The 56,105-nt window shown below is 71.3% G+C and carries 54 protein-coding genes and 1 pseudogene (2 of these 55 cut by a window edge); 23 read left to right on the plus strand and 32 right to left on the minus strand.

The window, feature by feature from the left end; translation table 11 throughout:
- The 3 genes in view from QWJ13_RS28855 to QWJ13_RS28865 are tightly spaced (at most 20 nt apart) and all read right to left on the minus strand, a layout consistent with a single transcriptional unit that may run on beyond the window.
- Positions 1-99: the 5' end (the start) of a hypothetical protein gene (locus QWJ13_RS28855; protein ID WP_316528130.1), read on the minus strand. 99 nt of this gene lie to the left of the window's left edge; the window shows 99 of its 198 coding nt (coding positions 1-99); its start codon is at positions 97-99; its stop codon lies beyond the left edge, outside the window.
- On the minus strand, positions 96-266 hold the full coding sequence (locus tag QWJ13_RS28860) for a hypothetical protein (RefSeq protein WP_316528131.1): 171 nt from the start codon (positions 264-266) through the stop codon (positions 96-98). The genes QWJ13_RS28855 and QWJ13_RS28860 overlap by 4 nt, the downstream gene beginning before the upstream one ends.
- Before the next feature lie 20 nt (positions 267-286).
- Positions 287-505, minus strand: coding sequence for a hypothetical protein (locus tag QWJ13_RS28865; protein ID WP_316528132.1), 219 nt, complete (start codon positions 503-505; stop codon positions 287-289).
- Positions 506-657: 152 nt separating this feature from the next.
- Between QWJ13_RS28865 and QWJ13_RS28870 the strand changes: the two genes are divergently transcribed.
- Positions 658-1,911: a helix-turn-helix transcriptional regulator gene (locus QWJ13_RS28870; RefSeq protein WP_316528133.1), complete on the plus strand. Its 1,254-nt coding sequence runs from the start codon at positions 658-660 to the stop codon at positions 1,909-1,911.
- A gap of 14 nt (positions 1,912-1,925) precedes the next feature.
- Positions 1,926-2,285: a hypothetical protein gene (locus tag QWJ13_RS28875; RefSeq protein WP_316528135.1), complete on the plus strand. Its 360-nt coding sequence runs from the start codon at positions 1,926-1,928 to the stop codon at positions 2,283-2,285.
- Between the two features lie 330 nt (positions 2,286-2,615).
- Here the strand turns inward: QWJ13_RS28875 and QWJ13_RS28880 are convergent, their stop codons facing one another.
- The 3 genes from QWJ13_RS28880 to QWJ13_RS28890 are packed head-to-tail and all read right to left on the minus strand — an operon-like array spanning position 2,616 to position 3,426.
- Entirely contained in the window at positions 2,616-2,990 is a 375-nt protein-coding gene (locus QWJ13_RS28880) for a hypothetical protein (protein ID WP_316528136.1), read from the minus strand.
- Positions 2,991-3,029: 39 nt separating this feature from the next.
- Positions 3,030-3,290 (minus strand): restriction endonuclease fold toxin-2 domain-containing protein, encoded by a 261-nt coding sequence (locus QWJ13_RS28885; RefSeq protein WP_432277629.1) that lies wholly within the window; start codon positions 3,288-3,290, stop codon positions 3,030-3,032.
- A gap of 7 nt (positions 3,291-3,297) precedes the next feature.
- Positions 3,298-3,426, minus strand: a complete 129-nt coding sequence (locus QWJ13_RS28890) for a hypothetical protein (RefSeq protein WP_316528138.1) — start codon at positions 3,424-3,426, stop codon at positions 3,298-3,300.
- Positions 3,427-3,550: 124 nt separating this feature from the next.
- On the opposite strand from QWJ13_RS28890, the gene QWJ13_RS28895 reads away from it, so the two are divergent.
- Positions 3,551-3,730: a hypothetical protein gene (locus QWJ13_RS28895; protein WP_316528140.1), complete on the plus strand. Its 180-nt coding sequence runs from the start codon at positions 3,551-3,553 to the stop codon at positions 3,728-3,730.
- A gap of 25 nt (positions 3,731-3,755) precedes the next feature.
- On the opposite strand, the gene QWJ13_RS28900 is transcribed toward QWJ13_RS28895, so the two are convergent.
- From QWJ13_RS28900 to QWJ13_RS28945, 10 genes and pseudogenes are all read right to left on the minus strand, one after another.
- Positions 3,756-4,421: a hypothetical protein gene (locus tag QWJ13_RS28900; protein ID WP_316528141.1), complete on the minus strand. Its 666-nt coding sequence runs from the start codon at positions 4,419-4,421 to the stop codon at positions 3,756-3,758.
- A 437-nt stretch (positions 4,422-4,858) separates the two neighbouring features.
- Positions 4,859-5,263 carry a DUF6009 family protein gene (locus QWJ13_RS28905; RefSeq protein ID WP_097240598.1) on the minus strand — a complete coding sequence of 135 codons (405 nt, stop codon included), beginning with the start codon at positions 5,261-5,263 and terminating at the stop codon, positions 4,859-4,861.
- Positions 5,260-6,891 (minus strand): DNA primase family protein, encoded by a 1,632-nt coding sequence (locus tag QWJ13_RS28910; RefSeq protein WP_316528142.1) that lies wholly within the window; start codon positions 6,889-6,891, stop codon positions 5,260-5,262. Before QWJ13_RS28910 ends, QWJ13_RS28905 begins: the two co-directional genes overlap by 4 nt.
- Positions 6,888-7,991: a bifunctional DNA primase/polymerase gene (locus QWJ13_RS28915; protein WP_316528143.1), complete on the minus strand. Its 1,104-nt coding sequence runs from the start codon at positions 7,989-7,991 to the stop codon at positions 6,888-6,890. Before QWJ13_RS28915 ends, QWJ13_RS28910 begins: the two co-directional genes overlap by 4 nt.
- Before the next feature lie 1,177 nt (positions 7,992-9,168).
- Positions 9,169-10,500, minus strand: a complete 1,332-nt coding sequence (locus QWJ13_RS28920) for an RNA polymerase sigma factor (protein WP_432277630.1) — start codon at positions 10,498-10,500, stop codon at positions 9,169-9,171.
- Positions 10,473-10,892 carry a YciI family protein gene (locus tag QWJ13_RS28925; protein ID WP_316528146.1) on the minus strand — a complete coding sequence of 140 codons (420 nt, stop codon included), beginning with the start codon at positions 10,890-10,892 and terminating at the stop codon, positions 10,473-10,475. The genes QWJ13_RS28920 and QWJ13_RS28925 overlap by 28 nt, the downstream gene beginning before the upstream one ends.
- Positions 10,893-11,277: 385 nt before the next feature.
- Positions 11,278-11,647, minus strand: a pseudogene (locus QWJ13_RS28930) (TetR/AcrR family transcriptional regulator); the annotation flags it as partial.
- A 41-nt stretch (positions 11,648-11,688) separates the two neighbouring features.
- Entirely contained in the window at positions 11,689-12,633 is a 945-nt protein-coding gene (gene mvk, locus QWJ13_RS28935; protein ID WP_316528147.1) for a mevalonate kinase, read from the minus strand.
- Between the two features lie 73 nt (positions 12,634-12,706).
- The gene (locus QWJ13_RS28940) at positions 12,707-13,861 is read right to left on the minus strand and encodes a hydroxymethylglutaryl-CoA reductase, degradative (RefSeq protein ID WP_316528149.1); all 1,155 of its coding nucleotides are present in this window, start codon (positions 13,859-13,861) and stop codon (positions 12,707-12,709) included.
- Between the two features lie 71 nt (positions 13,862-13,932).
- Positions 13,933-14,751, minus strand: coding sequence for a hypothetical protein (locus tag QWJ13_RS28945; RefSeq protein WP_316528150.1), 819 nt, complete (start codon positions 14,749-14,751; stop codon positions 13,933-13,935).
- A 132-nt stretch (positions 14,752-14,883) separates the two neighbouring features.
- On the opposite strand from QWJ13_RS28945, the gene QWJ13_RS28950 reads away from it, so the two are divergent.
- Together QWJ13_RS28950 and QWJ13_RS28955 are read left to right on the plus strand one after the other, a co-directional pair.
- A complete protein-coding gene (locus QWJ13_RS28950; RefSeq protein ID WP_316528151.1) occupies positions 14,884-16,752 on the plus strand; it encodes a hypothetical protein in 1,869 nt (622 codons plus the stop codon).
- Between the two features lie 51 nt (positions 16,753-16,803).
- On the plus strand, positions 16,804-17,856 hold the full coding sequence (locus tag QWJ13_RS28955; RefSeq protein ID WP_316528152.1) for an esterase/lipase family protein: 1,053 nt from the start codon (positions 16,804-16,806) through the stop codon (positions 17,854-17,856).
- Positions 17,857-17,917: 61 nt separating this feature from the next.
- On the opposite strand, the gene QWJ13_RS28960 is transcribed toward QWJ13_RS28955, so the two are convergent.
- Together QWJ13_RS28960 and QWJ13_RS28965 are read right to left on the minus strand one after the other, a co-directional pair.
- On the minus strand, positions 17,918-18,205 hold the full coding sequence (locus QWJ13_RS28960) for a hypothetical protein (protein WP_316528153.1): 288 nt from the start codon (positions 18,203-18,205) through the stop codon (positions 17,918-17,920).
- 35 nt (positions 18,206-18,240) lie between these two features.
- Positions 18,241-18,432 (minus strand): hypothetical protein, encoded by a 192-nt coding sequence (locus tag QWJ13_RS28965; protein WP_316528154.1) that lies wholly within the window; start codon positions 18,430-18,432, stop codon positions 18,241-18,243.
- Positions 18,433-18,551: 119 nt separating this feature from the next.
- Here QWJ13_RS28965 and QWJ13_RS28970 point away from each other — a divergent pair, with 119 nt between their 5' ends.
- Entirely contained in the window at positions 18,552-19,751 is a 1,200-nt protein-coding gene (locus tag QWJ13_RS28970) for an RNA-guided endonuclease InsQ/TnpB family protein (RefSeq protein WP_316528155.1), read from the plus strand.
- Positions 19,752-19,958: 207 nt separating this feature from the next.
- Here the strand turns inward: QWJ13_RS28970 and QWJ13_RS28975 are convergent, their stop codons facing one another.
- Positions 19,959-20,945: an alpha/beta fold hydrolase gene (locus QWJ13_RS28975; protein WP_316528156.1), complete on the minus strand. Its 987-nt coding sequence runs from the start codon at positions 20,943-20,945 to the stop codon at positions 19,959-19,961.
- Between the two features lie 144 nt (positions 20,946-21,089).
- Between QWJ13_RS28975 and QWJ13_RS28980 the strand changes: the two genes are divergently transcribed.
- On the plus strand, positions 21,090-21,728 hold the full coding sequence (locus QWJ13_RS28980; protein WP_316528157.1) for a helix-turn-helix domain-containing protein: 639 nt from the start codon (positions 21,090-21,092) through the stop codon (positions 21,726-21,728).
- A gap of 58 nt (positions 21,729-21,786) precedes the next feature.
- On the opposite strand, the gene QWJ13_RS28985 is transcribed toward QWJ13_RS28980, so the two are convergent.
- Positions 21,787-22,479 (minus strand): SDR family oxidoreductase, encoded by a 693-nt coding sequence (locus QWJ13_RS28985; RefSeq protein WP_316528158.1) that lies wholly within the window; start codon positions 22,477-22,479, stop codon positions 21,787-21,789.
- Positions 22,480-22,650: 171 nt separating this feature from the next.
- On the opposite strand from QWJ13_RS28985, the gene QWJ13_RS28990 reads away from it, so the two are divergent.
- On the plus strand, positions 22,651-25,398 hold the full coding sequence (locus QWJ13_RS28990) for a DUF6493 family protein (protein WP_316528159.1): 2,748 nt from the start codon (positions 22,651-22,653) through the stop codon (positions 25,396-25,398).
- Positions 25,399-25,704: 306 nt separating this feature from the next.
- On the plus strand, positions 25,705-27,102 hold the full coding sequence (gene guaD / locus QWJ13_RS28995; protein WP_316528160.1) for a guanine deaminase: 1,398 nt from the start codon (positions 25,705-25,707) through the stop codon (positions 27,100-27,102).
- Between the two features lie 4 nt (positions 27,103-27,106).
- On the opposite strand, the gene QWJ13_RS29000 is transcribed toward guaD, so the two are convergent.
- Positions 27,107-27,724 carry a TOPRIM nucleotidyl transferase/hydrolase domain-containing protein gene (locus QWJ13_RS29000; RefSeq protein WP_316528161.1) on the minus strand — a complete coding sequence of 206 codons (618 nt, stop codon included), beginning with the start codon at positions 27,722-27,724 and terminating at the stop codon, positions 27,107-27,109.
- 246 nt (positions 27,725-27,970) lie between these two features.
- Here QWJ13_RS29000 and QWJ13_RS29005 point away from each other — a divergent pair, with 246 nt between their 5' ends.
- Positions 27,971-28,264 carry a beta/gamma crystallin domain-containing protein gene (locus QWJ13_RS29005; RefSeq protein WP_316528162.1) on the plus strand — a complete coding sequence of 98 codons (294 nt, stop codon included), beginning with the start codon at positions 27,971-27,973 and terminating at the stop codon, positions 28,262-28,264.
- Positions 28,265-28,410: 146 nt separating this feature from the next.
- Here the strand turns inward: QWJ13_RS29005 and QWJ13_RS29010 are convergent, their stop codons facing one another.
- The 3 genes from QWJ13_RS29010 to QWJ13_RS29020 form a co-directional block, all read right to left on the minus strand.
- On the minus strand, positions 28,411-28,788 hold the full coding sequence (locus QWJ13_RS29010) for a nuclear transport factor 2 family protein (RefSeq protein ID WP_316528163.1): 378 nt from the start codon (positions 28,786-28,788) through the stop codon (positions 28,411-28,413).
- Positions 28,789-29,060: 272 nt separating this feature from the next.
- Positions 29,061-34,064: a glycosyl hydrolase family 18 protein gene (locus QWJ13_RS29015; RefSeq protein ID WP_316528164.1), complete on the minus strand. Its 5,004-nt coding sequence runs from the start codon at positions 34,062-34,064 to the stop codon at positions 29,061-29,063.
- Positions 34,065-34,161: 97 nt separating this feature from the next.
- A complete protein-coding gene (locus tag QWJ13_RS29020) occupies positions 34,162-34,464 on the minus strand; it encodes a hypothetical protein (RefSeq protein ID WP_316528165.1) in 303 nt (100 codons plus the stop codon).
- 90 nt (positions 34,465-34,554) lie between these two features.
- On the opposite strand from QWJ13_RS29020, the gene QWJ13_RS29025 reads away from it, so the two are divergent.
- Positions 34,555-35,301, plus strand: a complete 747-nt coding sequence (locus QWJ13_RS29025) for a phosphotransferase family protein (protein ID WP_316528166.1) — start codon at positions 34,555-34,557, stop codon at positions 35,299-35,301.
- Between the two features lie 39 nt (positions 35,302-35,340).
- Here QWJ13_RS29025 and QWJ13_RS29030 read toward each other — a convergent pair whose 3' ends face one another.
- Positions 35,341-36,351: a hypothetical protein gene (locus tag QWJ13_RS29030; protein WP_316528168.1), complete on the minus strand. Its 1,011-nt coding sequence runs from the start codon at positions 36,349-36,351 to the stop codon at positions 35,341-35,343.
- Between the two features lie 744 nt (positions 36,352-37,095).
- On the opposite strand from QWJ13_RS29030, the gene QWJ13_RS29035 reads away from it, so the two are divergent.
- Positions 37,096-38,049, plus strand: coding sequence for a hypothetical protein (locus QWJ13_RS29035; protein WP_316528169.1), 954 nt, complete (start codon positions 37,096-37,098; stop codon positions 38,047-38,049).
- Positions 38,050-38,066: 17 nt separating this feature from the next.
- Entirely contained in the window at positions 38,067-39,029 is a 963-nt protein-coding gene (locus tag QWJ13_RS29040; protein ID WP_316528170.1) for a hypothetical protein, read from the plus strand.
- Positions 39,030-39,104: 75 nt separating this feature from the next.
- Here QWJ13_RS29040 and QWJ13_RS29045 read toward each other — a convergent pair whose 3' ends face one another.
- On the minus strand, positions 39,105-39,974 hold the full coding sequence (locus QWJ13_RS29045; RefSeq protein ID WP_316528171.1) for a universal stress protein: 870 nt from the start codon (positions 39,972-39,974) through the stop codon (positions 39,105-39,107).
- Between the two features lie 331 nt (positions 39,975-40,305).
- On the opposite strand from QWJ13_RS29045, the gene QWJ13_RS29050 reads away from it, so the two are divergent.
- Positions 40,306-43,347, plus strand: coding sequence for a LodA/GoxA family CTQ-dependent oxidase (locus QWJ13_RS29050; RefSeq protein ID WP_316528173.1), 3,042 nt, complete (start codon positions 40,306-40,308; stop codon positions 43,345-43,347).
- 50 nt (positions 43,348-43,397) lie between these two features.
- Positions 43,398-44,648 carry a tryptophan 7-halogenase gene (locus QWJ13_RS29055; protein ID WP_316528175.1) on the plus strand — a complete coding sequence of 417 codons (1,251 nt, stop codon included), beginning with the start codon at positions 43,398-43,400 and terminating at the stop codon, positions 44,646-44,648.
- Here the strand turns inward: QWJ13_RS29055 and QWJ13_RS29060 are convergent.
- A complete protein-coding gene (locus QWJ13_RS29060; RefSeq protein ID WP_316528176.1) occupies positions 44,570-45,496 on the minus strand; it encodes an alpha/beta hydrolase in 927 nt (308 codons plus the stop codon). The genes QWJ13_RS29055 and QWJ13_RS29060 overlap by 79 nt on opposite strands.
- A 148-nt stretch (positions 45,497-45,644) precedes the next feature.
- Between QWJ13_RS29060 and QWJ13_RS29065 the strand changes: the two genes are divergently transcribed.
- Positions 45,645-46,568 carry a helix-turn-helix transcriptional regulator gene (locus QWJ13_RS29065; RefSeq protein WP_316528178.1) on the plus strand — a complete coding sequence of 308 codons (924 nt, stop codon included), beginning with the start codon at positions 45,645-45,647 and terminating at the stop codon, positions 46,566-46,568.
- Between the two features lie 6 nt (positions 46,569-46,574).
- On the opposite strand, the gene QWJ13_RS29070 is transcribed toward QWJ13_RS29065, so the two are convergent.
- On the minus strand, positions 46,575-47,072 hold the full coding sequence (locus QWJ13_RS29070) for a hypothetical protein (protein ID WP_316528179.1): 498 nt from the start codon (positions 47,070-47,072) through the stop codon (positions 46,575-46,577).
- A 126-nt stretch (positions 47,073-47,198) separates the two neighbouring features.
- Here QWJ13_RS29070 and QWJ13_RS29075 point away from each other — a divergent pair, with 126 nt between their 5' ends.
- The 3 genes from QWJ13_RS29075 (at position 47,199) to QWJ13_RS29085 (ending at position 49,271) form a co-directional block, all read left to right on the plus strand.
- Positions 47,199-47,786 carry a hypothetical protein gene (locus tag QWJ13_RS29075; RefSeq protein ID WP_316528180.1) on the plus strand — a complete coding sequence of 196 codons (588 nt, stop codon included), beginning with the start codon at positions 47,199-47,201 and terminating at the stop codon, positions 47,784-47,786.
- Positions 47,787-47,886: 100 nt separating this feature from the next.
- Positions 47,887-49,056: an inorganic phosphate transporter gene (locus tag QWJ13_RS29080; RefSeq protein WP_316528181.1), complete on the plus strand. Its 1,170-nt coding sequence runs from the start codon at positions 47,887-47,889 to the stop codon at positions 49,054-49,056.
- Complete coding sequence (locus QWJ13_RS29085) at positions 49,053-49,271, plus strand: hypothetical protein (RefSeq protein WP_316528182.1); 219 nt, start codon at positions 49,053-49,055, stop codon at positions 49,269-49,271. The genes QWJ13_RS29080 and QWJ13_RS29085 overlap by 4 nt, the downstream gene beginning before the upstream one ends.
- A gap of 19 nt (positions 49,272-49,290) precedes the next feature.
- Here the strand turns inward: QWJ13_RS29085 and QWJ13_RS29090 are convergent, their stop codons facing one another.
- Positions 49,291-49,584 (minus strand): DUF6087 family protein, encoded by a 294-nt coding sequence (locus tag QWJ13_RS29090; RefSeq protein ID WP_316528183.1) that lies wholly within the window; start codon positions 49,582-49,584, stop codon positions 49,291-49,293.
- Positions 49,585-49,719: 135 nt separating this feature from the next.
- Here QWJ13_RS29090 and QWJ13_RS29095 point away from each other — a divergent pair, with 135 nt between their 5' ends.
- Positions 49,720-50,469, plus strand: coding sequence for an SGNH/GDSL hydrolase family protein (locus QWJ13_RS29095; protein ID WP_316528185.1), 750 nt, complete (start codon positions 49,720-49,722; stop codon positions 50,467-50,469).
- A 61-nt stretch (positions 50,470-50,530) separates the two neighbouring features.
- Here QWJ13_RS29095 and QWJ13_RS29100 read toward each other — a convergent pair whose 3' ends face one another.
- Positions 50,531-50,923, minus strand: a complete 393-nt coding sequence (locus tag QWJ13_RS29100; RefSeq protein ID WP_316528186.1) for a winged helix-turn-helix domain-containing protein — start codon at positions 50,921-50,923, stop codon at positions 50,531-50,533.
- Entirely contained in the window at positions 50,920-51,369 is a 450-nt protein-coding gene (locus QWJ13_RS29105; RefSeq protein ID WP_316528187.1) for a hypothetical protein, read from the minus strand. The genes QWJ13_RS29100 and QWJ13_RS29105 overlap by 4 nt, the downstream gene beginning before the upstream one ends.
- Positions 51,370-51,601: 232 nt before the next feature.
- Between QWJ13_RS29105 and QWJ13_RS29110 the strand changes: the two genes are divergently transcribed.
- Positions 51,602-53,089 carry a purine-cytosine permease family protein gene (locus tag QWJ13_RS29110; RefSeq protein WP_316528188.1) on the plus strand — a complete coding sequence of 496 codons (1,488 nt, stop codon included), beginning with the start codon at positions 51,602-51,604 and terminating at the stop codon, positions 53,087-53,089.
- Positions 53,090-53,187: 98 nt separating this feature from the next.
- Here the strand turns inward: QWJ13_RS29110 and QWJ13_RS29115 are convergent, their stop codons facing one another.
- Complete coding sequence (locus QWJ13_RS29115; protein ID WP_316528189.1) at positions 53,188-53,793, minus strand: hypothetical protein; 606 nt, start codon at positions 53,791-53,793, stop codon at positions 53,188-53,190.
- Between the two features lie 148 nt (positions 53,794-53,941).
- Here QWJ13_RS29115 and QWJ13_RS29120 point away from each other — a divergent pair, with 148 nt between their 5' ends.
- Both QWJ13_RS29120 and QWJ13_RS29125 read left to right on the plus strand, forming a co-directional pair.
- Positions 53,942-54,517, plus strand: a complete 576-nt coding sequence (locus QWJ13_RS29120; RefSeq protein WP_316528190.1) for a DUF4240 domain-containing protein — start codon at positions 53,942-53,944, stop codon at positions 54,515-54,517.
- Positions 54,518-54,892: 375 nt separating this feature from the next.
- Positions 54,893-56,105: the 5' portion of a M4 family metallopeptidase gene (locus QWJ13_RS29125; RefSeq protein ID WP_316528475.1), read on the plus strand. It continues 986 nt past the right edge of the window; 1,213 of the gene's 2,199 nt are visible here — the first part of the coding sequence; it begins with the start codon at positions 54,893-54,895; the stop codon falls past the right edge of the window.

The following is a 56,105-nucleotide window of genomic DNA, read 5'->3' on the forward strand; positions in this document are numbered from 1 at the left end:
TGCACAAACGGAGCTCTCGGCCGAGTCGCGGCAGTCGTCCTGGCCGCCGTCCAGCACGCACTCCTCGTCGGCGGTCCGGGTGACCGGCGGAGCGCTCAATCCGCGGGCTCCAAGTCGGTGAGCGGGACCAGCTCCGGGTACGGGTCGGCGGAGCTGTCCCGAGCCACCCAGGCGTGGTGGGAGAGCTTGCTCGGGGTCTGCGTGACCGTGCCCGTCCAGCCGTCCGTGCGGTGCCGAACCGGGTCGCCCTGGATCACCCTGCTCACGGGTCGCTCCTCTCGGGTGTTCACGCGACACCCGGACGGGCGACGCAGTTACGGCAGCTGCACAACGACCGCACGGCGGCGTTCTGGAGCAACGCGCCTGCGGACAGGGCCTGTCCCGGCGGGTTGGCCGCCTTGTAGTCGTCCAGCGGGTTCCAGTCGGCCGGGGCCTGCGCCACCGGGGACTGGGCGGGGCCGATCACGACCTCTTGGTACAGCTTCGGGGGGTGGCGTCTCGTCATCGGTCTGTCCTCCATTGCCGCTCGAAGCAGCTACATCCAGTGAACGACTGAGGAGTTACCGAGAACCAGAGCAGAAGGTGAGCACCCATCAGGCATAATCAACGCACTGCCCGGCCTGACCTCGGGCTTCTCGTATCTGAGCGGAGGCTCCCGTGGCTCCGAGAAGGAGGCGTCTAGCCCAGCGCCGCAAGGCACTGGGCTACAGTCAGGAGGCGTTCGCCAACGAGTTAGGGATCGCTGTGTCCACGGTTTCCCGTTGGGAGGCCGGCGCGACCGATCCTCAGGGGTGGGTACACCCCAAGATGGCAAAGGTCCTGAAGGTCACCCCTGAAGGGCTGGCGGGCCTCCTCGCACCAGAGGTGACAGTTTCTGACCGCTCGGTGGTCTACACCGCTGCCCCTCCTGGTGATACTGACGATATGAAGCGCCGCGACGTACTGAGTCTGCTCGCCGTAACCGGGGCTCTCATTGCCCTACCGAGCTCCGACAGTTCCTCGTCTCGCCCCAGGGTTGCTGCGTCCCTGGTGGAAACCGGGCCCGAGTTGAATGCCCATCTCTGGAAGGTTTTCGGCCTTTCCGACTCCAAGCGGGCCGTGTACCCGATGGTTCGGCACCAACTGGGCCTTCTGGCAAAGGGACTCGGGGAGAACCAGTCAGAGGGGTCACGCCAGCAACTCTGTGCACTGGTAGGAGACCTGTACCAGCTCGCGGGTGAGATCTTCTTCGACGCCAACAGGTACACCGATGCCGCGCACTGCTACACGCTTGCTGCGACCGCCAGCAAAGAAGCTCAAGCATTCGACTTGTGGGCTTGCGCGTTGACAAGGCATGCCTTCGTCGAACTCTACGAGCGTCGTTTTGCCATCGCGGCTCCCATACTTTCAGTGGCGTCTCGGGTGGCAGAACACGGAAACAGTCAGCTCTCCACCCGGTACTGGGTGGCGGCGGTCCAGGCAGAGGTCCATGCCGGCCTCGGCGACCTCGACGCCACCAAGCGTGCACTCGATGACGCCGAGAAGGTGCACTCCTTGTCCGGGCAGCTTCACGACGGAGGCTGGCTTCGGTTTGATGGCTCACGTCTGGCTGAGGAGCGGGGGACCTGTTACCTCGCACTCGGCCGCCCGGATCTGGCAGAGGACGCACTGACAGCCGCGCTCTCGCAGCAGCTGTCGCTGCGTCGCCGGGGAGCGGTACTCGCAGAACTGGCGGCACTCGGTGTCGACCGACGCGATCTCGACCAGGCGGGTTACTACACCCGCGCTGCTTTGGGGCTGGCGAGCCAGACCGGCTCGGGTTACATCGGGAAGAAGCTGGAGGGCGTCAAGAGCCGTCTGGTCTCGCTGATGGCCGATAGCCGAGCTTCAGCATTGCACCAGCAGATTTCGGCGCTCGACAGCGCCGTCTGACGAAGGAGTGACGCATGTCGTCTGACGGACAGATCTTCCGCGAAGCGTGGATCGCAGGCGTGTCAAAGCACTTCCCGGGTGAGCCGAAGGCGGGCTATATCGCTCCATGGGCTGAGACGCCGGATTGGGAACGCGAGTGCGCCGCAGCGGTGTACGGCCAGGTCCATGACTTCATCAAGGTAAGCGGCGGCAACACGTCGAAGCTCACCCGGGAGCAAAAGGGGCGCTTCGTCGCAACGTGCTGGATAGCTCAGATCCACAAGCACATCGAGAACCCGAAGCCGGGCTACGTGGCTGACTGGAACGACCTGCCCACATGGCAGCAGGAGACCGATGCAGACATCTTCGAGGCAATCGAGCACGCGAACTCGTGAGTCGCCTGCCTCCGCCCTCCCGGCCAGCGGAAACACGGCACGGCCGGGCGGGGTGGAGCATGGTGTCCGCTCCCCGGTCTCGACGCCGTCTGCGAGCAGCTCTCCAGCGGCTGGCATTCACCGCGGACCACGTGACCTGCGAGCAACGCCAGCCCGCAGTCTTGTCTCAGCGCGCACCTGCAGCCCCCGTGCCGGTCCAGGGAACAGACAGAACGAGCGTGGCAGCCACCCAGAGCTGACCGGCTTGCGGTTTCAGGCCGTGGGCAGCCGTCCTCGCAGCAGGGGGCGGTCGGCGTGGGCCCCCGGCCTCGCAGGCAAAGCGCCGATCGACTATCCCGGGAAGCTCCCGATGAACGCTTCAAGGCCCCCAGCCAGGTCGAGGGGCTGGGGGTCCACGTCGTAGTCGATCCACCACACGACGGGTACCTCGGGTGCCAGGTCGTGCAGCACGTTGTAGATCACGGTCAGAGGTCCGACGAGCGATCCCCGGTCCTCGAATGCGAACATGCCGTGCTGGAGGTTGAACGACACCTCCGCCGGCCGCCCGCGATCGAGGTCCGCCACGATCTCCAGGAAGCCCTCGAACGCGGTGCTCACCGTGGCGTCCGGCCAATGCCTCCGGACACACTCCTGTACCTGCTCGCCGGTGAAGGTCCACGGTCCGGCCTGCTCGGGGTCGGCGCTGAGGTAGAAGCTGGATCCCACGGGTGCTCGTTTCTCTTGGTGCGGGCTTCGCAGCCCCGGTCAGGGTTCGATTCGGACACGGCCGGTAATGCCCTGAGCCACCATGAGGGCCTGGATGTAGGCCCTGGCCTTGGGGTCGGGCGATTTGCAACTCTGCTGCTGGCCTGTGTACTTGGCGTCGATCTCGGCGCCGTCCTCCGGACGCACGCCGTCAGCGTCCATGCCCAACTCGCACCCCTTCTCCGGGTCTTTGACGTCAGTGTGGAGCCGGTACTCCGTCGACCCGGCCACCCGGACCTGGTACGCCCTCCTCGCGTTGATCTTCGGGTCAGCCCGCGCTGCCGTTCATCGCCTGGTCCGATCCGCGGCCCCAGCCCGACGGCGTGGTGTTCTGGAAGACGCCGGAGATCGTGGCCTGGGCACGGGGGGCGCGTTCGCCTGGATCCAGCCTCACCATCGGGGCCCGGCGCTCCTCCACCACGTCGATGCTCGCACCGGGCTGATGGCGGACGACTTCGCGGTGCCGGCGGACTGGGCGGAACGCCTGGTGACCTGACGAGCCGCCCCGCCCCATAGGAGAGGTGGCGGAGTTCATCGAGGAGATCCTGCTGCTGCGGCGCAACGTCGAGTCCATCGCCGCCCGGATGGACTCGCCCAGGCCGGTCGCGCAGCGCGCAGACGCGCTGGCCGCCCGGCTGGACACCATCCTCGACGCCGCCCGGCGGGCGTCGGGCATCGGCGGGGGAATGCAGGTCTGGTAGCCGGTGGGCACGGATCCGGTAGGCGTCAGCGACCCCTCGAAGCTCTCCGCCGCTCACCCTCCGGGGTGAAGGTGACGGAGCAGGGGAGCGGGCCGTCACCGAAGCGCACCGCGAGCAGCAACGGTTGCTCATGGTCGGGCGGCCAGGATTCGGTCTCCGACTCGCAGCCGTTCCACAAGTGGAAGGAGACCATCGGCCGGGCCGGGTCCTCGCTGAGGTAGCCGAGCGTCTTTCCGTACAGCGGGTTGCTTCCTCCGAAGAGGACGGACGGGTCACCGAACTCCGCCGTCACGTCCGGCCAGGTGCGGTCTTCCTCCGCCCATCGCCGAGCAGAGGCGCTGAGGCCCTCGTACGCCTCCTCCGTGAGCAGCCGGTCCGGCGTGAGCCAGCCGCGGCGCTGCGCGAACTCGGCGTACACCGAGGCCATGCCGTACTCGCCGTCCCGCACACCGAGGAGGTTCCGGATCGCTCCGGTGACCCCGACGGCGGACCACAGCCCGCACGACTCCCAGTCCCGCTGCTGCCGGGCGAGGTCCCCAGCGCGGCGCTCGGTGAACAGCAGGAGGTCGAGCAGCTGCCTCAGGGCAGGCTCGCCGCCGAACATGCCGGGCCGGCGGAGTGCCAGGTTGAGCTGGGCGGTGAGGTGGGCGTGTATCTCCTCGCCGGTGGCGAGGGGAGGGGGAAGGGTCATGCGGGGAGTCTGCCGTACCGGGGTGCCGCGGCGCCGCCGCGACGGACACCGTGGAGGCGTTCACCGCAGAGGCGTTCACCGAGGCTGGAGCCGTTCAAGAAGACGATCGACCAGTGGCTGCTGAACGGCCTGGAGGCTCCGCCGGAGCAGCGGCACACGGTGCAGCGGATCCCGGCCGGGCTCCAGGCCGTGTAGCGGCGCCCGCTTGGGGGGCGTCTTGGCCAAGGGCGTTCGTGCGGAGCTTCCCAGCCCGGCCGGCTGAGAAGGCGACGCCGGTGCGGCGGCCACGGTGGCCCTGGGTATGTCCTCATCACCCGGTGACCCGCCGCCGGGCCCGCAGTACCCCCGCGGGCCCGTACCGGCCCAACCGGTGCCGGCAACGGCGAGGGGCGGCCCGATGATCGGACCGCCCCTCGCTGAAACCGTGCCCCTGGCCGTCAGGCCTTCGGGAGCGTTATCCCCAGCTCCAGCATCGCCGGTGAGGCCGGGCCGCCCTCGGAGCGTTCGGTCTTGTAGCCCTTGACGCCCGGGGCGACGGTGCGCGGGTCCACCGCCTCCGAGGGGGCGCCGGTGGAGTAGAGGCCCTCCGGGTCCTGGTCGCGGTCGTGCGGCAGGAGCCAGAAGACGCGGCGGCGGAAGGTGCCGGAGGCCCGGGAGGACTTGGCGTCGGGGCCGAGGATCGCGTAGCCGACCATCCGGCCGTCGCGGTGGTAGGCCGGGCGGCCGCGGCGGGTGGTGAGGCGGTCCAGCGACTGACGGACGTAGTCGAGGTCGGAGGTGTCCTCCAGCCAGACGAGGTCGGTTTCGTGGGCGAGCTCGGCCGGGTCGATCAGCGCGCTCACGCGTTGTGCTCCTCTGTGTCGTCGGTGATCAGGCCGATGCCCGGGTAGAACTTACGGCTGTTGGACAGGACCATCTCCTTGGGAGAGGTCATACCCAGTGTCTCGCGGACTCGTGCGGCGAAGGCACGCCCGGATACGGGATTGGCCCCTTCGAAGCCGCACCAACGGGTGTAGGCGCCGAAGAGCTGGGACTGTTCGGCCCGCATGCCCTCGCCGGTGACGCAGGCCTCCTTGAGGAAGCGGCCGACGTGGTCCTCGGTCTCGGCGTACGCGGTGGTGGCGGTCTGGACGGCCTGGGGGCCGGCCAGGTCCTTCTCCCCGGCGAAGTAGCGGCGGGCGCCGTCGATGAGCCAGGCGAGGATGCCGGGGCCCTCTTCGGCGACCAGGACGTGCGCCAGGTTGTCGATCTTGCGCTCCTCGGGGACGACCCGTTCGAACGGGATCAGGCGCATGCGCCGCCAGAAGGCGAAGCCGCCGGTGCCGACCTCGGGGCGGTGGTTGCCGAGCAGCCAGAGCTTGTGGGTGGGCTCGAAGGAGAAGAAGTCCTGGCGCATCCGGCGGGCCTTGATCTTGTCGCCGCCGGTGAGCAGCTTGACCCGGGCCTCGTCGAAGCGGTCGCCGGGCTTGAGCTCGGAGCAGACGATGATGCGGCGGCCGTGGAGTTCGGCGAGGTCGGTGGGGTGGCCGTCGAAGGTCTTGGCCATCAGGAAGCCGGGTGGGGCCGCGTCGGCGTAGTCGCCGAGGAGTTGGATCATGACGTCGAGCAGGACGGACTTGCCGTTCTTTCCCTGGCCGTAGAGGAAGGGCATGACCTGGGCGCCGACGTCGCCGCTGATCGAGTAGCCGAGCAGCAGGTGGAGGAAGTCGCGGGTCTGGCGGCCTTCCTTGTCGTCGCCGAAGGTGTCGGTGAGGAAGCGGTCCCAGCGGGGGGTGCGCATCCGGGCGGGGGCCAGGGTGGTGGAGCGGGAGTGGTGGTGGACCTTGGGGTCGGGCGGGACGATGGCCCCGGTGCGCAGGTCGACCACGCCGCCGGGGGTGCACAGGGCGTAGGCGTCGGCGTCGAGGAGGGCGGCGTTGAGGACCATACCGGGGGCGGACTTGGCCTGGGCGAGCATGGCGTTCATGCCGGAGGTGGACAGGGCGCGGCGGCGGTGCCGGCGCAGGTCGGTGTTGGTGTAGAGGCCGCGCGGGTCGTGGGTGGCGATGCTCTCGGCCATCTCGCCCGCTGCCCACAGGACGGTGTCGTCCTCGTCGAGCTGCCAGCGGTGCGCGGACCAGCGGTACCAGCCGAGGCCGGGGACGTGGCGGTAGTCGCCGCCGTAGAGGTGGACGAAGAGTTTGGCGTTGCCCCGGTCGGAGAGCGAGTCGGGCAGCAGGCCGTGCGGGGTCGCCTGGGGGCCGGTGGGGGCCTGGACCGACGCCGTCACGGCCGTCGGCGGGGCTGCCGCGGCCGTTTGAGGGGCCACCGTGGCCGGGGCCGTGGTGGGGGCGTCGAGGAGGCTCTCCTGGACGGCGGTGCCGTGCCAGGGCGGCTGGGACGGGCCTGGGACGGGCGGGTAGTCCAGGATCTGCTGGGCTGCGGCCACGGGGTCGAAGACCGTCCTCTTGCGGCGGGTGCGATCGGTCATCCGCGGGCCTTCCCGACGTGCAGGGGCTGCCTGCTGCCGGCCGCCAGGCCGGAGCGGATGACGGCGAAGTTCTGCCTGTCCTGGGCCGGACGGGCGGTGCGGGCGGCGTCGAGCAGCAGGCGCTCGGCGTCGTCGTGGGTGAGGTGCCCGGCGGAGACCAGGCCTCCCAGGGTGTAGGCGGCGCGGTTGAGCTTGCCGGTGAAGCCGGCGCCCTCGGGTGTGCCGGCGCAGGCGGTGACGTCCTGGAGGACGGTGTCGAGCACCCGTTCCGCGCCCTTCTTCCCGCCGCCGGCGGCGACGACGGCCTGACGGGCGCGGTCGGGGACGGCGGCCTGGGGCACGCTCTGCCGTCCGGGCCGGTCCTTGAGGTGGCCGGTGCGGACGAGTTCCTCGCCGAGCCAGTCGGGCAGCGGGGCGGGGGTCCGGGCTCCCGGCAGCACGGTGTAGGTGCCGACGGCGGTGACCGTCCCGGGGGCGACGATGTAGCCGCCGTGCGCCCGGACGTCCACCTGCCAGGCCAGGGCGCGGCCCGCGGAGGAGCCGGTGGAGCAGGCGAACCGGCGGTCGGCGTGGTCCTGGTACCAGATGTGCAGGCCCCCGGAGGGAGTGCGGACGCGCAGGGTGCTCTCGTCCGTCGTGGGGTCAGGGGCCCGGCGCAGGGCCGCCAACAGGGCGAGGGTGTGGTAGCCGTTCTCCAGCCCGTCCAGGTCGACGTCCTCGTGGATCGGGATGCCGGGCAGGATGCGGTCCCGGGCGGGGACGACGTTGGTGTGGCTGTCGACGTCGATGACGACGAGGCCGGCCGGGCCGCAGGCGACGCCGGCTCCGAAGTCCGGGTTGACGCGCCACCAGGCCCCGAGGACGTCCTGGTCCAGAGTCGCTGCGTGGAAGCCGTGGCACCAGCGACCGACGGCGGGGCACGGGCAGTCCGTGGGCGCGTGCGGGGACTCCTGGCAGGCCTGGCAGTTCGCGGGCGGGGTCTTGCGGCCCGGGGCGAGCGGATGGACGGGCCAACCCTGGGCAGCACACCACCGGGCAACGGCCAGCGCATCCGGCTGGCGCTCCGTTCGGTCGCTCCCCACGGCCTTCGGCGCCGTCACGCTGTCCCTTCCCCTTTGTTCGGTAGCTGCTCTGACGTGAGTCGCTCATTCAGTAGCTGAGGGCAAAAAGCCAGGTCAGGGCACTGGTAGGCACCGAATCAGCGACTGAAGCGACCGAAGTTCAGAAGATAGCTCACACAGACTAGCCGAGCGAGCACGTGCGAACCGCTACTACCGGACCTTGCGGGCAAACTGAGCGACCAAGACCCGGCCCAGCGACCGAGCTCGTTCAGTCGCTGCTTCGGTCACTGCCGCATTTTCGCAGGTCAAAGCCAGTTCCAACAGCCAAAAGCGACTGAAGCGACTGAAGCCCGGGTCTATAACGCGCACACGCACACGTGAATGTCTTTATATACCCAAGCTTGAGTCGCTTCGGTCGCTGATTGGGTGGGTAGATGCGCTCTGACCTGGGGTTTTACGGAGCGACTGAACCTCAGCGACTGAAAGCGACTGAGTCTCTGGGGGCGTTTTCCCCGGCGTGTCGCGCGTGTCAGGGGCGTCCGGAGCTCCCGAAGTTGAGTCGCTCGGTAGCTTCGGTAGCTCCAGTGACCGAAGCGGAGGCGGGCGCGTCCTCTCCAGGAAGCTGCGGCAATCGGGACCGTCGGTCGCTTGGGTCGCTTGGTCGCTGAGTCTCTGTCCGAGGTCTTGCCCTGCGGGCCGCCAAGCCGCGCTGAAACCGTTCGGCCTGGCCGGGGAACAGCGCGCCGGGAACGGCAGCGACTCAGCGACCCAAGCGACCGAGCTTCGAACACTGTGGGCGAAAAACAGGATGTGCGACCGGAAGGTCCACCTCCACGCTGCGGCCATGACGTTCTCGTCCAGTTGGGCAGCTGCTCCGGTGTCTGACGACCAGGTACGCACGGTCGACATCAGTGGCTCGGTGCCGACAGCGACCGACGCCCATCAGGCGGCCAGGCTCGTCTCCGGATCGGGTTGGCGGGTGCGCATGCGGTCCTGGACGGAGTTCGAAGCCGAACACACCTACGCCCGTCTGTCGGTGCTCCCGCTGGACCCGGTGATCTTCTCGGGGAGATCGCGATCACCGGAGTCCCCACGCTGGTCGAGCCCTTCGGGCGCACCGGCCAGCGCTGCACCATCGAGCTCTACGACCCGGACAGCGGCGAACTCCTCATCGAGCTGCCGACCGGTCAGCAGCTCTCGTCGACGTAGCCCGGCGTCAGCCGAGGGCGGCGGCTTTGCGGAGGAGGACGCAGCGTTCGCGGGTGTTGCGGCAGAGGCGGGCGGCGAGTTCGAGTTCGGCACGGGCTTCGGTGGGGCGGTCGAGGCGGATGAGGAGTTCGCCGCGGACGGCGGGGAGGAGGTGGGAGCCGGAGAGGCGGCCGGAGGCGGCGAGGTCGTCGACGAGGTCCAGGGCCTGTTGCGGGCCGGTGGCCATGGCGACGGCGACGGCGCGGTTGAGGTCGACGACGGGGGAGGGGGCGACGCGGCCGAGGGCCTCGTAGAGGATCACGATGCGTTCCCAGTCGGTCTCCTGGACGGAGGGGGCCGTCGCGTGGCAGGCGGCGATCGCGGCCTGGAGGCCGTACGGGCCGAGGCCGCGGCCGGTGGCGGTGGCGCGGCCGAGGGCGGCCAGGCCGCGGCGGATGGCGGAGCGGTCCCAGCGGCGGCGGTCCTGTTCCTCCAGGAGTACCGGCTCCCCGTCGGGCCCGGTGCGGGCGGGGAAGCGGGCGGCGGTCAGTTCGAAGAGGGCGAGCAGGCCGTGCACCTGGGGCTCGCCGGGCAGCAGGGCGGCCAGCATCCGGGCCAGCCGGACGGCTTCGCGGGCGAGGTCGGGGCGGAGCAGGTCGTCGCCGGTGGTGGCCGTCGAGCCTTCTGTGAAGATGACGTACAGGACGCTCAGGACGGCGCCGAGGCGTTCGCGCCGTTCCTCGGGCGGGGGCGTTTCGAAGAGGACGCGGGCTGCGGCGATGGTCTTCTTGGCGCGGGTGATCCGGGCCTGGACGGTCGGTACGGGGACGAGGAAGGCGCGGGCGATCTCCTCGCTGGAGAGTCCGCCGACCACGCGCAGGGTGAGGGCGACCCGGGCTTCGGGGGAGAGGACGGGGTGGCAGGCGGTGAACATGAGGGCGAGGACGTCGTCGTCGACCCGGTCCGGGTCCCACGGCAGGTCGTCCGTCCGTTCGGGTTCGGTGGCGGCGCCGGAGCTGAACTCGCCGTCGGTGAGCCGGCCGGCGAGCGCGGCGTACCGTTCGTCGAGGGCCGAGGCGCGGCGGAAGGCGTCGATGGCGCGTCGCCGCGCGGTTGCCAGCAGCCAGCCGACCGGGCTGGTCGGCGCGCCATCGCGCGACCAGGTGACCAGGGCTTCGGCGAGCGCCTCCTGGGCGACGTCCTCGGCGAGCGCGAAGTCCCCGGTGTAGCGGGCCAGCGCGCCGACGATGCGGGCGGACTCGATGCGCCAGACGGCCTCGACGGCCCGCCGCGCCGATTCGGCGATCGGCGGGCCGTCGGCGGCTCGGGGTGTCACAGCTGCCCGGTGCTTTCGCGCCAGGCGCGCTCCTTGATGATCCACTCGTTGTCCTGCGGGAACTCCTCGATGCCGGGGACCCGGCGGACCTCGCACTTGGAGCCGGGGAAGGCCGGCATGCGCCTGGCCCACTCGACGGCTTCCTCCTTCGAGGCGACGTCGAGGATGTAGAAGCCGCCGAACAGTTCCTTGGTCTCGCCGTAGGGGCCGTCGGTGACCACCGGGGTCTCGCCGCTGTAGTCGACCACCACGCTCTGGGACGGGTCGTCGAGTCCTTCGGCGGCGACCAGCACGCCGGCCCGGATCAGTTCCTCGTTGAAGCGGCCGACCGTTTCGAGCATCTGCTCGAATGGCGTGTCCATCATCTTCGCCATGGACTCGTCCGTGCCTCGCATGATCAGCATGTACTTCGCCACTTCGGCCTCCTCGTTCGGGGGTCGCCTTCCGACCCTCTCCGTCCATAGGTCGAACGGCGTGCGCGCGGATCGACACGGGGACAGGCACATGATGCATGTTCTTCGAAGACGGTCGTCCGTACGTCGATCGTGGGCCTGGCGGTGGGCCGGAGGCCAGGGATTCGACCAGGGCCGAATGCCTGGCCGCGGCGCCGTGACCAGGGGCATCGTCGTCCACGGCGAACGCCACGCCGGCCCTCCGCGGACGAGGGGATCCGCAGGGGACTCGGGCGCGGTGCTCGGCGCCTGGCTGACGGGGTGCAGCGGCCAGCTCCCGGGCTGACGCACCACAGGTGAGGGCGCCCGGCCGGGACCTCCCGGCCGAGCGCCCGGCGCGGGGGAGCGGTCAGGGGGTGGCCGGGCGGTCGAGGACGAGGTCGCCGGCGCGGGCGAGGACCTCGGCGCGGGTGCGGCCGGGGTGGTCGGCGGCGAGGAAGTGGTTGCCGATGGCGACGCAGAAGGCGAGGAGGCTGCGGGCCTCGATCTCGTCGGGGTCGGTGCGGACGGTGCCGATCGCCTCGCGCAGCAGGTCCATGCGCCGGTTGTCCACGCGGCGCAGGCGGTCGGCGACGGCTTGGTCGCGGCGGGCCCAGTCGCGGACGGCGAGGTCGATGGGGCGCAGGCGGTCGGAGAAGGTGAGGTGTACCGGCCAGGCGGCCCTTGTCGAGGGCGTCCCCGGCCTCGTGCCGGATCCGGTCGAGGACGTCGTCGGTGGCCCGGGAGGCGGGCGAGGCGGTGGTGTTCGACGAGCGCGAGGTCAGGCCCCGCGAGGTCCACACCCTGCTGTCGCGCTGACGTCCTGTAGGGGAGGTCGGTCGGCTCGCGGACCGGTGGCGGCGACGCGGCTGACGAAGGTCTCGTGGCCGTCCGAGCGGAGGGCGTCGGCGACGACGGCGGAGGCGCCGCCGGGAACCAGGGCGATGACCGCGCCGCCGCCACCGGCGCCGGTGAGCTTCGCCCCGAGGGCGCCGGCCGAGCGGGCGGTGGCGATCGCGTGGTCGAGCGCCGGCGTGGACAGGCCCATGCCGGCGAGCACGCCCTGGGCCTCGTCCAGGAGCCGGCCGAGCGCGGCGAGGTCACCGGTGCCCAGCGCGTCGCGCCCGACGCGGGTGAGGCCGCCGAGGTGCGTGAAGTGGCGGCGGAAGAGGTCGGGGTGGAGCTGCGCGCGCCGGCGCAGCAGGTCGACCTGGCGGGCGGTGGAGCGGCGTTCCCGGGTGATCGCGATCACCAGGTCGAAGGCCTCCCGGACGGGCAGGGGAGCCGCGTGGGGGCGGGGCGTCCGTTGGAACCAGATGGTCGCGCCGAGCCCGACGGCCGCGTCGTCCAGGCCGGAGGACGTTCCGTGGAACGCGGCCTCGACGGCTCGGGCCTGGTCCAGGAGTTCGTCCTGGCCGGGGTGCCGGTCGGTGAGGTCGGCGAGGGTGCGGAGGAGGGCGACGGTGAAGGCGGCGGAGCTGCCGAGGCCGCATCCGGGCGGGATGCCGGACTCCACTTCGGTGGTGACCTGGTGGGGGGCGAGGGCGAAGAGCGTCGCGGCGGTGTCGACGGCGGTCCGCACCGATGGGTCCGTGGGCCGGGTACTGGGGCCGCCGTCCTTCAGGGTCCTGTCGTTCAGGGTGGTGGTGAGGGTGAGCCGGAGGCCGATCGGGGTGGCGATGGCCGGCTCGCCATAGCCGACGGCGTGCTCTCCCAGGAGGATCACCTTCCCGGGGGCGCTTCGGGTACTGGTCCTGGAGTTCACACGAGCCCGTCTCACACTCTCTGGTTCACACCGTTCACGCGCTCTGGTTCCGCTGGTGGAGCGCCATGTGCCCGCGCTGGATGCCCTCGCCCACCAGGGCGCGCAGGGCGGCGAGGTTCTGGGCGAGGCCGACGGCGGCCATGACGGCGGCCAGTTCACGGGCGCCGGCGATGCCGAGGAGGCGCAGCGAGAGGCAGGCGCGGGGGTTGCCGGTGATGCGCGCGCCGACGGTGCCGACGGCGAGGGGGATCTCGATGCGGCCGTGGAGGTGGCCGTCGGTGTGCCGCCAGGTGGCGAGGGGCTGGTAGCTGCCGTCCCGGGCGGCGAAGGCGTGGGCGCCGGCTTCGAGGGCCCGCCAGTCCTGGCCGGTGGCCAGGGCGAGGGAGTCGATGCCGTTCATGATGCCCTTGTTGTGGGTGGCGGCCCGGTGGGGGCTGTTGGTCGCGAGCGCGCAGGCTTGGTCGATGCGGTGGGCCATCTCGCCGCCGGTCCGTTCCCGGGTGCCCAGCAGGGCTTCGGGGATCGTGGCGCGGGCGCGGGCGAGGCGTCGGTCGGACAGGTTGGAGACGATCCGGATGTTGGCGATGCCGCCGGTCACCGTGACGACGTGCGGGGCGATCTTCTCCACCAGGGTGTTGACGGCGTTGGCGCCCATGGCGTCGCCGACATCGGACACGAGGTGGACGAGCAGGCTTCCGTCGGGGAGCACGGTGGAGCCGATCTCGCGGGCGCCGCAGCCGCGGGCCACCATGCGGGGCTGGAGGCTGCGGGCCGTCTCGATGAGCCGGGGGGCTGCCTGCTTGACCCGGGCGGCGGCCGCCTCGGCGTCGGGGACGTCGATCACGTGGATCTGCCCGGTCATCAGGGAGGGGTCGGCGGCGGCTTCGATGCCGCCGCAGTCGCGGGTGATCCGGGCGGCGTGCGAGGCCGCGGCGACGATCGAGGGTTCTTCCGTCACCATCGGTACGAGATAGTCGCGGCTGTTCACCAGGAAATTGACGGCGATGCCGTAGGGCAAAGAGAAGATGCCGATCGCATTCTCGATCATAAGATCGGCTTGGGCGCTTTCGAGTGGAATGTCACTGACGAGTTCGTCGCGCTCACCCGCGGTGAGCTGAACGGTATCGGCCAGGATGTTTTGCCGCTCGGGCAGCGGAAGTCGGTAGAAACCTGGCAGGCGGGATTTCATGACCCTCCTTTCACCGGAAAGGCAGGGTGGAGAGCCTTTTCCTACGCTACCAGGAGTGACGGCCGTGAATGTCAAGAATCCTCAAAGTCTGCGGCGGAGGAGACGAGCGTGCGCGGCCGGTCCCGCCCAGGCCCGGACGGCGTGCGCGCCCGGCGCCACAGGACGAAGCCGGCGGCAGCCGTCCACAGGAAGGTCGCCGCCGCGTGGATCGTGAAGGGGATCACGCAGCCGGCCGACCACTTCCCGGTGGTGATGAAGAGGGTGGCGATGTTCGCGGTGTTGACGACGGCGACGACGACGGCCATCCAGCCGCCGAGCGCGCGCGGCAGGACGGGGTGCGCGCGGTTGGCGTACACGACGGCGATCCAGACCGAGGCCAGGGGGAGGAGGCTGACGACGTAGAGCGAGTTGAGCGACACCCACATGAAGCTGATCTGCCGCAGGTCGGACGGGGTGCTGCCGAAGGCCGGGTACCCGCGCGCGAACAGCGCGGCTCCCGCGTACAGCCCCGTGACCACGAGTTGGAGGCCGCCGAACATCGCCGCTCCGACGGTCATGACGATCTCGGGCAGCCCCATCCGCCCCCTCGCCCTCGCGTGCGCCCTGGCCAGCAGGACGAAGAACGCCGAGATCGCCAGCACGGCGACGCTCCAGGCGATCGCCTGCACCTCCGCGACATGGCGCGGGAGCATGTAGGCGAGGTATTTCCGCCCGTCGAGATTGTTGTCAGGATAGGGATAGTGACCGACAGCGACCGTGAGAGCTCCGGCCAGTAGTGGCATCACGCCGAGCAGTGCGGTCCAGGGTGAAGCGTCGCGTTCCCGCATGATGACGCCTCCGGCATTCCGTCGACGGTTCTCACGATCCTCATTCTTCAGCATCGTGTCCATGCGCGCTCCTCGGGACCCGGGCGGGGATTTCCTTCAAGGTGCGTTCATTCCCGATAACGACCATCATGACGTGCGGGGGCTCCCTTTCCGGATGCGATTCCCGCAGGGGATGCCGCCAAGGAGGCGTGCACCGTGCGAAACCCCTTCATGCCGCCGGAGCGGGTCCGCCGGCTGCGGGCGTGGGACGTCCCGCCGGACCTCTGGGACGCCCGCTCCTGCGGCCTGGTCACGGAGGACGGCTTCGCCGCGGCGCTGGGCAGGCTGCGGATGGGGCCGCCCGGCGCACCGGCGGTGCACGGCGGGACGGGGGCGCCGTGCTACGTCGCGCGCGACTCCGGGTACGCGCCGATGGAGTCGAAGCGGGCTCCCGTCGACGGCGAAGGGGTGCGGACGGGCCGTGAGGTCCTCGCGGCGGCTTCCTCGTCCGTGGCCCAGGAGAGCGTGACGGCCGGCCCGATCGGCGCGGTGGCCATGGTCGCGGCGGCGTGCGCGCGCCGGTTCGCGTCGCGGGACGGGAGCCGGTGGCTGGACCGCCTGGCGAAGGCCGTCCCCGCCAAGGGCGGCGAGGTCGAGCGCCTGGCGGCCCGGTATGTCGCCCGGCATGCCGAGGACCCGGCCGAGGCGGCGAGCATGGTGATGCGGGATCTGTTCGCCCACTGGTACCAGCTCTGCTTCATCCGCGGCGGCGACGGCCGCGAGGGCAGCCTCTGCGGATCGACGCTGTGCATCACCACCGCCGTCGACTACGTGGACGCGGCCGACGGCTCCGCGAGCGGCGCCGACGTGCACCTGGTGGCCGCGAGCGAAGGCATCGCGTGCCTGGCGGGACGGGCGGCGGACCGGACCCTGCGGGACACCGCGGTCACGGACGCCGTGATCAGGGCGCGGGACACCCTGCGGGAGGCGGCCGCCGCCCTCCCCGATCCCGACGCGTACGTCGACGCCGCCGGAGGCCCGGCAGGCCCGGGAGAGCTGATGCGGACCCGCTGGTGGGACGGCGCGATGCAGCCCAGCCTCAAGCTCGCCACGGGCACGGCCGCCTACCGGCACCTGGCCGACGGATCCGGAGCGTTCCGCCCCGCCGACCGGTGCCCGGCCATCAGGCGGGCCCTGGACCTCGTCGTCCGCTACAACGAGATCGTCGACGCCGTGTCCGACCACCGGCTGGAGGAGGGCCTCAACGAACCGCTGGCGGCGCTGGCCAACGGCGGCGGGCCGGCCGTCGCCGGCTACGGCAACGCCTGCGCGCGGATCATCGACGACGCGCTCGCCTGCGGGTGCGGCGAGGACGGCCACGAGGAAGCGGCCGAGATCGCCATGGGCAACGTGATCTTCTACCTGGCCCCGCGGTGGGGCATGAGCCGTCAGGTCGCCTGCCTCTCCACGGCGGCACCGGACCTTCGCGACGCGTTCGCCCGGCCTCCGCCGGGAGCACGCCTGCGCGCCGTGGCCGGTACCGTCCTGCGGCCCGGGACCATGCTGCACACCGCCGACTGGCGGCCCCTGTGGGCGCAGACCCACCCGTTCCCGGACGGACTCGCGCACCGGGCCGCCCGGCGGTGCCTGGCTCCGGGAAGCGGCCCGGATGCCGTGCGCCGCTGCGAGACCGTCGCCGAAGCGGCCCTCGCGGCCGGCGACGCGGCCGACGCGCTGCGGGGCCTCGCCGGTCGCTGGTGCGACCTCTACGACGCCGCGCTCGACGCCGCCCACCTCGACGGCGCGGTGCGCCGGGTCGGGGACGAGCTACGGCCCTTCATCGACCGGATCTGGCAGCAGAACGTGGTCGGGCACCCGGAACACACCCTCGCCGAGATCGACGACGCCGGCTGCCGGCTCCACATGGACCTGTGCTCCGCCATCCACCGGACGTACGCCCTGCGCCCCGCCCGTCAGGGCTTCGCCGTCCGGCGGGCCTTCCTCGGCGCCACCAGCAGCGCCCTCGAACTCAGCGGCCTGGGCCCGTACAACCGGCTCACCGACCTGCTCGCGACCGCCGGGTGACCTGAGAGGACCGAAAGTTCGCTCCGCCCGGGACACGCGATAGCCGAATCCGTGACTCTCAGCTTCAAAAGCGCTACTCTTCGCGTTTGCGATGGTTGGCTGGGGGGTACGGATGACGGCCAATTCGTCCTCCAGGAACAGCGAGACCCGATGTTTCTCAGATCACTCAGGGCCGGGCTGGCCGCCGCCACGGCCGCCGCTCTGGCGGTATTCTCCGCTGGCACCGCACAGGCCGCGACCCTGCCGTACGGTTATGACTTCGCTGCGGGCTTTGCCGCGACCGCCGCCGCGCCGACCACCCCGCCGCCGGGGGCCAACGACTTCTCCTGCCGACCGACCGCCGCTCATCCGTATCCGGTGATCCTGGTGCACGGCACGTTCGGGAACATGGACGACAACTGGCAGACGGCCTCGCCGTTGCTGGCCGCTCACGGCTACTGCGTCTTCGCGCTCAACTACGGCGGCGCGACGCCCACGTCCATCGTCCAGGGCACCGGCGACATCGCGGCCTCGGCCGGGCAGCTCGCGTCGTTCGTGAACACCGTCCTCGCCGCCACCGGAGCGGCCAAGGTCGACCTCGTGGGGCACTCCCAAGGGGGGATGATGCCGCGCTACTACATCAACTTCCTCGGCGGCGACAGCACGGTGGACCAGCTCGTGGGGCTCGCGTCGAGCAACTACGGCACCGCCTCCCTGGGGCTGTTCACGCTCGCCGGCGAAGTCGGCAGCTTGCTCGGCATCCCGCCCAGCACCCTGCTGGCCGCCTGTCAGGCCTGCGGGCAGCAGGGAACCGGGTCCTCCTTCCTCGCGCACCTGAATGCCACACCGACCGTTCCCGCGGTCCGTTACACCGTGATCGCCAGCAGAGATGACGAGGCGGTCATTCCGTACACGAACAGCTTCCTGCCCGCCGCGCCGAACGTCACCAACATCACCGTCCAGGACCAGTGCTCGGTTGACGCCACCGACCACCTGGAGCTCGCCGCCGACCCCATCGCGCTGGCGGACGTGCTCAACGCCCTGGACCCGGCGCACCCGGTGCAGGTCCCGTGCGTGCCGGTGCTGCCGCTCACAGGCCCTCCCGGGCCGGTACCCGCCTTCTGAGAGAGCTGAAAGCCGGTCGATCCCCGATTCGTCCTTGGGCCGAGTCGGGGATCGTCACGCGTCAGGCCCGATAGTCGGCGAGGCCGTGGGCGGGGTGCCAGCCCTGGGCGCGGGCCCTGGAGAGATCGAGGACGACGCTGCGGGCGAGGAGGTCGACGGTGTAGGGGGTGAGGCCGGGGACGCGGTGGGTGCGGGCCTCGGGCGTGCAGGGCGGCGCGGTGGTCGTCGGCGAGGTCGGCGAGGTCGCCGCGGCTGATGAGGGGCCGGACGGTGCCCGGGCGGGTGTGGCGCAGGACTGCGGGCCGTTCGGGGTGGTCGGTGCGCAGGGCGTGGGCGAGGCGGTGGGCACGGCGGGGCTGCTTTCGGGGCGCAGGGATGAACGGTTCAGCGGACGTCGACGGGCCGGGGCCCGGCTCCGCGCTCCAGGTACCAGCGCGCGGTGCCCAGCACCCCGTACGCGCGGATCCGTCGGGTGGAGTTCTGCACCACCATGTCGCGGCGGCGCACCACGGCGGTGGTGTGCCGGCGGACCCGGTTGAGGAAGGCCCGGTCGGTGGGCGAGGGCCGCCGGGGCATGCCGCCGACGGCCGGATTCCGTAGGCGTGCGGTGCTGAGGGTCGCGTCGGTGCCTGTCCTGCCCGTTGTCAGTGGTGTGTGGCATGTTGATTTGCCGATGCCGGGAGGAGGTGGGCCGGATGATCCGTGCGTACAAGTTCTTGATTCGGCCCACCGTGGGTCAGGCGCAGGCGCTGACCGAGATGCTGCGGGATCACTGCGCCCTGTACAACGGGGCGTTGCAGGAGCGCAGAGACGCCTACCGGCATCCGTCGAAGACGAGCATCAGGTACGGACAGCAGTCCGCGCAGCTCCAGGAGATTCGGGCGTTCGACCCGGAGTGTCAGGGCCGCTGGTCGTTCTCCTCGCAGCAGGCGACGCTTCGCCGGCTGGACAAGGCGTTCGCGGGCTTCTTTCGGCGGGTCAAGTCCGGTGAGACACCTGGCTACCCACGGTTTCGGGGAGTGGGTCGGTTCAACACGGTGGACTTCCCCAAGGACGGCGACGGCTGCCGCTGGGACTCCACCCCACACGCCCCCGTGACCCGCGTCCGGTTCCAGAGTGTGGGGCACGTCAAGGTCAACCGGCACCGACCGGTGATTGGCAAGGTCAAGACGATTGCGGTGAAACGCGAGGGCCGCAAGTGGTTCGTCGTGCTGACCGTCGAGCAGGCCACACCCGAACCGCTGCCGAAGACCGGCAGCATGGCGGGCATCGACCTGGGCGTAGCCAACTTCCTCGCAGACTCCAACGGCCAGTTCGTGCCCAACCCGCGCCACGGCCGGAAGGCCGCCGCCAAGGTGAAAGCCACGCAGCAGGCTCTCAGCCGGTGCAAGCGAGGCAGCAACCGCCGCCGCAAGGCCGTCCGACGTGTGGCCGACCTTCACCGCAAGGTCCGCCGTCAACGACTCGACCACGCCCACAAGACCGCCCTTGACCTGGTCCGAGCGCACGACGTCATCGCCCACGAGAACCTGACCATCCGCAACATGCTGCGCGCCCCCGCTCCCCGGCCCGACCCTGACAGGCTCGGTGCGTTCCTCCCGAACGGCGCTGCTGCGAAGGCCGGGCTCAACCGTTCGGTATCGGATGCCGGGTGGGGGGTGTTCCTGACGATCCTGCACGCCAAGGCTGAAAGCGCCGGACGGGAAGTCATCGTCGTGGACCCTCGCAACACCTCTCGCACATGCCCCCGTTGTGGACATGTCGCCAAGGAGAACCGGCTCACTCAGGAGGCCTTCCACTGTGTCGCCTGCGGCCACGAGGCCCACGCCGACACGGTGGGAGCCGTCAACGTTCTACGGGCCGGGCTGGTCCGTCGCGACGCCCGAACGGGTTAGCGAGAAGCCCCCGGTTCAAGCGGGGGAGGAGTCACGTTGTTGCCTGCGTGCATCTGGTACGGGGGCAGGAAGCCGTGCTGACGATGCCGTGACCGGCTACCGATCGCGCCTGGGCCCTCGAACGGGTGACCGGGCCGGAGCGTCGGTGGGTCACGCCGGCGTCGCGGTCGGCAGCCGAGGCGGAGGGGGCCGTGACCGATCGTACGATCAGCTCTGAACCGTGGCGAGCCAGTCGGTCAGCAGGCTGTTGACCTCCTCGGGGCGTTCCTGCTGGATCCAGTGGCCGCAGCCTTCCAGGAGATGGGAGGCCGACAGGCGGGGCAGGGTGGTGGGGTAGGCGTCGATGGCGTCGGACATCCAGGTGGTGGAGGCGTCCAGGGTGCCGCCGATGAACAGGGACGGCTGCTTGATCGGGGCTCCGCGGTGCGGGGCGAGGTCTTCCCAGTCGCGGTCCATGCTGCGGTAGCGGTTGAGGGCGCCGGTCAGGCCGGTGCGCTCGAACTCCCCGGCGTAGACGTCGAGGTCCTCCTCGCTCAGCCAGGCCGGGAGCGGGCCGGCGGGGAAACGGTCGCACAGCCGGTGGCCCGGGGTGACGAAGTGCGGGTCGGGCTCGCCCTCGGCGGGCATGGTGTCGGCGGACAGGGCCGCGTAGAAGCCCGCGAGCCAGCTCCGGACGTCGGGCTCGATCTCGGCCTCGGCGCGGCCGGGCTCCTGGAAGTAGGAGACGTAGAACTCCTGCTCGGGGCCGCCGATCCGGTCGAAGACGTCGGTGGGGCGGGGGCCGCCGGGCGGCGCGTACGGGACGCTCAGCAAGCCGACCGCGCGGAAGACTTCCGGGTGGAGCAGCGCGGAGGCGGCGGCGATGTTGGAGCCCCAGTCGTGGCCGACGATCACCGCGTTCTCCTCGCCGAGGGCGTGCACGACGGCGACGTTGTCCGCCACCAGGTCGAGCATGCGGTAGGCGTCGGTCGCGGCGGGCCTGGAGGAGCGGCCGTAGCCGCGCACGTCGATCGCCACTGCCCGGTACCCGGCCGCGGCGAGGGCCGGGAGCTGGTGGCGCCAGGAGTACCAGGACTCGGGGAAGCCGTGCACGAGCAGGACCATCGGGCCGGTGCCCTGCTCGACCAGGTGCAGGCGCCCGGCGGGGGCATCGACGGTGCGGTGGCGCGGTGCGGCGGTCGGCTCGGATCGCATGGGGACTTCTCCTCGGTTCGCGGGCGGCCGGTGGGAACCCGTCGATCATGCGGCGCCGCGGCCACTCGGCGCGATCGGCGTTGCCGTTCTGGCAAGATCGCAGGACAGGGCGGTGAAGCGGCACGGCGGGAAGGAGCGCGGACGGTGGCGGATGACGACGTGGCCCGGACGCCGGCGGCGATGGGGCGGCGGCTGCGGATCGTGCGCGAGCGCCGTGGCGTCACCCTCGCCGAGGTCAGCCGCGCGACCGGCATCTCGCCCAGTACGCTGTCGCGGATCGAGACCGGCCGGCGCAAGCCCACCCTGGAGGTGGTGCTGCGGCTGGCGAAGGAATACGGAGTCGCCCTGGACGAGTTGGCCGGCACCGCACCCGCCCCAGCGGCCGAGCCCCGCAGCACGGCGCCGCACGGCTTCGGCGACGACAAGGCGGTGTTGCCGCTGACCCGGTACGTGGGCGGCCTGCACGCCCACAAGCACGTCCTGCCCGCCGTCGCGGAGCCGCCCGGGCGGCCCCGACAGGTGTCCCACGAGGGCTACGAGTGGCTGTGCGTCCTGTACGGGCGGTTGTGGCTCGCACTCGGCAACCAGGACCTCGTCCTGACCGCCGGGGACACCGTCGAGTTCGACACCCGCGTCCCCCATGGAGTCGCGAACGCCGGGTCCGCCGGACCGGTCGAGTATCTGATCATGTTCGGGCCCCAAGGAGAACGTCTACGACCGCGCACCCCTCCAGCCGCCGACCGAGGGACCGGTGACAGAAGGCTGCCGAACGAGCAGTCGTGACAGGTCGGGTGCCTCGTCGGTGACGACCACGCTGCTTCGTCCGGTCCCGTCCACCACGTCAGCCGAGCTGTCCGGTCGGCCGCATGGTGATCTGGTTGATGTCCACGCCCGCGGGCTGGTTGAGCACGAAGGCGATCGTGTCCGCGATCTGCTCGGGGGTCATCGCCTCCTCAGGGGTGCCGCCGCGCTCGGCCCAGAACGCGGTGTCCACCACTCCGGGGGCGATGACGGTCACGCCGACCCGGTCCTTGCTGACCAGCAGCCGGGTGTTCTCGGCCAGCGCGTGCGCGGCCCACTTGGTGACCGAGTACAGATTGCCGGGCGTGTTGCGCACCCCGGCGACGGAGCCGATGAACACGATCCGGCCCTTGGACGCCCTCAACTGCGGCAAGGTCTCGCGCACCAGCAGGGCCGGGCCCAGAACGTTGGTGAGGACCATGGCGCGCATGTCCTCGGGGGCGTGGCTCTCCAGGTTGCCGGGCAGCGAGAAACCGGCGTTGGCAATGACGTTGTCCAGTCGGCCCCACGCCTGAACCACGCGGCGCACGGCGGCGGCGACATCCTCCGCCTCGGCGGTGTCGCCGGTGATCGTCAGCAGCCGCTCACCCGCTCCGGCCGAAGCGGCGAAGGCGGACAGCTTGCCCGCGTCACGTCCGGTGACCGCCACACGGTGGCCTTGCTTGAGGAGGGTGCGGGCGGTGGCGGCGCCGATTCCGGTCGATCCACCAGTGATCAGCGTGACGGGCTCCATGGAGCGGCCTCCTCGGCGACGTGGTCGTCAGTTCCCAAAACGCCTGCACTATACGCGGGGTGAGGTGTGGTCAGGGATGTCGCACCGTACCCGATCGTGCCACGGGTGCCCGGGTGGATTGTCAGTGGGTCGCGCTACGTTCGTGGTCATCAGCCGAGGAGGAGGGGCGCCGTGACCGACCGCACGAGCGAGACGATCAGCTGGGACGAGGTGCGGGCGCTCATCGCCGCCCGGGTCCCGCAGGGCGTGATCGACCGGCTCTCCCCTCTTCCCGTCGCCGAGCTGCGCCACCTGCGCGCCCCGTTGCGGGGGCTCCGCACCGAGCTGTCCCGCGAGCTCTCCTCGCGGGACAACCAGCGCTACCGCACCGCCTACGACCAGCTCGCCCCCCTGCACTTCGCCGGAATCCTCAGCGCCGCCACCCCGGCCGAGGCCCACGGCTGGCTGACGGCCCGCCGCCTGCTCACCGAGAGCTGGTTGCGAGCCGGCGGCGGGGGCGACAACCCCGACTTCCACACCGTCCTGCTTGCCTTGATCCGGCAGGACCGCGACGCGGCGTACCACCGCGAACTCGCGGTCCGGCTCGCCGAGTGGCTGCCTGCCCGGGGGGACCACGCCCGCTGGTTCCTCGCCCACGGCCTCGCCGTCTGGTCCGGCGCCGACCTGCCCGCCACCGACGGCTACCTGACCGGCTGGGTGCACGAGGGCGGCATGACGCGCTACCCGTACCACCGCGAGATCGGCGGGTGGTTCGCGGACCAGGGCCTGCGCGAGCCGGTGCCGCACCACGACACCCTGCTCTCCTGGCTGCGCGACCAGCCCCGGACGGCCGAGTTCGTCCGCCGGCTCTTCGACGTCCCGGACGTCGGCACCGCGTTCGCCGACCCGTACGCCGCCGCCGACGGGCCCGACCACGCGTGGCCCACGGCGCTCACCGCCCTGGCCGCCGAGGGCGTGCTCGACCGCGCCGAGCTGATCGACCGGTGCCTGGGCCGGCTGCTGCGCGGCGACCGTCCCGGCAACCTGCGCGGCTTCCTCCGGCTGTACGCGGCGCTGGCACCCGACACCGAGGAGCTCCTCGCCCGCGCCCACGACCTCGTCCGGCTGGCCGCCGAGGGGGCGCCGGGCGCCGCCAAGGCCGCGCAGACGGCGCTGCGCTCGGTGGACGGGCGGCTGCCGGCCGACCTGTTCGGCGAACTCACGGCGGGGGTCCTGGCCCGCTCGGAGAAGGCGCTCGCCACCACCCAGCTGACCTGGGCCGACGCCGTGCTGCGCCGGGGCGGGGCGGCGGCCGACGACCTGCTGCCCGCCCTCGCCGCCGCCTTCATCCATCCGGCGCCCGCCGTCCGGGAACGCGCCCTGGGCCTGGTCGCCCGTCACCTGCCCGACGCCGCCCCGGCCACCGCCGAGACGGTGCGCGCCGCGGCCGGCGGTCTCGGCCCCGCGCTCCGGCCCGAGGCCCGGCGGCTGCTCGCCCTACCGGACCTGGCGACGGCTACGGCTCAGGCCGCCGCCGCGCTGCCCGCCGCACCCGCCGCGCTGCCCGCCGCACCCGCCGGGCCGCTCGACCTCGCGGAGCGGTTCGGCGCCCTGATGGCCGACCGGATACCCGACCCCGGCGAGTTCGAGACCGTGCTGGCCGCCCTCGTCGCGGAGCACCACCGCGACGCCGCCGCCCTGCGCAGCGCCCTCGCCCCGCTCGCCGCACGCCGCGTCGAGCACAAGGTCCACTTCGTCGAAGCCCGCAGCATCGACGGAGCACTCGGCTGCCTGCTCGACGCCCTGACCGGCCGGCCGCACGAATCCGGCGGGTACGGGGCCCACCTGCTCGACCCGCACGCCCAGATCCGCAGCCCCGCCGTGATCCCCGTGGTGCGCGTCCACGAGGCCGCGCACCACGTCGCCGACGCGCCCGTGCCGCTGCTGCTCGCCACCCCAACCGCCGGCGACGGCACGATCGATCCGGCCGTGCTCGTCGAACGGCTCGCCGCGTACCGCGCCGTCGGAGCCCGTCCCTGGCCCGCCGACCTGGCCCAGGCACTGCTGCGGACGGACCCGGGCGCCGTGCCGGCCGTCCGCGCCACCGCCGCCGCTTTCGGCTGGGACCTGCCCGCCGACACGCCGCTGCCCGCACCCGACGGCTTCCACACCCAGACCGCGGACCAGCCCGAGCAGTTGTCCCGCTACGGCTGGGTCCCGGCCACGCTTCCGCGCATCGTCCCGCTCGCCGCCACCGCCGCGCGCGTGCCCGAGGGCATCACCGGGCTGCTCCACTTCCTGCCGGATCCCACCGAGACCGGCCACTTCACGGGCATGCTGCTGACGTCGTTCGCCGAGGTCGTCCAGCTGTCCTGGCTGGCGCCCTGGCACCCGGAGACCGTGGCCGCCCACGGCCTCCCGGCGGTGGTGTCCCAGGCGGGCTCGGCGTCCGGCTTCCGGGCGGCCAACCCCCTGCTGCCCGGACTCGCGCAGTCCCCCGGCGAGTTCGGCACCGTCGGCCACCTGGCCCTCGCGTACGGGCTGACCGCGGTCCGGGCCGACCACCGCACCGCCGCCCTGGACGCCCTGCTGGCCCTGGCCGCCCGCGGCCGCCTGCGTCCGGAGGTGCTCGGCGACTGGCTCACCGCGCTCTGGCGTCTGACCGCGGCCAAGCCGAACCGCTTCCTGCCCGTCCTCGCCGACGCCGCCCGCAGCGGCGCGGGCCGGGAGGTGTGGGCAGTGCTCGCAACTGTGATCACTGCTCTCGTTTCGGAGCCCGGTCGCCGCGGCCTGGCCGACACCCTCGCCCTCGCCGCCGACTGCGCGGCCGCCGAAGGCATCCACACCCCCCTGCCCGCCCTCGACACCCTGACCACCCCGCCCGCCCCCACCCGCGTCCGCACCGAAGCGGCCCGCCTGGCCCGACTCCTGACACCCTGACCGCGACGCCCCGGACACCGACGCCCCGGACACCGACGCCCCGGACACCGACGCCCCGGACACCGACGGCTCTGCTCACGGCTCTGCCGCGTGAACCGTTGGGATGGCATTTCCGCGCATTCCCCATGGCGTGCCCGAGGCGCGCCGCCCGGCCGTCCTAGAAAGACGGGCATGCGTAGCGACGAGCGGACCGAGTGCCCCGGTGAGTCGAGGGAGTCCGCGGCGGACTCCGCAGTGGACTCCACGGCGGACGACGGCAGGTGCCCGGGTAAGGACCACGGCCACGGTCACGGTCACGGCCGACGGGTGACGGTGTTCCTGGGCACGGTCCTGCACTTCACGGACGACCCGTGGGTGCCGTGCCACGAGGGCCACGACGATCCGAAGGCGTACCACCTGTACGACCCGGGGGCGCTGGTGGTGCGGGACGGCGTGGTGCTCTGGGCCGGGCACCACCACGAGTGCCCGCGCGAGTTCGTCGACCACGGGCGGGTGGTCGACCACCGCGGCCACCTGATCGTGCCGGGCTTCGTCGACCCGCACATCCACTCCGGGCAGGTCGACTCCATCGCCAGCCCCGGCGGACAGCTCCTGCCGTGGCTGCGGGACTACATGTACCCGTCGGAGATGCGCTTCGCCGACCCGGACTACGCCAGGGCCGCCACCTCGTTCTTCTTCGACCGGCTCCTGGAGTGCGGCACCACCAGCGCCTGCGTCTACACCACCATCCATCCGCACGCCACCGACGCCTTCTTCGCCGAGGCGCACCTGCGAAGGCTGCGCATGGTCTCCGGCAAGCTGCTGATGGACGACGACAACGGCGGCACGGTGCCGAAGGAGTACCTCGACGGGCCCGTCGAACAGGCCGAGGAGGAGTGCCGCAGGCTCATCGACCGCTGGCACCACACCGGGCGGCTGCGCTACGCCGTCTCCCCGAGGTTCGCCCTGACCTCGACGCTCAAGGCGCTGCGGATGGCCGGCCGCCTCTACCAGGAGTCCCGGCACACCGACCGGCCGCTGTGGGTGCAGTCCCACCTCGCCGAGAACCGCGACGAGGTGCGGGCGGTGATGGAGAAGTTCCGCGACTCCCTGGACCCGCGCTCCTACCTCGACGTCTACGACAAGTGCGGCCTGGTGGGCCCCCGCAGCATGTGGGGCCACTCCGTGTGGATCGACGACGAGGACCGCGCGCTGCTCGCCGACGCGGGCGCCGGCGCCGCGTTCAACCCCACCTCGAACCTCTTCCTCGGCAGCGGCCTGTTCGACCTGGACGGCGCCGCCCGCGCCAGGGCCAGGGTGGGGCTCGGCACCGATGTGGGCGGGGGCACCAGCTACTCGATGCTCCAGACCATGAACGAGGCCTACAAGGTCGTCGCGATGGCCAACACCTATCCCCACGCCGTCGAGGAGAAGCACCGCAAGACCCTCACCGGCCTGCGCGCCTTCTACCTGGCCACGCTCGGCGGCGCCCGCGCGCTCCACCTCGACGAGCACATCGGCAGCTTCCGGCACGGTCGCGAGGCGGACTTCGTCGTCCTCGACTGGGCCGCCACCCCGCTCCTCAAGCGCCGCACCGAGGTGGCCCGGGACTTCCACGAACGCCTCTTCGTCCTGGCCACCCTCGGCGACGACCGCGCCGTCAAGCAGACCTACGTCCTCGGCGAACCCGTCCTGCGGCACCGGTGGACGCGCCGCGAAGCGTGATCTGTCACAGGTGCAGGAACAGGTTCCGCAGCGGCGCCGGGACCTGTTCCGGGCCGAGGGCCTCGGTCAACAGACGGCCGTAGTGGATCTTGCGTCCCGACTTGGTGCCGAGGAAGCGCCGCATCCGCTGCTGCGCCGTCCGGTCCCGCTGGGCGGGCTGGCGCACGAAGGTCTGCCAAGCGGGGAGGTCGCCCTCGGCCCGGAGGATGTCCTCGATCCGCGGCACGCCCAGCGCCCGGATCAGCTCGTCCTCCAGGTCCGCCGTGCACACGAAGACCCCGTCGAGCGGCTCGCCGGCCCGTTCGAGACCGCGCTCGTAGAAGCCCCGCTCGTTCTCGTCGCACAGCCCCGCCAGGCGCAGCCCCAACCCCGACGGCCCGAGCAGCCCGGCGAACCGTCCGACACTCATCGCCCCGCCCATCGGCACGACGCACACCCCCTCGGCGGCCAGGTCCCGCCCATGGCGCGCGGCCAGCGCCTCGACGGCCGCGAGATCGCTCGGCCCCTCCAGCAGCACCGCCGTCCGTACCCCCACCCGCCCGGCCAACTCACCCGCGGCCGCGCCGTCCTCTCCCGCCGCCCACCTTATGACCGCCTCCCGGAACGCCCACATGTCCGCCATGGCGCCGATTCTGCCCCTGCGGGGGTGGGCCGGGCCACGGACTTTCCGCAGCCCCTCAGAAGGACAGGTCGTCGAGAAGGACAGGTCGTCGCCGGGGCGGGTGAGGCGCCGGTGGTGTCGTACCCCAGGCGGTCAGCGCGCCGAGGGTCGGCCGACGGCGCCACCAGGTTTCGTCGGTGGTGGTCACCCCCTGACCCTACGATCCGTCACTGACGGCGGCTCGGGCGGCAGCGCGCAGGAGAGGTCGTGCGCGGCCGGGTGCCTCCCCCGCCGCGGGGGCGCGGCCGGTTCCACGCCATTCACCGGCCGGCCCGTCACCCCGGGCCCGTACGGGGCGATCCCTTCTCGTCAGCCCTACCAGCCCCACCAGCGAACGGCGGCCGGACCTCCTTCGGCAGCTGGTGGGTCGACCGGATCTCCACCGGGAACAACGACCTGATCTACTACGACGTCAACGGTGACTCGGTCAAGATCCCGCGCTGGACCGACATCACGGACCCGAACCGCCCGTCGCAGGTCAAGGACATCGAAATCCTCTGACCGCCGCGGACACGCACGTGACGGCCCTCCGCGCTCCCGCCGGAGGGCCGTGAACCGCTGTTCCAGGGGACATCCGGCGTGAGCATCTCGCGCACGCGGCGACGAAGCCCGCTTTTCGCGTCGACCGACGGGAGTCCAAGGACGACTCAGGGGACGAACGGCTCGATCTCCCCCGCGAAGACGATGATCTGGTCGATGAGGCCCCGTCGCAGATGGACGACATCCGTTCCCGCCAGGCGGGGGCCTCCGTCAGGCGTGGTGAAGACCCACTGGTACCGGGCCCATTCGCCAGGCATGTCCACCGCTGAGCAGCGCACCATCGTGCCGGTCCCCGCCGGGTGGCGTCGGATGTCCAGCACGAACCGTTCGACCGCCTCGATTCCTTCGCTGCGGCCCAACGGCCCCCAGAAGACCACGTCTGAGGTCAGGGCCCGCGGGAGCAGGGCAGTCACATAGGTGTCGTCCGAGGCGTTGAACGCGGAGATGAACGTGTCGATCGCGGAGCGTGCGGTCTCTTCCTGCATGACCCAGTAATACCAGCCGTCTCGCGTGCGCTCGCCCCCACGAGCCGCCTTCCGGTCACGATGGACCTTCCCGGTCACAGCACCAGCCACCGTGGGCCTCCTCGGCCGTCGCCGGCGACGGCCTTCAGCGCGAGGGCCGCAGCGGGGCGAGGCGGGTGCGGCTGTCCCGCCGTACCGCCGCCGGCCGGGGCGGGCGCCCGCCGAGGTGCGGCGAACCGTCGGAGCCCCGGTCCGGTCCGGTGCGGACGGACCGGGGCTCGGCGGTCAACGGTTCAGGCCGTGGGGCCCAGGCGGGTCCACGGGTTCTTCGGGTCGGACGCGTTCGGGGTGTCACCCTTGGTCCAGTACTTGGCCCTCCAGTAGTAGCCGCCGTACGAGACGATCGTGCGCGTGCTGCCGCCGGGATCGCCCGCGACGATCGGGGTGCCGGGTGCGGTGCCGCTGTTGCGGGGCTCGGCGACGTAGTCCGGCTTGCCGTAGTCGCTGCCGGGGGCGAAGGACTCCAGGCCGTACGAGGCGCCGTGGGTGATCGAGGTGACGAGGTCGCCCTTGTCGTCGCGCAGGTGCCACCACTGGCCCGGGGACATGTCGCAGTCGCGCACGCCCAGGGCGGCCTGGGGGGCACGGGCGTCGAGGCACTGCTCGTGGCCGCCGGTGGTGCTCTTGATCCGGTACCAGCCCGGGAAGTCGGGCCACTCCGCGGCGACGGTCCACAGCTGGTTGGCGTTGCCGTCCTGCTTCTCGACCAGGTGTGCGGTGTCCCAGCCGCCGGGGTGGTCGAGGAGGTTGCCGCTGTTGACGTCCTCGACCTTGTACGTGTCCCCGGTCTGCCACAGGGTGAACGGGGCCCACGCCGGGTTGTAGGTGCGCCCGGGGTCCCAGGCGTCGGCCTGGCAGCGGGCGCCGTCGCCCTGCGGGGCCGCGGCGGCCGTGGTGCCGCGGCGGTGGTCCTGGGCCAGGCCGTACTCCGTCCCGTTGAGCCCGATGGTGAAGTTCGCCGGGCCGGTGATCGGCAGGTAGTACTTGATGCCGATGTCGCGTGCCTTGCCCGGTGGGAGCTCCTCACAGGTGCCGAGGGTGAGGGTGACGCGGTGGAAGTCGGCCTTCAGTCCGCCGGTGTTGGGGCCGGTGCGGCCCGGCTGGACGGCGTCGGTCAGCTCCTTCCAGGCCTCGTCCTTGAGCAGGGGCGTCGTCGACGTGGGGATGTCGAAGGAGATCCGGGTGCCCGCGGGCAGCGTGGCGGCGGTGTTGTTGGTGATCCGCAGCTTCGGCTGGATCGGCCACATGTCCTTGACGTCCGTGGGGTAGTCGACGAGTTCGGCGGTCACGTCGAGGACCTGCTGCGGCAGTGCGGCGTCGGCGCGTTCGGCCTTGGCGGGGCCGGCCTGGCGTAGCGCCGTGTCCAGGGTGGTGGTGAGGTCGTATCCCATGCCCCACTCGCCGGAGGGGCGCTTGGCGTAGTCCCCGGCGAGTTCCCAGATCATGGCGCCGCCGATGCCCTGGTCGCCGATGTACCGCGCCTTGGCCCGGATGGAGCGGTCGTTCTCGGTGGAGAGGAAGACCTTCTTGTCGGGGTTCCACAGCCAGGAGGACTCCAGCGCGTCGCCGTACTTCTCCTGGTAGGTGCCGCGCAGCTGGACGGACGCCCGGGTGGTGTCGAGTCCGTACCCGGAGAGGTACCCGGGGGTGCGGCCGTCCTGGAGGTTCTTCACGTGCCACAGCGGGTTGGAGCCGGCCGGCACCTCGCGGCCGTTGTCGGTGTCGTGCCAGAGGTTGTCGATGCCGATGGCCCCCTCGCCGCAGGGTGCGCTCGCGCCGGTGCCCTGGCCGCCGTTGCCCTTGCCGCCGGTGCCCGGCGGGCAGGCCTGCTGGTCGGCCATCGTGGCGTGGCCCCACAGCCCGTCGGTGCCGCCGGTGACGTCCTGCCAGCCGCGGGTGTAGTAGGGGATGCCGAGGTTGATCCGGGACGGGGGCAGTGCGCCGCGGTAGTAGTGGTAGGCCCAGTCGGTGTTGAAGTAGCCGTGCTTCTGGAAGTCCTTGGTGTTGGGGTCCTGGTCGTCGTAGATGCCGGCGGCCGCGAGTTCGGCGTCCCGTCCGTCGTCGTAGAGGGGGGCCTGCGGGCCGACGAAGTCGTTCCAGGAGCCGTGCAGGTCGTAGGTCATGACGTTGACGAAGTCCTGGTACTTCAGCGCGGACTGGGCCTCCTGGCCGCGGACGAGGTAGCCGGAGCCGGAGACCGCGGAGGTGAGCAGGTAGTAGCGGCCCTTGGCGGCGCCGGCCCGGTCGAGGGCGCCGCGCAGGGCCTTCATCAGCGCCTCGTACCCGGCGCCGAGCCCCTTGCGGCGGGCGTCGGCGACCGGCCAGTCGTGGGGGTTGCCGGCCTGCGGGAGCGCGGTGGGGTACTCGTAGTCGATGTCCGCGCCGTCGAAGCCGTACTGGTCGAGGAACTCCGCCACGGACGCGGCGAAGGTGTCGATGGCGGGCTGGTTCACCGTGCCGTCGGCGCGGGTCGTCAGGGCGTAGAAGCCGGAGGACTCCGCCCAGCCGCCGACCGAGATCAGGGTCTTGACCGCCGGGTGCTGCCGCTTGTAGCGGGTGAGGAGGTTGAAGTGGCCCTGGTAGGGCAGGGACGGGTCCGTCTCGGCCCCGGCCACGCCGGGCCAGGTCATCCCGGTGGCAGGGTTCCTCGGGTCGGCGGTGTCGCCGACGGAGATCCGGTCGTTCTCGACGTGCGCGAACGCGTAGTTGACGTGGCTGACCCTGGACCAGGGGATGTTGTTCACCAGGTAGGGCGCGGAGCCGTCGGCCCCGGTGCGCCAGCCGGTGAAGTAGCCGACCGTCCGGCGGCTGCGGCCCTGGCCGACCCACTCCCGGCCCGATCCGTCGTAGACGTCGCAGTAGCGCGGGCTGGTGCCGTCCACCGGGGTGAGGCCGTCCGGGCGGCAGTCCCCGCCGGACGCGGGCTTGGTGCCGCGGTCGTCCGGCGCGGTGTCGACGGGAGAGCCGGCGTCCGCGGCCGCCGGGGCGTTCCCGCCGTCGGAGGCCAGGACGGAGAACTCGGCGGCGGCGGTGCTGGTCGGCACCTCACCGTCGAAGACCGTCCCGCACAGCCCCTGCCAGCCGGCGCAGATCCGCTCCGGTCCTTCGAGGACGCGGTCGTCGGTGCCGCCCGGGTCCAGGGCGAGCTTCACGTACGCGTTGCCCTTGAACAGGTAGGCCGTGCCCGGATCGCGCGGGAGGCTGAACGCGGCGTCGATGTTCTCGGTGAACGCGGGTGCCTTCCGGGCGAGTTCGCCGAAGTTCTCGCGGATGGGCTTCGGCCCGTTGACGACCTGGTCCTTCGTCCCGTCGATGGCGACCTTCATGCGCAGGTAGCTGTCCCCGCTGAACATGTACATCTCGTCGCGGGTGCCCGGGACCGGGAGCACCGCGTCGACCTTGGCGCGGAACGCCGCGAACTCCGGCCCGGCCAAGGGGAGGAACGCTTCCTCGACCGGTCCCGGCTGCACCACCCGCTCCACCTTGCGCAGGCCGTCCGCGGACTTGAAGCGCCAGTAGCTCGGCCGTCCGGTGGAGCTCGACGGGAGCGTGAAGCCCAGGACCGTCCCCCCGCTGCTGGGCAGCGTCGTCAGGGCGTCGGACGTCCTTGTGGGGATCTGGCCCGAGACGGGCGACGTGGCCCCGACTTCGGCCTCCTGGTGCCGGCCCGGGCCGAAGGTCAACGTCGCGGTGAGGTTGCCCTTCTGGAGTTCCACGCTCGCCAGGCCGGAGCCGCGGCTGTCCAGGGAGACCGCGGCGTCGATGCCGGACGACGACTCCAGCGCGATCAGCGTCTCTCGACTCGGGCCGTCCACGTTGCAGGACACCTCGTTGAACACCACCACGTCCGGCGCGCGGTTGTAGAGCTTCCACGCGCAGTGCCGCCACTGGTCGGCGGGCGGCTCGGTGCCCTCCGGTCCCAGGTGGAGGACGGGATTGTTGTGATCGCTGAAAACGGCGCGGTCCGTGGCGTTCCACGGGGTCCCGTTGGCGTCGAACCGCCAGAGCTGTTCCTTCGGCGGCTTCCCCTGCGCGCAGCGCGTCTGTACGAGTTCCGGACGGTCCGAGGGCCCGGTCTCGTCCGGGACCGTCGCGGACAGACACAGCTTCGAGTGGAGGTCCATCAGGCCCGTGTACAGCAGGCCGTCCGACTCGCGGAACAGTGAGAGCTCCACGAACATCCCCGACATGGCCATCCCGTCGTCGGGATTCTCCCGGAACCGCGAGTACGTCTCGTTCTCGTACACCGGCACGACGAGCCGCCCGTCGCCCCGGTGCTGGAGCGAGTGGAACGGACCGCGCTGGCCCCCCGCGGCCATGGGGGCGAAGAACACCGCGTCGTGGTCCCGCCCGCCGTTGTCCGTCCTCCAGCCGGTGACCTCCTGCCGGACGGCCAGGACCATGGCCTCGTCGTTGGTGACCATGTAGTCGAGTTCGCGGCCCTGCACGTGGGTCGCCTCGTTCGTGCGGACCACGTGCAGGTTGCCCGCCGCGCCGCCCATCGCCGCACGGGCCTGCTGCATGGTGGTGTCGGGCGGGGTGTTGAAGTCCCCCATCACCGCCCAGCTCCGGCCCTGCACGGCCGGTGCCGTGGCCACCGCCTGGAGGATCCGACCGGTGTCGTTGCCGCCGCCCTGCTCATTGTTCGCGTGGATGTTGAAGAACCAGGTTTGACCGAGCCGCACCCCCAGGACGGGACGCTCACTGCCCGCCGGTTGCAGGAGGAGGTAGGCCGCGGGCTCCTCCGCCGTGACGAAGGCCAGAGCGCGGTTCTGCATGTCGTTGACGGTATGGGCGACGTAGTAGGTCTGGTGGTTTCGGGGGTTGACCCAGCGGAACCGGGTGAGGATCTGGTCGGCGATGTCATCGGCACCCTGCGGGGCACCGGGGAGGATCTCCCTTCCCAGCTCCAGCGAGTTGTGACCGAGCGGCGTGAAATCGTCCGGGCGCTGGTTGGGATCGTCCCGGCCCCCCACCCCGGGGTCCGTGTCGGGATGCTCCTGAAGGGCCAACACGTTGTCGCCCGTCTCCAGTAGCCGCGGTATGACGTCCCTCCAGCGCGCCCCGGCCGCCTGCATGTTCCATGTCGCCGGCCGGAAGTCCCGTACCTCCGCCTTGGCGGGCTTCGCCGCCACCACGGCCAGCAGTTCGGCGAGCAGGGTGAGGACCAGCAGCGCCGGGAGGAGTCTCGTCGCGATCGGTGCGGGCCTTGGGCGCTGTGCGCGTGTGGTGTTCATGCCATCCCTTCTGTGGACGAACCTGGAAGGGAGCAGCATCACCGAAAGCGGTAGACACCCGATCAACGCCCCGTCGGCCTACTCCGTCGGGCGACTATCAGACGAGGTCCTGGCCGATCGCCCGCAGGACGTCGGCGAGCCACACCAGGTGGTATCCGAGGGCACGGTCTTCGTCGGCGAGCAGATCCTGCATGTGCTGCCAGGACTCGGAGAGCTGCCCGATCGTCAGGGTGGCCGGCTCCTTGGTGACGTCGTACAGCTCGTCGGACGGGATCGACCAGAAGTAGTCCTCGTCCAGGGCGACGGTCCCGTCCTTCGTCGTGCCTTCGATGTGACGGATCAGCACATCGAAGGATCTGCGCAGCTGGTCAAGGGACACCTGCAAGGGATCGCCGGTCATGAGCACCATCCTGGTGCCTGACGGCACCAAGATCCACAGCGGGCGAAAACCCGGCGACGTCGGCGGGCGTTCCCGGGATACTGGTCGGCCATGGATGAGGTCGAAGTCGTCGTCGCCCATTCCGAGCGTGCGACGCTGCGCGTCGGCGACGTGTTCCTGAAGGTCGACGCCGATCAGGCGCGCATCGACGCCGAGGTCGAGGCGATGTCCCTGGCGCCGGTCCCGACCCCGGAGGTCCTGTGGCGCAAGCCGCCCGTGCTCGCGATCGCCGCCGTCCCGGGGACGACGCTCGGGCGTCTCGGCGGACCGTCGACCGGCTCGCCGGCGGCGTGGGCCGCGGCGGGCGCCGCCATCCGGACGCTGCACGACGCGCCACTGCCGCCCCGGCCGGGCAGGGCCGGACGGAGCGTCGCCGCGCTGACCGCGGAACTCGACGACGAGTGCGAGTCGCTCGTGGCGAACGGCGTCCTGCCCGCCGACCTCGTCACCCGCAACCGCCGGGTCGCCGAGGCCGCCCTGCGGCCGTGGACTCCGGCGTTCACCCACGGCGACCTCCAGATCGCGCACGTCTTCGTCGACGGCGACGAGGTCACGGGCATCATCGACTGGTCCGAGGCGGGCCGGGGCGATCCCCTGTACGACCTCGCCACCTTCACGCTCGGACACGAGGGGCGCCTCGACGACGTCATCGCCGGCTACGGCACCGACATCGACCTCGACGTGATCCACGCGTGGTGGTCGCTGCGAAGCCTGCTCGCGGTCCGCTGGTTGAGCGAGCACGGCTTCGACCCCTTCGCACCGGGCTGTGAGGTCGACGTACTGAGATCCCGGATGTGAGGCCGTACGGGCCTGGACACTACGAATTCGACCCGAGTATCAGAAGACAGCGGGCTGGATGCGCATCTGCTGCGGGCCGGCGGGATTCTCCTCATCGGGTATGCGGGTCGCCAGGATCAGCGATGAACCGCCGGAGAAAGAGAGAAGCCCGACTATGGCCTTGTCGGCATCGCGGATCAGTGCCGAACCGGAGTCGCCCCGCATCATTACCGGCTGCAGCTCGTCAGGGCGCTTGTCGATTCTGATGACCTCCTCCCAGAAGGCCCACCTATTGTTATGCCGGAAAGGCATGGCTATTCGGCTTCGCGTGCTCCTGATCGTCCCGTACTGGACAAGTCCAGTGGTCGCTCCGACCCAGCTGACTTTGTCACCCTTCCGGGGATTCCTTTTTATCCTCAACCAGTTCTCTCCTTCGTGAATGTATTGTATTGCATGGGATGTCTGCATTTCCAACGGCTGGTTGGCGGGAACCTCCGCCCAGGCGAAATCATAGATGTTGTGCTCGATGTTCTGGGGATTCTTGGTCGGGTAGCTTATGATTTCCATCGTGCCGTCACAGACTGCGATCAGGGTCCTGTCCCTGCTCTTGGCCGACCACGGGTTGAATGAGGGCTGGTAGACGTTGAGGCCGGGGCCGTCGGAATAGTCGCCGATCACATGACAGTTGGAGAGGAGGCATCGCTCGTTCCGGAAATACGTGGTGACCCCGAGTGTCCCTTTTGATCTTTCATGCCACAGACCGAATGCGCGCCTACGTGCCCTCGGTTCGATTCGAAATCCCCCGGGGCAGGGCCGTGCTCGCCACTCCAGAGATCGGCCGACAATTTCACCCGTCTCCACCACGTCCGTAGGAATGGTCGCAGTCATGACGGTGCCGTCGCCCTGAGTGACGTCAACCTCGACGAAGGGCGGGATGGGAAAGTCGTGAGCAGTCAGGGCCCCGTTCGGCTTCTTCTCGACCACACCGACGATGATGGCCGGCCGAGACACCTCCCGGCCGCCGACAGTCTTCAGGTCAGTGTCCAGCATGACGATGTTGGGGAACGTCAACCAATGACTCACAGCGATGTGGGCCGCATCGAATGGAACTGGGCTCATGGAGGTCGCCTTATGTGCGGAGCAGTGCTGGAGGGGGTGTCCTGGACCTGCGGACCCCGTGGAGGGCAAGGTCCCATTGACGGCAGCCCGAATGGATGTCATTCATCTGCATGAGTCTCCCGGATGTCAGGGGTCGGGTACTCGCGTCGGCGAGTTCGAGCCAAGAGCACGTGAGCCGAGGACTCCCACTTCCATCTAGCCACCGACGGTGGTGTCTTGCAAGGACACGTTCGATTGACCGGGCACCTCCTCAAGCCTCGATGTTTCGGGACGGTCCGTCGGTTCGCCCGGAGGGCTGTTTCGGCTGTTCAGGCGGTGCCGCAACTGCCGGGCCCCTCTGGTGGCAGCCCTCGCTCGGTCGGCCTAGTCTGAGTGGCATAGCGCCCGGCGGGGTGCGGAGTCCTCGCTGGTGAGGGGTGGTCAGAACCACTTCCGCAGCCGGTTTTCCAGAGGCTTGCATGTGTCTCGACCCGTGCAGTGCCGCCTTCCCCGGATGAGAGCCATGCGATCCATCCGAGGAAGGCCTGCGGGGCCGAAGGCGGCATGAGCGGTCATCCGGCGGCAGGCTTGCCGTCAAGGGGAGGCGGGCGCCGCCTTTGGGCGGGACAGGCGCCGTCACGCTGGCGTGGCGGCGGCGTGCACCGCCCTTGCGCTCCCATTCCATGAGGAGCTCCGGCGCAGAGGAGTCGCAGAGGAGTGGAGACGATCATGCAGATGAATGACATGTACCAGAGCGCCATCGACGGGACGTTGAAGTCCTCCGGGGACACGGGGTCGGGGCAGCCTCTGACGTTCCACAACATGACCTCCGTGTACTTGGCGATGTACCAGATCGCTACCGACGGAACTCGTTGGGGCTGGAGCGAGGACAGTCAGGTGTTCTCGCCCGGGCAGCCGGGTCAAGATATATCCGGCACGAACAGGCCTGGATTCGAGGGTGGCCAGTCGGTGACATTGAGTGATCCGTGTTTGAATTGGTACTGGCTGTTCGTGAACGCTTGGAGCGGCGCATTCGCTGCGGTCTTCCAGACTCCGGCCGACGGTAGCAGCGACATCTACATCACGGATTGGGATCTGCTGGAGCCCAACGACATCGGCACGGCGCCGACGCCGGACAACGCCGCCGGGATGCTTATTCCAACGGATTCACCAAGGATCGTGGTCGGTAGTGGACTGCTGGGGCCTGCGGGATATTTGACGCCGAATGTGGTGGTCCGGGAGCAGTTCTGGCAACGCCTCCCGGATTCCTACAGCATCGCGCCCGGGGAGACCAAGCAGTCGTCCTACACCGTGACGTCCGGGAGACAGGAGACCACCTCCGAGTTGAGCACGCTGGAGGCGTCGGTCAACGCGTCGGTCAGTGCCGGATGGGGGCCGGTGTCCGCGTCCGTCTCCGCTGCCCTGAGCACCTCGTCCACGAATTTCCAGCAGGTCACCGTCACCGAGCAGACGACGTCCTATGTTTCCGAGAAGTACAGCCTCGACCAGGGCGCCGAATCACCCGAGATGATGCTGTACTGGCAACTGGCCGATGTCGTGACGATTTACGACTGGGGCGGGAGTCCGCTCGGCTCCATCGTCACCGGAACACAGCCGACCGTGATCGGCGGCCCCTACACCCTGCCCGATCCCGCAGCCCCGACGCCCTGACGTACCGGGAGAAGCTCATGCAGATGACCCCGACATATCAGCAGGCCCTCAATGGGACGCTGGTGTCCCAGAACACCGGCAATACCGGGCAGTTCACCTTCTACAATGCCACGGAGATTCCCCTGGGCGGGTACCTCGTATCCGACACGGGCATCTGGCTGGGCATGGTGCCCGGCGGCACCGGCTTCGGTACGGGCAACCCATCGATGCTTCTCAAGCCGGACACCCGGTGGTCGACGTTCACCTCACCGATCGACTTCGGCTGGTATTTCATCTTCGTCAACTACTACAGCGGTGCCTTCGCCGCCGTCTACCCGGCCACAGCCGCAGTGCCCTGGCAGGGCTCCGAGTACATTCTCAACGTCTCGTGTTCCGATCTCCTCAATCCCAACGACATCGGATCGCCTCCGATACCCAACGAGGCCGTCGTCATTCCTCCCGACTCGCCCCGGGTGGTGGTCGGCTGTGGGGGAGTCAACGGCAACAGCATTGCCCGGGAGCAGTACTGGCAACGGCTGCCCAATTCGTACTGCATCGCCAAGGGCGAACAACGGACGGAGAACTATACGACCACGTCGGGGATCGAGGTCACAACAACGCAGCAGTCACAGCTGGCCACATCCCTGGGTGTCAACGCCGGCGCCGGCTGGGGGCCGATCTCGGCCGGCATCTCGGCGTCGATCAGTGCCAGCTCCAGCACGTCCCAGCAAATCAGTACGAACACGCAGACCACGTCCTTCCTCTCCCAGGACTTCGACAACGTCAAGGGCTCGACCACACAGATGTTCCTCTACTGGCAGCTCACCGACGTGATCACGGTGTTCGACCCCGAAGGGAATGCCCTCTCTTCCCTCATCTACGGATCCGAGGCGCCGGCGGTGATCGACGGCCCGTACGACCCGTCCAACCTCCCGCCGCGTCCGCTGAGGAAGGAGGTGCCCATGTCCCCGCAGATGCGGGAACTCCTGGCGAAAGGGTGAAGGCCAAGCGGTTTGCCGCCCGCGGGCGGCCGGCCGAGCCCGCCCCGGGAGCGGGGGCCCGCCGCACCAGGCCGCTCACGTGTCGGAGGGTGCGCCGGGGACCGTGACGACAGGGCATGAGGCCTTGCGCAGAAGGCCGTGGGGGACTTGGCCGAGTTTCATGCCCGTGTAGCCGCCGCTGCCGCGCCGTCCGACCACGACGGCGAGCGCGTGGCGGGCGGCCTCGGCCAGGACGTCGACCGGATGGCCGCGGACGACCGCATGGGTGACGTCCACGTCCGGGTGGTCGGCCATCGGGCGGGCTGTCGTCTCGGCCAGCTCCCGCCGGAGGTCCCTGACGAGAGCGGGCTCGTCGACCGGGGCGAAGCGGGGGCGCTTCCAGGCCCAGACCATCCGCACGGCCGCCCCGTGCCACCGGGCGAGGTCGAGCGCGGCATCGACGGCGGCCATCGACGTCGCACTGCCGTCCACTCCCACGACGAGGTGCGGTGGGCGCCGGGCGACGTCCTCGGTTTCGCGGACCACCACCACCGGGCAGCCGGCCTGCGCGGCGACCGGGACGATGACCGAGTACGTGCTGAGCATCTCCTCGATGCGGCCGAGCTCGCGCGAGCCCAGGACGACCAGCGTGGCACCGCGCGAAGTCCGGACCAGGACCGGGCCCGGCACCCCCTCGGCGATCTCGGTGGACACCTCCACGGCGGGGTGGCGCTCACGGGCGAGCGCGGCGGCCAGGTCCAGTTGGTGCCGCCCGATCTCCAGCTGCTCCCGATGGAGGATCCTCCCGGACGCCCGCCCCTCGATGGCCGGTGGGACGGCGTGGACCATGCGCAACGACAGGCCACGTTGTCGCGCTTCGTCCGCCGCCCAGATCGTCGCGGCACGGTTGTCTCCGAGCGCGTCCACGCCGAGCAGGACCGGTCGCCCCGGATCGGCAGCTGCCATGGCTCCTCCAGTGAACCGGCCGAACAGGCCGAACAGGCCGAACAGGCCGAACAGGCCGAACTGGCCGAACCGGCCGGACTGCCGGATTCCAGCCGACCCTCGTGCACACCCTAGGCAGTACAGACCGCCGCCCGCGCGACGGGCGAGCGCGGCTGACCGATTGGAGTGAGACGGCCCGCACCGGGCCCGCTGCCTGGTCGTTTCGGGGGTACGTCGGCGCGCCATCCCCCGCAGGTCCGGGCACGCTTGCCTGGGCTCCGGAAGCCGCGAGCGGCATCGGCCGAAGTGGCCCGCGGGCCCCGACCCACCACCGCAGCGACGGGAGCACAGCATGATCGGGACCCCAGAGCCCTCCGACGACACCGCGGGGCCGCCACCCCTGCCGGGCTGTGCCGAGGACGCGGCCGGCGCGCTGAAGCAGATGTTCGTGGACCTGACCCAGGGTGTGCGGATGGCCCGCGGCCAGGACCCCGTCAAGCGGCCGGTGTTCCTCAAGCCGCACGGCGTGGCCCGGGGCACGCTCACGGTCTCCGACGACCTGCCGGCGGACCTGCGCGTGGGGTTCCTGGAGAGCGCCCGCACCCAGGCCGGCGGTCTGTCCGCCTGGGTGCGGTTCTCCAGCGACACCGTGCCCGGCAGTCCCGACCTGATGACCACCCTCGGCATCGGCATCAAGCTGTTCGGCGTGCCCGGCCCGAAGCTGCTGGAGGGCTACGCCGAGGCCGGCACCCAGGACCTGCTGTTGCAGAACTTCGACGTCTTCTTCGTCGACACCGCCCAGGACATGTGCGAGTTCACCAAGGCCGGCGTCATCGACGGCAGTTACGACAGGTATCTGGAAGCCCATCCGGTCACCCGCGAGATCCTCGACGCGATGGCCACGTTCGAGCCGAGCGCGCTGACCGCCACCTACTGGGGTGTGCTCCCCTACGCCTTCGGGCCGGATCGTTTCGTCAAGTACAAGCTGGTGCCCGCCGGTTGCGAGCCGGGCGACCCGGCGGCGACTCCACCCGACGAGGACCCCGCCTACCTCGGTGCCGACCTGGTCCACCGGCTCAAGGCCGGTCCGGCGGCCTTCGACCTGATGCTCCAGTTCCGCACCGACGACGAGAAGATGCCGCTGGACCAGGCGACGGTGCGGTGGGAGGAGTCCGAGAGCGCCCCCGTGAAGGTGGCCCGACTGACCCTCCGGCAGCAGGACGTCACGGCCCGCGGCCAGGCCGCGTACGGGGAGAACCTCGCCCTCAACCCGTGGCACGCCCTCGCCGAGCACACCCCGGTGGGCAGCATCGCCGAGGCGCGCAGGACGGTGTACCTGGCCTCGGCCGAACAGCGCCGCGACGTGAACGGCGTCCCGACGGCCGAGCCCGGCCCGGCCCGGCCGCGGATCACCCCGCCGGCGGCCCGTGACACCCGGATCGTCCGGGCCGCCGTACACCCGGCCATCGGCGTGGCCCGGGTCGGCGACAGCACGATGGACGACTTCGTCCTCGCCCCCGAGGTCGACGATCCCGCCCCGCTGCCCGCCGGGAGCTACAAGGACGTCACCGGCGCCCTGAAGCGCCAGGCCGTCCGGTTCCGGGTCTACGGCTACAACGCCGCCGGCGAGCCGGTCGCCGAACTGACCGCCGACAACGCCGACCTGCGCTGGACCGTGCACGTCGCCAACTCGAAGGCGGCCTGGTACCAGTTCCAGATCGCCCTCGACATCCCCGAGGCGCACCAGGCCGACGCCAGCAACCTGCGCAACCCCAAGATCCAGGCCGACCAGCGCAAGGACCTCCTGGTCATCGACCCCGGCCCCCGCTCGGTGCGCGGACGCAACCGCTCCGACAAGCCCGAGTACCGCTTCGACACCGGCACCTTCATGGGCAAACCCGTCTACCTCGGGGAGCTGCGCACCGACGACAGCGGCCGGCTGATCTTCCTCGGCGGCCACGGCGTCTCGGCCTCGTCGACCGGCACCCCCGCCGACACCTTCGCCAACAACGACGGCTGGTACGACGACACCTCCGACGGCCCGGTCACCGCCGAGGTGAGCATCGACGGACGGCCCGTCCCGGTCGAGCCGGGCTGGGTGGTGACCGCGCCCCCCAACTACGCGCCCGAACTCGCCTCGGTGCGCACGATGTACGACCTGGTGCGCGACTCCTTCTTCAGCGCCGGGCAACTCCCCGAACCGCGGCAGGTCTCGTTCACCCGTGACGTCCTGCCCGTGCTGCGCCGGCTGTCCGGCCTGCAGTGGGTCAACAAGGGCCTGGCCACCCAGTTCGGCTTCGGCGGACGCGAGCCCCTCCTCGACCCCGCCCGGGTCGCCGCGCTGGCCGACCCCTCACCCGTCCAACAGGATCTGCGCCGGCAGATCTGGCTCGCCGTCCGCGACTACGAGCGCGACGGCATGTCACCGGTGCCCTGGCCGGCGGTCTACGGCGACGCGATGAACCTGCCGCCCCAGTCCGTGCGCCAGCACACGACGCTCTCGGCGCTGCAGTACCGCCTCCTCCAGCGCTGGGCCCGCGGAGACTTCGTCGACGACCACGATCCGACGGCCGCGCCGCCCGCCACCCTCGACGACGTCCCGTTCGCCGAACAGCCCGGGACCCTCGACCGGGCGGCCCTGTCGTTCTGCCTCGCCGACGCCTTCCACCCCGGCTGCGAGCTGACCTGGCCGATGCGCCACATCACCCTGTACAGCGCCCCGTTCCGGGTGCGGCACCGCGACCCGCTGGCGCCTCCCCCGCCCAACTACGGCCAGAAGCTGACGCCGGAGCTCGCGCTCTCCCTCGACGGCCCGCTGCACGCCCAGGGCCCGGGCGACCTGACCCGGTGGATGGCGGTGCCGTGGCAGACCGACACGGCGAGCTGCCGGTCGGGCTACGAGTACAGCGTCTCGCTCGGCTTCGGCCCGTACGACCCGTACCTGCCCACCTTCTGGCCGGCCCGGGTGCCCAACCACGTGCTCGCCGAGGAGGACTACGAGGTGGTGATGGACACCACCCGCCCGATGGCCGATCGCCTGGCCGCGTTCCGGACCCGGCGGACCTGGCTGCGCTGGCTGCCCCGCGACTACACGGCCAACATCAACGCGATGGTGCAGGACTTCGGCAAGCTCGGGGTGGTCGAGCGCAGGCCCGGCCCCACCGACGACCCCCGCCTCCCGGCGGAGGTCATGGTGGAGTCCGAGGTGAGCTTCCCGCCCGAGCCCGCCCCGCCGGCCGGGCGCAACCTGGTCACCGTGCACGTGGACCGCGGCGCGGACCCCGCCCTGGGCGCGGCCGCGCTGGCCACCGCGGTCACCATGGCGGACGCTCCCGACGAGGAGGTCTCGGCCGGGTTCATCGACAAGGTCAAGCGCCTGCGGCCCAGCCGGTGAGCCCCCGCCCGCCGCTTCGCGGGCGCCCGTGCGGACCCGTCGACGCCGTCGTGGCGGGCGGCGGTCCGGCGGGCGCCGTGGCGGCGCTCGTCCTGGCCCGGGCCGGCCACCGCGTCGTGCTCCTGGACGACGGCGGCCAGTCCCCGCCACGCGCCGCGCCCCCCGCCCGGCCCGCGTTCAAGATCGGGGAGTTCCTGCCGCCCGCCGTCCGGCCGCTGCTGGGCGACCTCGGGCTGCTGGACGCCTTCCTGGCGTCCGGTCACCCCGTCTCCACCGGCACGTACGCCGCCTGGGGGTCGGAAGCGCTGCACGGCCGCAGCCACCTGTTCGACCCGTACGGGCACGGCTGGCACCTCGACCGTCCCCGCTTCGACGCCTTCCTGCGGGACACGGCCGTCGAGGCCGGCGCCGAACTGCGGCAGGCCACCGCGCTGGAGCGGATCGACGACCGTCTGATCGTCCGCGAGCGGGCCGGCGCCGCCGTGGCGGAGCTGTCCGCCCGCTGGACGGTCGACGCCACCGGCCGACGCTGCGTCATCGGCCGGCGCAGCGGCCACCGCCGACGGCAGGACCGGCTCGTCGCCGCGTACGCCGTCTTCCCCGACCGCCACCCGTCGAGCCCGGCGCAACCGGCCGGCCCGCAGGACGCCGAGGCCCGCACCCTGGTGGAGGCGGCGCCGCACGGCTGGTGGTACACCACCCGTATCCCGGCCGGGCGCCTGGTCGCCCATCTGACCGACGCCGACCTCGCCGACCCGTCCCTGCGCACCCCGCAGGGCTTCTGGCAGGCGCTCAGTCGCACCGTCCACGTCCGGCGCCGCCTGACCGGCCACGGCCCGGCCGCGACGCCCGTGCCGCGCTGGGCGCCGGCTCACGGCCTGCGGCTCACCCCGGCGGCCGGACCGGGCTGGGTGGCGGCCGGGGACGCCGCCCTCGCCTTCGACCCGCTCTCCTCGCAGGGCATTCTCACCGCACTGCACACCGGCGCCCGAGCCGGACGGGCCGTGGCCGACTGCCTCGCCGACGGGGGACGGACGAGGACATCGCTCGCCGACTACACGGCGTTCCTGGACGGAATCGCGGCGGCCTACCAGAGAAGTCATGCGTACGCGTACGACCAGGAGCGGCGTTGGCCCCTGAACCCCTTCTGGCGTCGCCGCCGAACAGCGGACGGCCTCGCGGCGGCGTCGACGGCGGACCGGCCGACGGCAACCGAGCCCCGCTACGCGGCGGCCAGGGCGGACCGGAAGAACCCGGTCAGCTTCTCGGCCGCCGCCCCGACGTACGGCTCGCGGTCGTAGAGGTCGACGTGGCCGGCGCCGTCGATCCAGTGGAGTTCCTTGGGGCCACGGGCGGCCTGGAAGGCTTCGACGCTCATCCACGAGGTGACGGCCTCGCGGCCGGCGACCATCAGCAGCGGGCGCGGCGCGATCAGGTGGACGAAGCGGAAGGCGTCGAAGAAGGCCATCCGGTCGACGCTGGACCAGGTCAGCGACTTCGCCGAGCGCGGGTGGGCGGCGCGCGGGGTGCAGTAGTACTCCCAGCCCTCCACGGCGTGGCGGCCGCCCAGGGCCGCGGCCTGTTCGGCGCTGTCGGGGAAGAGCGGGAAGCTCTGCGTGCCCTCGCCGCGGGCCTCGGCGGTGCGGGCGGCGCAGGCCGCGTCGAGCAGGCCCTGGAAGACGGCCGGGTCCTGGGCGCCGTCGGCGCCGAGGCGGAACTGGCGGGCGATGTCGACGGCGCTGACGGTGGCGACGGCCTTGATCCGGTGGTCGGAGGCGGTCGCGGCGAGGAGGTAGCCGCCGGACGCGCAGATGCCCAGCGCGCCGATCCGGTCGGGGTCGACCTCCGGACGGGTGGTCAGGAAGGACACCGCGGCCTTGAAGTCCTCGACCCGCTGGGCCGGGTCCTCCAGGCCGCGCGGCCCGCCCTCGCTCTCGCCCTGGTGGGCGGCGTCGAAGGCCAGGGTGACGAAGCCCCGCTCGGCGAGCAGCCGGGCGTACCGGCCGGCGGTCTGCTCCTTGACCCCGGTGCCCGGGTGGCCGACGACGACCGCCGGGCGCGGGCCGGTGAGGCCGATGTCGCCGTCCGGGACGTACAGGTGGCCGGCGAGCTTCAGGCCGGTCGAGGGGAAGCGGACGTCGATCCTCATGGGGTTGCTCCTGTCACGGTGGGAAGCGGCCACCGGTGGTCGGCCGCGGATCCACCGTGGCCCGCGCCCGGCAGCCGGTACCAGGGAGGGATCTGCCTATGCACGCCAGTACCAGGCACGGCCCCGCGCACCCGGCGACACTGGAGCCATGACCTTCCACAGCACGGACGCCGGCGGCAACGAACTGGGCGACTTCCTGCGCGCGCGCCGCGCCGCCCTGGACCCGCGCCGGCTCGGCCTGCCCGACGACGGGCGCCACCGGCGGGTGCCCGGTCTGCGCCGTGAGGAGCTCGCCCAACTCGCCCATGTGAGCATCGACTACATCGTCCGCCTGGAGCAGGGGCGCGCCCGCAAGGTCTCCCGGCCGGTGCTCGACGCGCTCGCCGACGCGCTGCTGCTCGCACCGGACGAGCACGCCTACCTGGTCACCGTGGCGGAGGCCGTACCGGCGGCACCGGTGCCGGGGCCGGGCCGGCCCCGGGTCGACCCGCAACTGCGGCACCTGCTGGCCACCATGACGGACGTACCGGCGATGGTCCTCAACCGGCGCCTGGACGTGCTGGCCTGGAACCGGGCCTGCGCCGCCCTGCTCACCGACTTCGCCGCGCCGGCGCCCGCCGAGCGCAACCTGATCCGGCTGACCTTCCTCGACCCCGACTACCGCGCCCTCTACGCGGACTGGACCCGCTCCGCGCGCGAGTGCGTGGCGGTCCTGCGCATGGAGGCCGGCCGCCACCCGCAGGACAAGGCCCTCGCCGCCCTGATCGGGGAACTGAGCCTGCGGGACGCCGACTTCCGCACCTGGTGGGCCGACCATCGGGTCCGCGGCCCGCGCCAGCTCACCAAGACCTACCTGCACCCCGTCGTGGGGCCGATCACCCTCGACGTCCAGCAGTTCTCCGTCGACACCCAGCCCGACCAGCAGTTGGTGGCCTACACCGCCGAGCCCGGCTCCGCCGCCCAGGAGGCGCTGCGCCTCCTGCTCCGGGAGCCGGCCGTGGTCCCGGAGACGACCGAACTCCGTGAGACGGCCGCGGCCGGCCCCGGAACGCGGGAGGACTCGGGAGCGTAGCCCGCGTCAGGACAGCGGACCGGCCAGCAGCCGGGCGGCCAGGTCGTGCAGTTCGGCCACCAGCTCCTTCGTCAGCCCGCCGTGGTGCTCCTGCTGGTCGTCCGCGCGATGCAACCATCCGCGGACCGGCCACAGCGGCGAGCCGGGGTCGTCGAAGGGGCACAGCTCGAAGCCGATCCGCTCGGCCGCCACCAACGGATCGAGGCGCCCGTCCAACAGGTCCCGCAGGCAGTACCGGGCCAGCGCCCGGTCGCGGCCCTCGAAGGTGGTGGGCAGCCGCAGCGCCGGCCAGAGTTCCTGCTCCAGTTGGAACAGCAGCCGGCGCGCCTCCGAAGCGTCCGACTCGGACAGCACGCCAAGCTCCCACAGGCCCGGGGTGTCCGCCCCGCCGGCCAGTGCCGTCCGGGCAGCCTCCACCGCCGCGGAGACCGTCCCCGGATAACCGCCCAGGTCGCGTTCCAGCAGCACCCGGCGCAGCGGGTCCAGTGCCTCGTCCAGCTCCATGGCGCGAGCCTAGCGGTTCTGCTCGAACCGTTGGCCGGGTAGCGAACCTCGCCAGGTCTTGCGGTCATGCCGGTCGTTGCGGAGAAATCCCGCGACGGTGCTCGCGGGACATGCCAGTGTGAGGGCGTGACAGAGATCGAGATGGTGGATGTGTTCGCGGCCGGACACCGGGGTGGGCGCGGGAGTCTCTACGCGTATCGGGTGCGCGGGCTGGGCCGCAGCGCGGTGGTCCTGTGGGTCGGTGGCGAGGGCGACGAACCTGATCAGGTGCTGACGTTGCCGGAAGTCGATCGCTGCCGGGTGCCGGTGTTCATGACTGTTCGGCAGGTACGGATGTACGTGAGCCGACGGGGGCGGAGGCTGGCCACTCCTGAGGCCGACACGCTGGAGCTCACCCGTGTCCAGCGTTGGCTGGAGGACCCTGTGCGCCGTCGCGTCCCCGCGGGTGCCGTGCTGGAGGCGTGGAACTTCTTCGAGGACCTGGCCCGAGGACTCGGCGGGGTCCACCGGCTGCCCCGGCAAGGCGCGGTGCATGACAGCGCCTACGAGAAGCTGTTCGGAGGCGAGTGCGCCGCGTGGACTCCCGCGGAGCAACGCGCGGTACTGGAACTGGTCACGGCCGGGGTGGAGCTGTGGAACTCCTGTCCGGTGATCGTGAATCCCTGTTCGACGATCGCCGTCGACGGTGGACGGGGCGTCCCCCAGGGCTTGTGATCCGTGCGTGGGCGTGCCGTGCCTCCGCGCTGGTCCGATCGGGTGGTGCCCGGCGGTTCCCGGCTCGGACGGGCGCCGCGGACGCCTAGGGTTCGGTCCCGTGACCGGCAACGACGTGGTCCTGGTGCTGGTGGTGGTCACCGCGCTGGGCTTCGACTTCACCAACGGCTTCCACGACACCGGCAACGCCATGGCGACCTCGATCGTCACCGGAGCCCTCCCCCCGCGCATCGCGGTCGCCGTCTCGGCGGTGCTCAACCTCGTGGGCGCGTTCCTGTCCACGGCGGTCGCTGCGACCATCGCCAGCGGCCTGGTGCACAGCCAGGACGTGACGCTGACCGTGGTGGTGGCGGGCCTGACCGGCGGCATCCTGTGGAACCTGACGACCTGGTACGCGGGGATCCCCTCCAGCTCCTCGCACGCGCTGATCGGCGGCGTGGTCGGCGCGACCATGGCGGCGGCCGGCACCTCCGCCGTCAAGTGGCAGGGCCTCGTCTCCAAGGTGATCGTGCCGGCCGCCCTGTCCCCGTTCATCGCCGGCATCGTCGCCGCGCTCGGCACCTACCTCGTCTACCGCCTCACCCGCGGCGTCGCCGAGGACGCGCGCACCCGGGGCTTCCGCAGCGGCCAGATCGGTTCGGCCTGCATGGTCTCGCTCGCCCACGGCACCAACGACGCGCAGAAGACCATGGGCGTCATCACCCTGGCCCTGATCGCCAACGGAACGCTGGGCGCCGACGCGAAGGCCCCGACGTGGGTGATCGCCTCCTGCGCTGCGGCCATCGCCCTGGGCACCTACGTCGGCGGCTGGCGGGTCATCAGGGCGCTGGGCAAGGGGCTGGTGGAGATCGAACCGCCGCAGGGGCTGGCCGCCGAGTCGGCCTCGGCCGCCGTCATCCTCTGCTCCGCCGACTTCGGCTACTCGCTCTCCACCACCCACGTCGCCACCGGGTCGATCCTCGGCTCGGGGGTCGGCAGGCCGGGCGCGGCCGTACGGTGGAACATCGCCCGCCGCATGGTGGTGGCCTGGCTGCTCACCCTCCCGGCCGCGGGCCTGGTCGGGGCGCTGGCCTACTGGACGGCCCGGGGGATCGGCGGTACGGGCGGGGTGGTGGCCGTCTTCGCCGTCCTGGTGGTGGCCTCGATCGCCTTCTACGTGGCCTCCCGCCACCCGGCCGTCACCCCGGAGAACGTCAACGCCGCCTGGACCGGCTCGGTCGTCCCGGAGCCGGTCACCGAGGACGAGACCCCCGACGAGGTGGCCCGGTGAACACCTGGATCAATCCGGACGCGCTCTGGAAGATCGTCGTGGTCGGCATCCTCGCCGGCGCCGGCCTGCCCGCGCTGTTCGCCGTCGGCGTGCGGGCCCTCAACCCGCCCGTCCCACCGGCCGGGGCCCGCGGCTACACCGTCGCGGTGGGGTGCTTCGCGGTGGTCCTCGCCGCGATCGGCTGGGGCATCTCCCTCATCGTCGGCCACAGCTGAGCGGATCGGCGCTCAGCCTTCAGGGTTTGCGGTGCCGGCCGCGCGGCTTCTCGCGCGGCTGGGCCGGTGCCATCGGGACCACCCCGTCCCCCTCGACGCCGTGGAGGAGGCGCTGCGCGGCGGCGTAGTCCGGCGCGACGGTCTCCGGGATCCACTGGTAGCCGTCCCAGCGGGACACCAGCCGGGGCTCCTTCGGATACCGGTGGCCCGCGGCGTCCTCGTGGCCGAGGACCACGACTTTGAGCGCGCCGACCGGTCGGCGCCGCGCGTCCCGGCGGGCCGCCCAGGCCTCCAGCGACTCGTCCTCGTCCACTGCTCCTCCTCGCCACGGGGGCGCCCAGCCTATCGGCGGTGAGGTCAGGCCAGGGGCCGTTCGCCGACTGGCGGCTGCGCCGTTCCCGGCCAGACTGAGGGCCTCGGGTGTGCCGACCTAGCGATACGGATCACCATGAACAAGCGCCTGGGTCTGAGCGCCGCGCTGGCCACCGTCTGCGCGGCGCTCGCCGTTCCCGCTTCTGCCCTCGGGTCCGCTGAACCCCCCGCGGCCGTCACCGCGGCCGCCGCCAAACCGACCGTACGGGTGATGCCCCTGGGTGACTCCATCACCGTGGGCGTCGGCAGCCCGACCCGCTCGTCCTACCGGCGCCCCCTGTGGAACCTCGTCGCCGGGCAGTCCCGCTACACCGTGAGGTTCGTCGGCTCCCAGGCCGGCGGAGAGCTGCCGGACACCCACCACGAAGGCCATTCCGGGTACCTGATCGACGGGATCCGCGCCGAGGTCGACCAGTGGATCGCGGCGGAACGGCCCGACGTCGTCCTGCTGCACATCGGTGTCAACGACCTCAACCGCGGCACCGACCCCGGGCACGCGGGCGACCGGTTGAAGGCCCTGCTCGACCGGATCTTCGCGGACCGGCCCGGCGTCACGGTGATCATGCAGGGCGTCATCCCGACCACCCAGGGGCTGAAGTCCTCGCCGACGGCCTTCAACGACCAGGCCCGCGGGCTCCAGGCCCCCGAGGCGAAGGCAGGCCACACGTTCCGCTTCGTCGACCCGCCCGCGCTGACCGCGAATGAGATGTCCGACCGGCTGCACCCGAACGACGCCGGCTACCAGCGGATGGCCGACGCCTTCTTCGCCCCGCTGGACCAGGCGGTCACCACCGGCCGGATCGCCGCCGGCGTGCCCGTCGGCTGAGCCGACACGGCCGGCGGAGGTGTCCACCGGCCGCGTTTCGCCGGCCTTGGGGGCACGATGTTCAGCCCGGTGCGGGGGCCGCCCCGGGACCGGGGGCGGCCGCCCCGCCGTGTGCTTCGTGCTCCCCGGGCGCCGCGGGCTCTTCGAGCTGGTGGATCAGGGCCTTGAGCGTCGCGATCTCGTCGTTCAGGGCCGTCCTGCCCGCCTTGGTGAGCTGGATCCAGGTGCGGGCGCGCTTGCCCTCGTAGCCCTTGTCGATGGTGATCAGACCGGCCTTCTCCAGGACCCCGAGGTGCTGGGAGAGGTTGCCGGCGGTGAGGCCGAGCGTGCCGCGCAGGAAGGTGAACTCCACCCGTCGGGCCTGCTTGGACACCGCGAGGATGCCCAGGCGCACGCGCTGGTGCACGACGTCGTCGAGGCTGCTGGTGGGGTGTTCGCTCGGGTGTTCGCTCATGTGGCGGTCCGCCCCTGGGCCCGCTGGATCAGGGCGAGGCCGACTCCGCCGAGCAGCAGGACGCCTCCGTCGAGCAGCAGGCCCGGGAGGAAGCCCCACGGCGACGGGTCGGGGTTGCCGCCGGAGCTCAGCATGGCGGCCAGGTATCCGCAGGTGATGGCGAGGAGCGGCCGGCTGCGTTCGATCCGGGCGAGCAGCAGCAGCGCCAGGCCGATCGTGCCGGCCGGGGTCACCACCGTGTTGAAGAACGGGGCGAAGGGCGACGGTTCGCGGAGGACGGCGAGGAAGTCCGGGTGCTTGGCCGTCCAGGCCACGTGGGTGGTGATGAGCACGACCAGGACGATACCCAGTGCCAGGTACGGCCCCACCCGGGTCCCCAGACCGAGCCGCCGGGAACGGCGCAGGTAGAACCAGCTGATCGCGGCGTAGGCGAGCACCAGCGCCACCGGTCAGGACCACATGGCCGGCGGCAGGCTGCCGGGTCGGTGGTCGCCCTGGCCCGCGAAAGGTTTGCATGACAAACCAGTCGTGTCCAGAGACCGGTTTGCAGTGCAAGCGATAGGCCGAAACCCAAAGCGGACAAAGTAGGATGGGGAACTCGCGCGCTACGCGCGAAGAGTTCCATAAATGTTCCATTTTGCCCGATTCACCTCCGCTTCACACGCACGGAGCCCCTTCATGGACAATCCGTCCACCGCCGCCGACGTCGGTGGCGCGGTCGACACCGGCGGCGCGATAGAGACACGCGGTATCGAACCCGTCCCCGACCACGAGCGCCGGGGCAGAGTCCGCGAGCTCTTCCCGACCTGGGTCGCGGCGAACATCAGTGTGCTGCTGCTCACCATGGGCGCGGCCCTGGTGGTGTTCAACAAGCTGAACTTCTGGCAGGTCCTGATCGTCGCCGCGTGCGCCGCGCTCGTCTCGTTCGGCATGGTCGGCATCGTGTCGGTCTCCGGGAAGTGGGGCGGAGCCCCGGGGGCGACGCTCTCCCGGGCCACCTTCGGGGTGCGCGGCAACCTCTTCCCCGGTGCGATCCTCTGGGTCGCCCGGTTCGGCTGGGAGACGATCAACGCCGTCACCGGCGCCTACGCCGTGCTGACCGTCCTCGACCTGCTGTTCGGGGTCAAGAGCAACACCGCGCTGATCGTCGTCACGCTGTTCTCCTTCGTCGCCTGCACGTTCCTGGTCTCCGGCCTGGGCCGCAAGGCGCTGAACGTCTGCAACACCTGGTCGACATACCTGTTCGGCGTCTTCAGCATCCTGGTGCTGGGCTACCTGATCGCGACCATCCACTGGAGCGAGGTCTTCGCCAAGCCCGCGGGCACCACCGCGATGATGATCGCCGGCATCGGGACCATCGCGGCCGGCGGCATCAGCTGGGTCCCCACCGGCCCGGACTTCACCCGCTACCTGCCGCACGCCGCCTCCGGCCGCAAGATCGTCGGCGTGACGGTCTCCGGCGCCGGCCTGGTGATGGTGCCGATGGTGCTGATGGGCGCCGTGATGGCGGTGGCCTCGCCCGGCCTCGCGGACGCCGCGGACCCGGTCTCCTTCCTCGGCGACCTGCTGCCGACCTGGCTGGCCGTGCCCTACCTGCTGACCGCGATCGTCGGCATGCTGCTGATCAACAGCCTCTCCATGTACTCGGCCGGCTTCACCGCGCAGACCATGGGCGTGAAGCTGCCGCGCGCCATGGCCGTCAGCATCAACGCCGTGATCTCGCTGGTCGGCGGCCTGCTGCTGATGCTGGTCGCCAAGAGCTTCCTGGGCTCCTTCATCACCTTCCTGATCCTGCTCGCCGTCTCCTTCTCGGCCTGGATCGGCGTCTACGCGGTGGACATGTTCCGCCGCCGGTCGCGTGCGGTGCGCTACGACGCCGCCGCGCTGATGGACACCGGCAAGAACAGCCGGTACTGGTACGTCGGCGGCTTCTGCTGGCAGGCGATGGTCTCCTGGGTGCTCGCGCTGCTGATGGGCCTCGCCTTCACCAAGTGCGACTGGTTCGCCGGCCCGTTCTCCGACACCTTCGTCGGCCGGTACGGGCTCGCCTGGGCGGCGACCATCGTGATCTCCGCCGTGATCATGGCCGTGCTGCCGACGCCCCGGGAGAAGACCTCCGGCACCGATCGTCCCGCTGAGCGTGAGGCGGAGCGGGTCACCGCCTGACCGCTCGCCGCACTCCGTACGCCCCCGGACCGCCCGGTCGCCCGCTCATCCGAGCCGGCGACCGGGCGGTCCGGTTTTCGGGCGGACCTCCGTGGACCTCAGCTGTACGGGCTCCAGCGGCCGAAGCGGGCCAGCAGCTCACGGGCGCCGTCCTCGCTCAGGCAGAGCCCGGTGGCGGTGTCCGCGAGGCTCAGGTCGCGCCGGGCGTCGTGGGCGGCCCAGTACGCCGTCCGCTCCGCCGTCACCTCCAGCAGCCGGGCGGCCCGCAGCGCCGCCAGCGGGGAGTCCTTCACCAGCTCCTCGATCCCGTCCGCCAGCCGGCCCAGCAGCTCGGCGAGCTCCTCCGGCAGGGCCACGGCGGCCTTCTCCACCTCCACGGTGTGCCCGTCCCACTCCTGCTCGCAGGTCTCCGCCACGTCGAGGGCCGCCTCGCCGAGCCTCCGCTCGCCGATCGAGTCCCAGTCGAGCGGGTACGCGGGCCCCGACCAGCCGCAGGAGCACACGGCGCGCAGCGCGTGCGCCCGCGGGCGCAGCCCGGAGCTGCCGTCGTAGGCGTGCCAGAGCCTGGTGGTCCGTCCGGCGCCGTGCTCCGTCAGCATCAGGTACGCGGGCTCCGGAACGGTCCCGTCGGCCAGGAGCACCCCGACCGAGCCCTCGTGCGACGCCCCGAACTCGTCCGTCGTCCACGTCTCCCACTCACCCACGGCACCCCTCCACGGCCCGGCCCACCGATGTACGGGAACCGACGATCCCGCAGCGGGCACCCGCGTGTCAGCGGAACGCCGAAAGACCGGCCTTCGGGGACTCTCTGTTCGACCGTCCTGTCGGACCCCGGTGACACGCTCGGCGATCATGGACACCCCGCAGTTCTGGCAGCTGATCGACGAAGCCCGCTCGCAGGTGCCGGCCCCGGACGACGGCGGCGACGTCGCGCGCCGGGCCGCCGCCCTGCTCGCGCTCCGGCCGGTCGAGGAGATCATCGCGACCGAGCAGACCATCTGGAAACTGCTGGCCGACTCCCGCCGGGCCCCGCTCTGGGGCGCCGCCTACCTGATCAACGGCGGCTGCTCCGACGACGGCTTCGACTACTTCCGCGGCTGGCTGATCACCCAGGGCCGGGCGACCTTCGAGAGCGTCATCGCCGACCCGGACCGGCTCGCCGCCCTCCCGGCCGTACGGGCGTTCGCCGCCGACGGGATCGACATCGAGTGCGAGGAGGCCCTGGCCATCGTCTGGCACGCCCACCGGACGGCCACCGGCCAGGACCTCCCCGACGTCGCCGCCCGCACCGTCCAGGACCCGCCGCTGGACGTGCCGCTGGACGCGCCGCTGGACTCTCCGCTCGATCCCGACTGGAACTTCGACTTCGACGACACCGACGAGCTGAACCGGCGCCTGCCGCGCCTGGCGGCGCTGTACGCGAACTAGGAGAAACGGCGGTCGCGGCCTTACACGTCTGTTTTTCGCCTGCATTGCCCATCCGCTGACGGCGCATTACCTCGGCATTACGTCGACGGCGAAGCATTTCGGCCAACTTGTTGCCGTACGGGTGACGCGTTCTCAACAAAGCTGGCACTGTACCGTCCCATCGCCGCAGAGCCTTGCAGTCGCACGAGCACCACCCGATGCGGCGATCACGTGGAGACGTTCCCCCACTCGAACCACCAGCTCTACCGGGCGGCACCACCCTCGGCCGCCCGGCTGACTCCGGCCGTACCCACACGGCCGCCGCAGAAGGAGTTCAGCGTGACTCGATCCTCCCGAAAGACCACCGCCGTCGGCGCGTTGATAGCCAGCGCCGCGATGGTCGTGGCCGCTCTGACGTCCGGTGTCGCGATCGCCGACGAGACCCCCACCGAGGCCCCCGCCGAGGTCCAGGCGATCGCCGGCGCGCTGCCGGTGCAGCTGTCGCCGGAGCAGCGCGGCGAGTTGCTGGCCTCCGCGGACGCGTCACTGGCGGAGACGACCAGGTCGCTGAACCTGGACTCGAAGGAGGCGCTGGTCGTCAAGGGCGTGATCAAGGACGCCGACGGCACCCTGCACACCCGCTACGAGCGGACCTTCGACGGACTGCCGGTGCTCGGCGGCGACCTGGTCGTCCACACCGCCGCGGACGGCTCCACCAAGGGCGTCACCAAGGCCACCGAGGCGAGCATCGCGGTCGACACCAGCGCCAAGGAGAGCGCCGAGGCGGCGAAGGGCCTCGCTATGGAGAGCGCCGGGGACGCGAAGGTCGCGGAGCCGGCGGCCGACAACGCCCGCAAGATCGTCTGGGCGGCGTCCGGCACCCCGCGCCTCGCCTGGGAGACGGTCGTCACGGGCACGCAGGAGGACGGCACGCCGTCCGAGCTGCACGTCGTCACCGACGCGAACTCCGGCAAGAAGATCTTCGAATACCAGGGCATCGAGACCGGCATCGGCAACAGCAAGTACTCCGGCCAGGTCACCATCGGCACCACGGCGACCGGCAGCGGCTTCGCGATGACCGACACCACCCGCGGCGGCCACAGCACCTACGACCTGAACGGCACCACCGGCACCAAGTCGCTGTTCACCAACCCGACCGACACCTGGGGCGACGGCACCGTCGCCAACCGGCAGACCGCCGCCGTGGACGCCGCCTACGGCGCCCAACTCACCTGGGACTACTACAAGAACGTCCACGGCCGCAACGGCATCAAGGACGACGGCGTCGGCGCCTACACCCGGGTCCACTACGGCAAGAACTACGTCAACGCGTTCTGGTCCGACAGCTGCTTCTGCATGACCTACGGCGACGGCGACGGCAACGTCAAGCCGCTGACCTCCATCGACGTCGGCGCCCACGAGATGACCCACGGCGTCACCTCCGCCACCGCGAACCTCGTCTACAGCGGCGAGTCCGGCGGCCTCAACGAGGCCACCTCCGACATCATGGCCGCCGCCATCGAGTTCTGGGCGAACAACCCCGAGGACCAGGGCGACTACCTGGTCGGCGAGAAGATCGACATCAGGGGCAACGGCACCCCGCTGCGCT

The sequence above is a fragment of the Kitasatospora brasiliensis genome, assembly GCF_032654805.1.
GTDB lineage: Bacteria > Actinomycetota > Actinomycetes > Streptomycetales > Streptomycetaceae > Kitasatospora > Kitasatospora brasiliensis.

What these genes read in the sequence shown, in the direction of transcription:
- QWJ13_RS29070 (WP_316528179.1), bottom strand. Translation starts at nt 47,072, where the DNA reads ATGGAGCTGGACGAGGCACTGGACCCGCTGCGCCGGGTGCTGCTGGAA.
- QWJ13_RS29095 (WP_316528185.1), top strand. Translation starts at nt 49,720, where the DNA reads ATGAACAAGCGCCTGGGTCTGAGCGCCGCGCTGGCCACCGTCTGCGCG.
- QWJ13_RS29040 (WP_316528170.1), top strand. Translation starts at nt 38,067, where the DNA reads ATGCAGATGACCCCGACATATCAGCAGGCCCTCAATGGGACGCTGGTG.
- QWJ13_RS28970 (WP_316528155.1), top strand. Translation starts at nt 18,552, where the DNA reads ATGATCCGTGCGTACAAGTTCTTGATTCGGCCCACCGTGGGTCAGGCG.
- QWJ13_RS28985 (WP_316528158.1), bottom strand. Translation starts at nt 22,479, where the DNA reads ATGGAGCCCGTCACGCTGATCACTGGTGGATCGACCGGAATCGGCGCC.
- QWJ13_RS29045 (WP_316528171.1), bottom strand. Translation starts at nt 39,974, where the DNA reads ATGGCAGCTGCCGATCCGGGGCGACCGGTCCTGCTCGGCGTGGACGCG.
- QWJ13_RS28975 (WP_316528156.1), bottom strand. Translation starts at nt 20,945, where the DNA reads ATGCGATCCGAGCCGACCGCCGCACCGCGCCACCGCACCGTCGATGCC.
- QWJ13_RS28910 (WP_316528142.1), bottom strand. Translation starts at nt 6,891, where the DNA reads ATGACCGATCGCACCCGCCGCAAGAGGACGGTCTTCGACCCCGTGGCC.
- QWJ13_RS29065 (WP_316528178.1), top strand. Translation starts at nt 45,645, where the DNA reads ATGACCTTCCACAGCACGGACGCCGGCGGCAACGAACTGGGCGACTTC.
- QWJ13_RS29110 (WP_316528188.1), top strand. Translation starts at nt 51,602, where the DNA reads ATGGACAATCCGTCCACCGCCGCCGACGTCGGTGGCGCGGTCGACACC.
- QWJ13_RS28875 (WP_316528135.1), top strand. Translation starts at nt 1,926, where the DNA reads ATGTCGTCTGACGGACAGATCTTCCGCGAAGCGTGGATCGCAGGCGTG.
- QWJ13_RS28965 (WP_316528154.1), bottom strand. Translation starts at nt 18,432, where the DNA reads ATGCCCCGGCGGCCCTCGCCCACCGACCGGGCCTTCCTCAACCGGGTC.
- QWJ13_RS28865 (WP_316528132.1), bottom strand. Translation starts at nt 505, where the DNA reads ATGACGAGACGCCACCCCCCGAAGCTGTACCAAGAGGTCGTGATCGGC.
- QWJ13_RS29010 (WP_316528163.1), bottom strand. Translation starts at nt 28,788, where the DNA reads ATGCAGGAAGAGACCGCACGCTCCGCGATCGACACGTTCATCTCCGCG.
- QWJ13_RS28890 (WP_316528138.1), bottom strand. Translation starts at nt 3,426, where the DNA reads ATGGTGAGGCTGGATCCAGGCGAACGCGCCCCCCGTGCCCAGGCCACG.
- QWJ13_RS28900 (WP_316528141.1), bottom strand. Translation starts at nt 4,421, where the DNA reads ATGACCCTTCCCCCTCCCCTCGCCACCGGCGAGGAGATACACGCCCAC.
- QWJ13_RS29120 (WP_316528190.1), top strand. Translation starts at nt 53,942, where the DNA reads ATGGACACCCCGCAGTTCTGGCAGCTGATCGACGAAGCCCGCTCGCAG.
- QWJ13_RS28945 (WP_316528150.1), bottom strand. Translation starts at nt 14,751, where the DNA reads ATGGACACGATGCTGAAGAATGAGGATCGTGAGAACCGTCGACGGAAT.
- QWJ13_RS29000 (WP_316528161.1), bottom strand. Translation starts at nt 27,724, where the DNA reads ATGGCGGACATGTGGGCGTTCCGGGAGGCGGTCATAAGGTGGGCGGCG.
- QWJ13_RS29015 (WP_316528164.1), bottom strand. Translation starts at nt 34,064, where the DNA reads ATGAACACCACACGCGCACAGCGCCCAAGGCCCGCACCGATCGCGACG.
- QWJ13_RS29020 (WP_316528165.1), bottom strand. Translation starts at nt 34,464, where the DNA reads ATGACCGGCGATCCCTTGCAGGTGTCCCTTGACCAGCTGCGCAGATCC.
- QWJ13_RS29060 (WP_316528176.1), bottom strand. Translation starts at nt 45,496, where the DNA reads ATGAGGATCGACGTCCGCTTCCCCTCGACCGGCCTGAAGCTCGCCGGC.
- QWJ13_RS29100 (WP_316528186.1), bottom strand. Translation starts at nt 50,923, where the DNA reads ATGAGCGAACACCCGAGCGAACACCCCACCAGCAGCCTCGACGACGTC.
- QWJ13_RS29025 (WP_316528166.1), top strand. Translation starts at nt 34,555, where the DNA reads ATGGATGAGGTCGAAGTCGTCGTCGCCCATTCCGAGCGTGCGACGCTG.
- QWJ13_RS28940 (WP_316528149.1), bottom strand. Translation starts at nt 13,861, where the DNA reads ATGAAATCCCGCCTGCCAGGTTTCTACCGACTTCCGCTGCCCGAGCGG.
- QWJ13_RS29050 (WP_316528173.1), top strand. Translation starts at nt 40,306, where the DNA reads ATGATCGGGACCCCAGAGCCCTCCGACGACACCGCGGGGCCGCCACCC.